Genomic DNA, 53,683 nt, shown 5'->3' with positions numbered 1-53,683 from the left:
AGATCGGCAATCTGTCCTGGAACGGGCGGGGGTAGACGCCGCGATCGTTGATCGGAGCGCGCAGCCTGCCCGACCAGGTCACCTTGACGCTGTCGCGTATCGCAAGCAGCAGGTCGAGCTTTTCGGCAAAGAGCTCATCATAATCTTCGAGATTGTAGCCGAACAGCGGAAAGGATTCGATGAACGAGCCGCGCCCGGCCATGATCTCGGCCCGGCCGCTTGACAGAAGGTCGAGCGTCGCGAACTGCTGGAAGACACGAACCGGATCGTCGGAGGAAAGCACGGTGACCGCGCTGGTCAGCTTTATACGCCTGGTGCGTTCGGCCGCTGCGGCCAGGCCACGACCGGCGCTGAAGCCGCATAATCGGGACGGTGATGCTCGCCCAGTCCAAACACGTCGAGGCCGACCTGGTCGGCCAGCTCGATCTCCTCGATCAGGTTGCGCAGCCGCTCATGCGCACCGATGGCACCGGGACCCGGCTCCGGGCTGACGTCGGCGAAGGTGTAGAGACCGAGTTCCATCATCTGTCATCCTGGCGTTTTGTTTTTCGCGCTACAGGTAGCGACCAGTCCGCCGCGCCGCCAGAGGGCCGGATGGTGAACAGTGCATGTCCGTTTCAGCCGAATTCAGCCGAAAAGGCGTCTCCCGGCTGCAACAGCTCAGAATTTCATGGCTGGCATACCGTTTTGGCGCTTGAACTCTGGGTTTTCACGCGTATGTAAGCCTCGCAAATTGACTCCAGGGAAGTGGACTTGGCTATCTATAGGGAAAAAGACGTTTTCGAGCGGCGCAATGCCGCGAACGAGGCAAAGAAGGCGCTTCTCGAGCGCTTCAAGGCAAAGCCGGCAGCAGACGATCCAGCGGTGCTGGCACGACAGGCCGAACGCAAGGCAATCCTCGAAGCCCGTGCGATACGCGAGGCCGAAAAGGCTAGGCTGAAGCAGGAAAAGCTGGCGCGCGAAGCTGCCGAAAAGGCCGAGCGCGAAGCTGCTGCCGAAGCAGCGCGTATTGCTGCGGAAGAAGCGGCGCAGGCGGAAGCGAAGATCCGGGAAGCCGAAGAGAACGAGCGCATCGCTCGTTTGCTTGCCGACGAGGCCGAGCGCAAGGCCAAGCGCGACGCGCGCTATGCGGCGCGCAAGCAGCGCACCGGCAGGACGCCTCCGGGCTTTTCAGCTCGCTAGCTCTCCTACAGCGCGATTTCACAAACGCCTTCAGGGCCGCCTTGCAGCGGCCCTGAAGGCGTTTGTGCTGCGGCCTTGCTGCAAAACTAGGCCGCGAGTTTCAATCCCATGATGCCGCAGACGATGAGTGCGATGCAGGCCAGCCTGATCGCGGTCGCAGGCTCGCCGAGCAGCCAGATGCCAAGCAGCGCCGTGCCGACGGTGCCGATGCCGGTCCACACAGCATAGGCCGCGCCGACCGGCAGCATCTTCAGTGCCAGTCCGAGCAAGGCAAGACTGACGACCATCGAGACAACCGTCAGGACAGTCGGCAGCGGCTTCGAAAAGCCATCAGTGTATTTGAGGCCGATCGCCCAGCCGATCTCGAACAGGCCAGCGAAGAAGAGAAGAATCCACGACATCGGAACGCTCCATTGGATTGCGGGTCGTCCCGGTCTTTTCGAAAGCGCGAAGTCGTCTTCGCTGCATTGATCGCGAAGTCGCCTTCGCTGCATTGATATGGAAATTTCGGGTGCCCAATCAACAGCAGCGCCGACGGCATTTCAGGACCAATCGCTGGATGTCGATTGGTCCTGAAATGCCGTCGGTCATGACCTTGCGCCGAAACGCCGAGGCTTACTTGTCCTTGAGTTTGGTCGCCTTGACGGGCGGCGCTTTCAGGGTCGGGGCAGCGGCGGGTTTCTTTGCGTCCTTCTTCGGCTTGCGGGCTTCTTTGCCCGCCTTCATCGCACCTTTAGCCATGATTCGTTTCCTCCGATTGTGGCAAGCGAAATGAACCAAGAGAAACGTCCGACCGCAAGAGGCATAATCTGGCGCGCCTGCGTCAGCCGGCGGCCGTCAACCGTTTCTAATTCGCTCGTAAACCGCGCTGGTCCGTGCGATGATCTTTTTTGCACTGCAGCACAGCCCGTGCCTTCGCCGGGTGATGATCCGGCAGTCCGGTCAGGACGACAATGCGAATCCATATCGGCTGCGAGATGAGCTTCGATTTTCCGCAGGAAACGCCGTTGATCGCGATGCTCAACGTCCACTATTCCCGCGCGTCCGATCTCGATCGGCCGGATTTCCTGACCTCGAACCCGCCGGTACCGATCGAGAGCTACCGCGACAGTTTCGGCAATTGGTGCAACCGTCTTGTTGCCCCGCCCGGGCGCTTTACCTTCGGCACGGACGCGGTGATCCGCGATCCCGGAACCTTCGAGATCGGCGATCTGGTGGCGTGGCAGCACGAGGTGCGCGACCTGCCGTCGGAGACATTGCTGTTCCTGCTGCCCAGCCGCTATTGCGAGAGCGACGTGCTGGCGAGCGAGGCGTGGCGGCTGTTCGGCCACACACCGCTCGGCATTCCACGCGTGCAGGCGGTCTGCGATTTCGTCCACAACCACATTATCTTCAATTACGGCAATGCGCGGCCGACGCGCACCGCGGCCGAGGCCTATCGTGAGCAAAGCGGCGTCTGTCGCGACTTCGCCCATCTCGCCGTCGCCTTCTGTCGCGCCTTGAACATCCCGACGCGCTACTGCACCGGCTACATCAGCGACATCGGCCTGCCGAAACCGTGGTCGGACATGGATTTCGCCGCCTGGATGGAGGTCTATCTCGGCGGCCGCTGGCATGCCTTCGATCCGCGCAACAATGCGCCGCGCATCGGCCGCATCCTGATCGCCTCCGGCCGCGACGCAGCCGATGTGCCGCTGACCCATATTTTCGGACCGGGCACGCTGGCCGGCTTTAAGGTCTGGACGGAAGAGGTCATCGAAGAGGCGTAGGCGCAGCAGTCTTGAACTGCCGGATGCTTCGCGCGTTGTGAATGCCTGTGGAACTGCGGCGGCTGCGCCGTTATGCTCGAACGTGTCGAGGCGCAGCCGAAGGGAGGAGCGAAGATGAAAATCGACGGCAGGTGCCATTGCGGCGCTATCACCTACGAAGCGGAAGTCGATCCGGAAAAGACCAGTATTTGTCACTGCATCGATTGTCAGCAGCTGACCGGAACGGCGTTTCGGGTGACCGTGCCGGCGCCGGAGGATCACTACCGGATCACCAAGGGCACGCCGAAGATCTACATCAAGACCGCCGCGAGCGGCGCCAGGCGCGCCCAGGCTTTTTGCGGCGAGTGCGGTTCGCATCTCTATGCCACGTCGGTCGGCGACGGGCCGAAAGTCTACGGCATCAGGGTCGGCACGGCGCGGCAGCGCGAACAACTGATCCCGAGAAAACAGATATGGCACCGCTCGGCGCTGCACTGGCTGCCGGAGTTCGAAGGCATGACGACCGTCGAGGAGCAATAGCCTCTCACTCGTCGCCTTCGACGACCCTTAGTCTCAGCTGACCGGTCTTGGAGTCGGCGACGCGCGCACCCGCTTCGGCTTTCGCGCTGGCCGCATGTGCCGTTTCGGCCGATCCGGCGTCGCCCTCTGTCGGCTGCGCGCCGAACTCCAGCGCCTCGATCCTCTGGCCGCGCTTGGTCACCTTCGACGTCGAGACGAGGATATCGTCGATATCCTTGGCCGACTGGCCGAAATGGCTCTGCAGCTTGCGCACCCGCTCGTCGAGGCGCGAGACATCCTCCATCAGCCGGATGACTTCACCCTGGATCAGATGCGCCTGCTCGCGCATGCGGGCGTCTTTGAGGATCGCCTGGATGACCTGGATCGACAGCATCAGCAGCGACGGCGAGACGATGACGATGCGGGCGCGGTGCGCCCTGTGGACAATCCCCTCGAAATTCTCGTGGATCTCGGCGAACACCGATTCCGACGGCACGAACATGAAGGCGGTGTCCTGCGTCTCGCCCTGGATCAGGTATTTTTCGGCGATATCGCGGACATGCACCTCGATGTCGCGCCGGAACGCTTGTGCTGCCACCTTCTGCAAATCGGCGCCTTCGGCGGCACGGATGGCGTTCCAGGCTTCCAGCGGAAACTTGGCGTCGATGGCAAGTGCGGGCGCGCCGTTCGGCATCTTCACCAGGCAGTCGGGCCGGCTACCGTTCGATAAGGTCGCCTGGAATTCGTAGGCACCGTGCGGCAGGCCGTCGGCGACGATCGCTTCCATGCGCGACTGGCCGAAGGCGCCGCGCGTCTGCTTGTTGGAGAGGATCGCCTGAAGCTGAACGACCTGGCCGGCGAGCGACTGGATGTTGCCCTGCGCCGTATCGATGACCGCCAGCCGTTCCTGCAGTTTGGCGAGGCTTTCATGCGTTGATTTCGTCTGCTCGGTCATGGTCTGGCCGAGACGGCCGGTCATCGCGTCGAGACGTTGGCCGATCGACTGTGTGAGTTCGGCCTGCCGCGCGCCGAACACTTCGGCTATGGCGCCCATGCGGCCCTGCATCTCGGCCTGGCTTTGCAAGATGCCGGCCATCCGCGCCTCGGCGTCGCGGGCGTGGTCGGCGGCTTCCGCGGCAGCCATCGCACGCGCCTTGGCCGAGCGCCACAGCGCGACGACGAGCGCCACGAACAGGCCCAGAAAAACGATCGCGCCGAATGCCAGTGCGTGGGCGAGCGTGATCGTGGTGGCGCCGAGCCGGGCGATTGGTTCGGACAGGATGGTGGTCAGGTCATTCATACTGGGCAGCATAGATGATTCGGCCTGACGGCATAGATCAAAACGTGAACGCCGCTGTAAATGCCCCGGTTGACGCTTTTCGTGCGAGGTCTTAGGTGAGACGCCATGTCGATCAAGCCGCTCATCATCCTTCCCGATCCCGTCCTGCGCCAGGTTTCGAAACCGGTCGAGCGCGTAGATGGCGCCTTGCGCAAACTGGCCGACGACATGCTGGACACGATGTATGATGCGCCGGGCATCGGTCTGGCGGCGATCCAGGTCGGCGAGCCGCTGCGCATGCTGGTGATCGATCTCGCCAAGGAAGACGAGCCGCCGGCGCCGCATGTCTTCATCAATCCCGAGATCCTCGAGAGCGCCGATCAGCGCTCGGTCTACGAGGAGGGCTGCCTGTCGATTCCGGATTACTATGCTGAGGTCGAGCGTCCCGCCGCCGTGCGGGTGAAATATCTCGATCGCGACGGCAAGCTGCAGGAGATTGAGGCCGAAGGGCTGATGGCGACCTGCCTGCAGCACGAGATCGACCATCTCAACGGCGTTCTGTTTATCGACCACATCTCGAAGCTGAAGCGCGACATGGTGGTGAAGAAGTTCAAGAAGCTCGCCAGGGACAAACCATCAGGCAGCAAGGCGCCGGGCAAGTTGGTGGGATAGGGCGATACTCGCGCAGTTTGATGCTGAACCTTTCGAAGATGTTGGCGGGACAGCGCCCCTCTGCCCTGTTCCAGATCAGGAAATGGAGACGCCGATGAGCGACATGCTGATCAGAAATATTCCCGAACCCTTGAAGCGGGAAATCGAGCAGGCGGCGCGTAAGAGCGGCCAGAGCCTGTCGGGCAAGGCGATCGCTCTTCTGCGCGAAGGCATGGTCGCCGAAAGGCAAGCCAGGCTGGAGCCGGGTCTTTCGGCATGGGACGCTATTCGCGCGACTTTCGCTGCTGAAAACGCAATTGGCGATGAATTCGCCAAGGTCATGAACGAAATCGAAGGAGAAGGGAAACGCGACTTCGGTCGCCGACCCGCAAAGTTCGCGACTTCGACTGAGCCGACTTAGCGGCCATACCTAGACCGGACCCGGAACAAAAATGCCCCTGCGCGTCATCTTCATGGGTACGCCCGAATTCTCGGTGCCGACGCTGCGGGCGATCGCAGATGCCGGGCATGAGATAGAAGCCGTCTACACCCAGCCGCCGCGCGCCGCCGGTCGCCGCGGGCTGGAACTGACGCGGTCGCCGGTGGAGCGCGAGGCGGAGCGGCTGGGCATCGAGGTGCGGACGCCGGTGTCGCTGAAAAGCGAAGCTGAGCAGCAGGCGTTCCGCGCCTTGCGGGCCGACGTCGCCGTGGTCATCGCCTATGGATTGCTGTTGCCTAAACCAATTCTCGAGGCGCCGCGGCTCGGCTGCCTCAATGGTCACGCGTCGCTCTTGCCACGCTGGCGCGGCGCCGCCCCTATCCAGCGCGCCATCATGGCCGGCGATACCGACACAGGTATGATGGTGATGCGGATGGAAGAGGGCTTGGACACCGGCCCGGTGGCGATGGTCGAAAAATGCGCCATCGGCCCCGATATGACGGCCGGCGAACTGCACGATCGGTTGATGCACATTAGTGCCGCGCTGATGGCGGAAGCGCTGGCACGAATGGAAAGGGATGCCCTGACATTTACCGCACAGGCGACGGAGGGGGTGACCTACGCCAAAAAGATCGATAAAGCGGAGACGCGCGTGGACTGGACGCGGCCTGCTGGCGAAGTCCACGATCATATTCGCGGCCTGTCGCCCTTTCCCGGCGCATGGTGCGAGACCGAAATTGGCGGCCGCTTGGAGCGGCTGAAACTGCTTCGCTCGACGCTTTCGCAAGGCGCCGGCGAGCCGGGAGGAATTCTCGACGACCGGCTGACGGTCGCCTGCGGGTCAGGCGCGATCAGGCTGGTCGAAGTTCAACGTGCGGGCGGAAGGCCCATTGCCGCGCAGGAATTTCTGCGCGGGGCCAAGCTCGAAGAAGGAATGAAATTCTCATGAGCATGATGTCGATACGCGCGGCAACGCCGCGGGACCGCGAGGCGATCCGCCTCGTCGAGGAACACGCATTCGGCCAGCAGGCGGAGGCCGGACTGGTCGACGCGCTGGTCAGCGGCGGCGATGCCGTCGTCGAACTGGTGGCGGAAGAAGATGGACAGGTGGTCGGCCATATCCTGTTTTCGCGGCTTTTCGTGCAGAGCGGCGGCAGGAGCTTTCCGGCGGTGGCGCTGGCGCCTCTGGCGGTCGAGCCGTCATTCCATGGCACCGGCATCGGCGGTGCGCTGGTCCGCGAGGCGCATATCCGCCTGAAGGACGCCGGCGAGGTGCTGGCGGTTGTGCTTGGCGATCCCGCTTATTATGGCCGCTTCGGCTACAGTCATGCGCGCGCCGAAAGGTTCGAAAGCGAGTACCAGGGCGAAGCCCTGCAGGCGCTGGCCTGGGGCGAGGCGCCTGAGACCGGCAAGCTGGTCTATGCTTCGGCTTTTAGCTCCGCGCTCGCCGCCTAACCTCATCCTGCTTAGGAATGCCGCGTTTTCGCCTCGACATCGAATATGACGGCAGCCTCTATGCCGGCTGGCAGCGCCAGGCAGACCAGCCTTCGGTGCAGCAGGCGATCGAACAGGCGATCGAGAAATTCTGCGGCGAACGGGTCTCGCTGCGCGGCGCCGGCCGCACCGATGCCGGCGTCCATGCGACCGGTCAGGTGGCGCATGTCGATCTCGTCAAGGCATGGCCTGATGACAAGGTGCGCGATGCCGTCAATGCCCACCTGCAAACGGCCAAGGCGCGCATCGCCATCCTCAAGGCCGCCGTCGTGCCTGATAGCTTCGATGCGCGTTTCTCGGCGATCGGCCGCCACTATCTCTACCGCATCGTCAACCGGCGCGCGCCGGCGGCACTCGACAAGGGCAAGATCTGGTGGGTGCCGAAGCGGCTCGACGCCGAGGCCATGCACGAGGCGGCAAAGGTGCTGCTGGGGCGGCATGATTTCACTACGTTCCGCTCGACCCAGTGCCAGGCCGACAGCCCGGTCCGAACGCTCGATCGGCTGGACGTCAGTCGGCTGGGTGACGTGATCGAAGTGCGAGCCTCGGCGCGCTCCTTCTTGCACAATCAGGTGCGCTCGATGGTCGGTTCGCTGAAGCGCGTCGGCGAACGCGGCTGGACAATTGCCGACCTGAAGGCGGCGCTCGCTGCGCGCGACCGTGCAGCCTGTGGCCAGGTGGCGCCGCCCGACGGACTTTTTCTCGTGGGGGTAGATTATCCGAAGGTCGACTAAGCCGGCGCACCGATGCCGAGCAGCGCCTGCAGGCCGAACAGAACGACGAGCGACGCCACGAACATGCCGGCGAAGACGGCGGTGCCGACAGCCGCGCCCCTGCCGATGGCGACGTTTGTCATCCGCCAGGTCAGGATCATCGACAGCGCGAACAAAAGCAGCGACGCCAGTACGGCGAACTCGTTGGTGGACGGCAGGAAAAGCCTGATCAACGCCGCTGGCAGCATCATCCAGGCGATGATCGCCGACGCCCAGTTGGTGGCGACGACATAGTGGACGAAACGCCCGCCAATGCCGGCGCGCGGCGCGACCAGGGCAAGGCCGACCAGCGGCAGCACCCAGGCGCCGATGTCGACCGTCGCCAGACGGATCAGCATGCTGAAGCGCCCCGCGAATGCATTCGGATCGCCGATCTCGTTGGCAAGGCCGACCCAACCGACGATCAGCGCCGGCGCCGCGACGACGATGGCGAAGAAGGAATTCCAGAAACCGTCAGCCGAAAGGTCGAGCTGGCGCAGCCCGTCGGCCTTGCCGAGCATCAGTCGCCAGGCGCCGTTCAGTGAAGCATAGGTTTCATCCGACGAAAGCATGATTACGATACGTCTCGCTTGAACCAGTCTTCGATGAAGCGCTGATAGATCTGCGTCAGCGTCTCGAGGTCGGCAAGCGCGACGCGTTCATCGACCATGTGCATGGTCTTGCCGACCAGCCCGAACTCGACCACCGGGCAATAGTCCTTAATGAAGCGCGCGTCGGAGGTGCCGCCGGAGGTGGAAAGCGCCGGCTTCCTGCCGATCACCGCCTTGACCGAACGGCTGAGCGCTTCGATCAGCCGGTCGTCTCGGGTGAGGAAGACGTGGCTCGGCCGGTCGCGCCAGACGAGCTCGTAGTCGACCGGCGTCGTCTTGCCGGCCCGGTATTTCTTGCGCTTCGCCGCCATGTCGAGACGGTTGTGGATTTCCGCCTGGATGGTCTCGGCGGTCCATGTGTCATTGAAGCGGATGTTGAAGGTGGCGGTCGCCTTTGCCGGAATGACATTGGTGGCTGGATTGCCGACATCGATCGAGGTCACCTCCAGATTGGTCGGCTGGAAGTCCTTGGTGCCTTTGTCGAAGACCGGATGCAGCAAGGCGTCGACCAGCGTCATCAGCCCGCGCACCGGGTTGTCGGCAAGCTGCGGATAGGCCGCGTGGCCCTGGCGGCCGCTGACGATGATGCTGCCGGACAAAGAGCCGCGCCGGCCGATCTTGATCATGTCGCCCAGCGCGTCGGGATTGGTCGGCTCGCCGACGATCGACGCATCCCATTTCTCGCCCTTGGCGGCCGCCCATTCGAGCAGCTTTGTCGTGCCGTTGATGGCCGGCCCTTCTTCGTCGCCGGTGATCAGCAGCGAGACCGAACCTTTCAGGCCGCCTTTCGAACCGAGATGGCGCGCCACCGCGGCGATAAAGCAGGCGATGCCGCCCTTCATGTCGACGGCACCGCGGCCGAACATCTCGCCTTTGGCGATCTCGGCGGCGAAAGGCGGATGCGTCCATGAGGCCTCGTCGCCGACCGGCACCACGTCGGTATGCCCGGCGAACATCAGGTGCGGACCGTTGCCGGAGCGCCGCGCATAGAGATTTTCGATATCGGGTGTGCCGTCCTCGGAAAATACCGGCCGCTCGACGGAAAAGCCGAGTGGCTTCAGCATTTTTTCCAGTGTGCTCAGTGCCCCGCCCTCAATGGGCGTCACCGAGGGGCAGCGGATGAGGGCGGCGAGATTTCCAGCAGGATCGGTCGGCAACGTCATGGGCAAAAGCGATAGTCGAAAGCGCAAGGCCTGTCACGGCCAGACATAAGGGCCAGCCATCCCGCCGACATTATGGTTTTCATGGCGTATAGTCGAAGGCCTAACGCATGTCGCCCAAAAGCATGCGCTCGGGCTTGATCCGTGGATGCGCAGCGGTTGTGGGACAACAACATGCATAAGAACAAAGACTTAAAGCGTGTCGCACGAATCGCTTAGGATCACTTCAGACGCAACGCGCTTTCAGGCTGGATATTTGGATGGACGGAGGCGACAAAAGGCCCAATGATCGCTGGGATCGTCAGTTCGCGGCCCGCACATGCGCCCAGTAACGGCCCTTGCCGGTGCGCTTGGCTTCGTAGAGCGCGTGATCGGAACAGGTGAGGAGGATTTCCGGCTCGCCGCCGTCGGCAGGCGCAAAGGCGCTTCCAATGCTCAACCCGATGGGTATGGCGGTGCCCATGCCAAGGTCGAAAGGCACCGAAATCTTCTCTATGGCCCGCTTTGCCAGGTAGGTGGCTTCAATCTCGGATGTGTCGGGCAGCAGGATGACGAATTCGTCACCGCCGATGCGAAAGACCACATCCCCCGCTCGGAAAGCGCGTTTCAATCGTTCGGCCACCTTGCGCAGCAGCATGTCGCCGACCGCGTGGCCGAAGCGGTCATTGACATGTTTGAAGCCGTCGAGATCCATGCTGAGCACGGCAAACGGCCTGCCGCCATTTGCGGCCTGCGCCGCAAGCTCGCTGCACATGCCGCGCAGTTTCTCCTGAAGGAAGATGCGGTTCGGCAGGCCGGTCAGGGCGTCCTTGATCGCCAGATCGCGATTGTCCAGTTCGGCGCGGATCATGCGGGCGTTGATCGCATGATTTTGAAGCAACACGATGATGACGCCGGCCACATAGAACGGCACTTGAAATCCGACGATAGACATTCCGGGCGCCGGAGAAAACAGCGCGCCAACCAGGAAAGGCAGGCTTACGGCGAGCATGACGAATATGGCGTAGCGCGGAGTCGCTGCGTTGCGCGACGACACCACGCCGACGAGCCCTGCGACATTCAGGGCAGCCAGCACGGCGAGCGCCATATGCCCGCTGACGACGCAGCCACAGCAGCCGAGGCCAAAAATCACCGACCACGGGCCCCCGGCGGCCATGAGGCCTGCCAGCGGCCCCGTTCCCCCACGCTTGCGGGCCCGCTCACATTCCCGCATCAGCAGGAAGCGGACGGCAAACAGGATGAGGTCGGCCGCGATCCAGGCGTAAGGCCACCGGTCGCCGGTGACGACCGCGGCGCTGACTGCCAGCACTAGGACGCTGATGGTGCCGAACAGGACAGCGAATTTGCGGTCGAAGGTGGTATCGAGAAGCCGCGCACGGACAGCTTCCGGTTCCGCTCTCATCGGCGAAGAAAACCAGGCGAACAGCCGCGCGCCGGCACTTCGCCTTCCGCGCGTTTTCGGGTTGGCCAAGGGTTCGTCGTGTGCCAGTCGAGCGCTCCGTGCCGGGCGACACAGTCTCCACGGGCATGCTGGACCAAGGTGATTAAGATTAGCTTAGGTACCTGGACGAGCCGACCGCAACGAACCGTCGATCAGGGTGATCTTTTGCCAGATCTTCCGCGACAGGTTGGAGCTCAGGGTTTCGATGTCGTTGACACCATCGACGACCACATTGTCGTTGACCGACTGGGCGAACAGCGCGGCGATCTTGCCGGTGATCGACAGCATTTCGGAGCAATAGTCGAGGTAGCGGGCGAGATCGGCGCGGTCGGTTATGCGTGCCGGTGAATGCGATGTCGGCTTGAAATCGGTTGAAAGCGCTGCCGGATCTTTGGTCAGCTGATGCATGTCGATGACATGGATCAGCGATCGCAAGCCGTGAAGCTTGCGAAACACCTGCTTGCGCTTGATGCGCTCCTCAGTTCGGATCAGGGCCAGGAAGCCGAGCATCGCGAGGATGATCATGTTGATCAAGGATTCGATGCCTTGCACCGACTGGATGGCATCGTGGGTGCCCGAGATACGGCCGAGCGGCAGGATGGTGCCGACGAACAGGAAGGTCAGCGCGCCGGCGGCAATGGCGGTGACGACGACGCCGCGCAGCCACCAGATCGGCGCTTCCAGCGCCTTCGCCGCCTTGGCCAGATCACGCGACAGCGACACGAGTTCGATGGCGACGCCGCGCAAGCCTGCATCGGGAAAACGCTCGGAGACGCGTTTTTCCAGTCGCTCGGCAGTTTCGATGATCAGTTTCGAATCAAGCGTGCGGTAGCGCATGGCTAGATAACCGACCGGCGCTCAGGATTCGGCCGGCGCATTGGTGCGTTTGCCGTAGCGATTGGGTCCGGGATCGCTTTTGAAGAAGGCCAAAATAATTAGGAGAATGGCGCCGACGATGAGAGAGATCAATGCGTAGTAGGTAGGCTTGCCGAAATCATGGAACCGCTTCGCCGTTAGCGCAAAGGTCGACCATGTCGAGACAACCACAGCGATCCACCAGGCGAGCGCCCAGTACTGACTTGCGGCAGTGCCTAGCGGCGTTCGCGAGAACTGGTAGAGTAGAAAAAGCTGAACCAGGAGCGGCAAAAGACCGGCCAAAACGTAGGCACTGGGGTTCACTCGCCCGGAAAGGCTGAAGAAAAGCCATAGAAATCGAGGTCTGTCGAGCAAGCGGGTGCGTCCGTTTTTTGCGAAGGATCAATCGCGAAGCAGTTCGTTGATCGAGGTTTTGGAGCGGGTCCTGGCATCGACGCGCTTGACGATGACGGCGCAGTAGAGGCTCGGACCGGGCTCGCCATTGGGCAACGGCTTGCCGGGCATCGAGCCGGCGACAACGACGGAATTGGCCGGCACTTCGCCGTAGAAAACCTCACCGGTGGCGCGGTCGACGATCTTGGTCGACTGGCCGATGAAGACGCCCATGCCAAGCACCGAGCCCTCGCGTACGATGCAACCTTCAACCACTTCGGAGCGTGCGCCGATGAAGCAATTGTCCTCGATGATGGTGGGGCCGGCCTGCATCGGCTCCAGCACGCCGCCGATGCCGACGCCGCCCGACAGATGCACATTCTTGCCGATCTGGGCACAGGACCCGACCGAGGCCCATGTGTCGACCATGGTACCGCTGTCGACATAGGCGCCGACATTGACGAAGGACGGCATCAGCACGGCACCTGGCGCGACATAGGCGGAGCGCCGCACGATTGACGACGGCACGGCGCGGAAACCTGCCTTCTCGAAATCAATTGCGCTCCAGCCGTCGAATTTCGACGGCACCTTGTCCCACCACACGGCGTGGCCGGGACCACCCTTGATGATCTCCATCGGGTTGAGCCGGAACGACAGCAGCACCGCTTTCTTCAGCCACTGGTTGACATGCCATTTGCCGTCGGCCTGCCGCTCGGCAACGCGGGCGATACCCCGATCGAGCAGGTCGAGCGCCGACTGGATGGCGTCGCGCGCCGCGCCGCGGGTTGCCGTTGAAATCGTCTCGCGTTCCTCGAAGGCGGTTTCGATGGTGTTTTCGAGGCTCGCCAGATCGGGCTTCGACATGAATTCGCTCCATTACCAAGCTGTTAAGGGGCCGCACCTTAACCTGTTTTGAAAGTCGCCGGACCCTATGTGAAGGCTTGGTGAGGGTCAATCGCGGCTGCGTCACGGGACGGCGCAAGTGAATAATTGGACGGGTAGGTAATATGACTCCTATGGAAAAGGCGGGGTGGACGCCGCTGCCGCATTCGGACGAGGATCTGGAGCGGTCGAAAAGCGTGCCGGACACGCCGCAGACGCGTGCCGAGACCTACCGGTTGGCCTGGAACGATCCCGACTTCATGACGCGGCGCGAATTGCGCGCGGTCAGGCTGCAGCTCGAACTGTTGAAGCCGGAGATGATCCTGGCCGAGCGCGGCATCCGCTCGACCGTCATCCTGTTCGGCGGCGCGCGCATCCCCGAGCCGGACGGTGAAGCCTGGGCAGCCAAAAACGAGACGCAGAAGAAGAACCTCGAGAAAAACAGTAAATATTACGAGGAAGCGCGAAAATTCGCCCGCCTCTGCTCGCAGCAGTCGGCCACCTCCTATTATCGCGAATTCGTCGTGGTGACAGGCGGCGGACCCGGTGTCATGGAAGCCGGCAATCGCGGTGCCGACGATGTCGGCGCACCGTCGATCGGCCTCAACATCGTGTTGCCGCACGAGCAGGCGCCGAATGCCTATGTGACGCCGGAGCTCTGTTTCAACTTCCACTATTTCGCTGTCCGCAAGATGCACTTTGTCATGCGCGCCAAGGCTGTCGCGGTGTTTCCGGGCGGCTTCGGCACGATGGACGAATTCTTCGAGACGCTGACCCTGATCCAGACCGGCCGCATGGAGCGCGTGCCGGTGATCCTGTTCGGCAAGGCGTTCTGGAAAAGGGCGATCGACCTCGATTTCCTCGCCGAGCAAGGCACGATCACCCCCGGCGACCAGGACATCATCGATTTCGTCGACACCGCCGACGAGGCCTGGGGGATCATCAGCCGCTTCTACAAGCTTTAGGCGGCGGGCTGTATCGATCCGGCTGCACGAAGCAACTGCCTCAAGCGATGACGTCGACGATCGCGGTGAGGAATTCGGCAAGGTCGTCGGTGACGAAATCAACATCGTCCTCGTTGGCCGGGTCACGTTCCCAGATCTCCGAGAAGGTAGGCTCGAAGTTGCGCGGCACGACCAGCACCGTGGTCATGCCCAGCGATTTCGGCACGGACAGGTTGCGGGCCAGATCCTCGAACATCACCGCATTGTGGCCGGTGACGGCGTGGAGTTCCGCAAACTTCTCGTAGGTTCGGCGCGCCGGCTTGGGGTTCAGCCCGGCAGCGACGATATCGAAGATGTCGTCGAAATGGTCAAGGATGCCGAGCTGGCGCGCGGTGCGTTCGGCATGCCTGCGGTCGCCATTGGTGAAGATGAACTTGCGGCCGGGAAGCTGGCGGATGGCGGTGCCGAGAACGGGATCGGGAACCAGCCAGGAATAGTCGATATCATGGACCTTCTCGAGAAAATCGTCGGGATCGATGCCGTGGCGCGCCATCAGACCGTTCAGCGTCGTGCCGTATTCCCGGTAGAGTTCCTTCTGCAGCTTGCGTGCATCGTCGCGTGGCAGCGTCAGCAGTTCTCCGACATAGGCGGTCATCTTCACGTCGATCTGCGAGAACAGGTTCGAATGATGCGGATAGAGCGTGTTGTCGAGGTCGAACACCCAGTCGGTGACATGGGCAAAGCGGGCGGGATCCGGGAGCGTGGTCATGCAATCCTTATGGCACGAAACAATGCTTTTGGCAGAGGCTTTATCCACAACTTATGCGCGTTGCGAATGGCGAAAATGGCGCCATGATTCAAATTTTAAGCATCGCCGAAACGTGGCATTCAGGGCTTGCTGGCACAGAGACGGTTCAGGGGGAACCAGCGATGAGCCGCATATTTCTGAAGTCTGCCGCCGTCGCTTTCGCCTCCGTCGCGGTCTCGCTTTTGTTGACGCTGATCATCGTCCCGGCAATCGGCTTCCCGTTCAACCGCACGATCTGGCTGACATCCACGGTCTGCCCGCTCGCGCTTGCCTGGACCGCTAGCGCCTACACCTTCTGGCAGGGTGAGAGGTTGAAAAGCGCCCATCGCGACCTCGCCCGCGCTCATGCACAGCTCGCCGCAGCGCATCGGCGCCTGTCGGAAAAGGCGAGCCGCGACGACATGACCGGCATGCTCAACCGCGAGAGCTTCTTTGCGGCGCTCGAGGCCTCCCGGCGTAAATCCGATCGCGGAGCGTTGCTGATCATCGATGCCGACCACTTCAAGATCATCAACGACAGCTACGGCCATCTGACCGGCGACGAGGCGTTGCTCCTCATTGCAAGCGCGATCGAGCGCGGCGTGCGCAGCGGCGACGTGATCGGCCGCATCGGCGGCGAGGAATTCGGTGCGTTTCTGGTCGGCGCCACCGAACAGGAAGCCAAACGCGTCGCCGAACGCATTCGCCGTGAAGTCGAGCTGATCCGCTTCCGTCCCGTCGATGAGCGGGTCATACCCCTCACCGTCAGCATCGGCGGTGTCACCTGCGGCGAGGATGCCGGCGTATCGGATCTGATGCGTGCCGCCGACCACCGCCTTTACCAGGCCAAGCATCGCGGCCGCAATCTGGCCATCCTGGACAGGGACATTTCCGAAGCGGCCTGAGCGGTCCCGCTCATTGAGAAATCCTAACGCTGTTTGGGCGCAGCCGGGCCCGCTTACACGGCTTAAGCAAGCTAGGTCTCGGCACGGAATTGGCATTGGCCTGCCGGCTGGGCGACCACCTCGGCAAGGTGATCGGCGTGTAGAAGGCCGGCTCAGCCGGCCTGCCGAGGGATCGTGGCCACAGTGCGCCACCAATAACGCCGGCGCCGATCGGCTGGAGCGTCCGAGCCTGCCCAGCATCTAAAGTTTCGCCGGGTCGAGCGGCGGCTTGCCCTTGTGGCGTCCGATGATCGCTGCCATTTCGGCGACGTTTTGGAAGGCATCGCGCAAAACGTCGAAGGACGGCAACACGAAATAGGCGCGCTGGAACTTGTCGATCTCGTAGCTGGTGCGCATCACCGTTTCCAGATCGAAGGGGACATGGTGCGCGTCCTTGCTTTCAATCGCGAATTGAAGTTCCGCAAAGGACGACATCAGCCCGGCGCCGAAAGCCTTCAGCGGTTGGCCTGCTTCCTGGATCAGCCCGTATTCGACAGTGTACCAGTAGAGGCGGCTGCTCATCTCGTCGCCGCCGAGCGCGATCAGATGCTCGGCCTTCTCGCCATACATCTGCATGAAATCGGCAAAGACCGGCTGCGTCAGCGCCGGCACATGGCCGAAGAAGTCGTGGAACATATCCGGCTCGACGATGTAGTCGAGCTCTTGTTTCGTCCGCAGCCAGTTGGTCACCGGGAAGCGGCGGTTGGCGAGGTGGACGAAGAAGGCTGGCGCGGGAATGAGGCCCGGCACGGCGACGATTTCCCAACCGGTAAGCTTGCGCAGCTTTTCGCTGACGACACCGAAATCCGGAATCTTGTCGAGCAGGCCCAGCGTGGCGACGCCGTCGAGATAGGACCGGTGTGCCAACTTTTTAGTCAGCTTCGTCTGGCGGTCGCACAGTGTACGCCACACCGCCTGCTCGTCAGCAGTGTAGTTGTAGCTCTGCTCAACGGTGAAATCGGCACGGCAGACCGAATAGTCGCCGCGAAGGCCTTGTGCCGCGCATTCGCGGGCGTAATCGGCAACGCTCATCGTCATGGCTGTTCTCCCTAGAAATCACGACTAACATTATAAAAGTTTAGCCGGGTCCGGTGAGGCAAATCCGCTTTGATGATGGCCCGAACAGGCGATTTGAGGTAAAAGCCACCACAGAAAAGCTGCAGGAGAGTGAAAGTGCCTCAGTTTGACGATTTTGAGATCAAGATGCTCGATATCTTGCAGCGTGATGGGCGCAAGCCGGTGTCCGAACTGGCCCAGGAGATCGGCCTTTCGACGACGCCATGCGCGCGCCGCTTCGAGGCTCTTCAGAGCGCCGGCATCATCAAGGGATTTGCCGCTGTGCTCAGCCGCCGCGCCATCGGCCTGATGGTCGAAGTGTTCATTCAGGTGCGCTTGGTAACCCACAGCGACGGTTCGCCCGAAACCTTCATCGCCGCCGTGCAGCGCATGGACGAGGTGTCGTCCTGCTGGACGATGACCGGCGACTACGATTTCCTGCTGCATGTGATGGTGCCGTCGGTCGATGAGCTCAACGCCTTTGTCATGCACCGGCTGATGCGGCTCGACGGCGTGCGCGATGTCCACACGCAGCTCGTGCTGCAGAACATCAAGGGGCCGGGCCACGTACCGCTCGGGCACCTCAGGCGATGAGTCTATATCTCGCCGTCTGCATTTCTGCGGAAAAGCTGCACGGAAACTGCTGAACCGGGCCAGCTGCAGGCCCAGATCGCCGACCAGGATGACCGGACCGCCATCGCAAAAGGTCCTTCATGAAAATCGTCCTGATCAATCCGCCGCATACCGCAATCGGCAGCCGCGTGCCCGACGACCATTTGCCGCCGCTCGGCCTGCTGGCACTGGGCGGCCCGCTGATCGACGCCGGCCACGACGTGCGGCTCGTCGATGCCGAGTTCGGACCGATGCCGCTTGCCGCGGCTGTGCAAGATGCGTTGAGCGATCATCCCGATTGCATTCTGATCGGCCATTCCGGTTCGACCTCGGCGCACCCGACAGCCCTGGAAATTGCACGAATGGTCAAGCACCGCGGCCCGGCGACGATGGTGATCTATGGCGGTGTGTTCCCGACCTATCACTGGCGCGACATCCTTGCCGAAACGGATGTCTTCGACTTCATCGTGCGCGGCGAAGGCGAGGCGACCATCGTAGCCCTGGTCGAGGCGCTGGACAGGCGCCGGCCGCTGTCTGACGTGGCGGGCATCGCCTTTCGCGACGATTTGCGCCGTCCCTTTGCCACCAAGCCGGCAGGCACCATCGCCGACCTTGATGAATACCGCGTCGGCTGGGACCTGATCGATGTCAGTCGTTACAGTTATTGGGGCGGCAAGCGCGCGGTGGTCATGCAGTTTTCCCGAGGCTGCCCGCATCTGTGCAACTATTGCGGCCAGCGCGGCTTCTGGACGCGATGGCGGCATCGCGACCCCGTGAAATTCGCGCAGGAGATCGCCTGGCTGCACCGCGAACACGGCGTCGAGCTGATCAACCTTGCCGACGAGAACCCGACCTCGTCCAAAAAAGCCTGGCGCGCCTTTCTCGATGCGATGATTGCGCAGAACGTGCCGGTGCTGATCGTCGGCTCAACCCGCGCCGACGACATCGTTCGCGATGCCGACAGCCTGCATCTCTACCGCAAGGCAGGCGTCATCCGTTGGCTGCTGGGCATGGAAAACACCGACGAGCAGACGCTTGCATTGATCCGCAAGGGCGGCAGCACTTCATCCGACCGCGAGGCGATCCGGCTGCTGCGCCTCAATGGCATCCTGTCGATGGCGACCTGGGTGGCCGGCTTCGAGGACGAGCGTTTTCGCGATCTCTGGCGCGGCTTCCGGCAGCTCATCGCCTACGACCCGGACCAGATCCAGGCGCTGTATGTCACGCCGCACCGCTGGACGCCGTTCTTCAGGATCGCCAGGGACCGCAAGGTGATCCAGCTGGACGCCCGCCTGTGGGACTACAAGCATCAGGTGCTGCAGATGACCCGGCTCAAGCCGTGGATGCTGTTCTTCAGCGTCAAACTGATCGAACTGGCGGTGCAGTCCCGGCCCAAGGCCCTGGCGCGCATCCTGTTCCACAAGGATCCAGAGCAACGGCATTCGATGCGCTGGTATACGAAAATCGGCCGCCGCGTCTGGTTCCGTGAAGTCTGGGGCTTTCTCGCGCGGGATCGCCGTCTTGAGGACGGGCCGACGCTGGCCGCGTTCTGGGGTGCACCGCAGGACGAGGAAGAGCAATCGATGACGTTCGTACATCAGGTCCGCAAGTCTGCTGAACCAGCCATCGGGATTTCGCCGAGCGCCTGAGTCCAACAATGCCCGGCAAGCTGTCAGCCTGCGCTCAAGGCACGATCAGCGTGCCGGCGCCGTGTTCGGTAAACAGTTCGAGCAGCACGGAATGCGGCGTCTTGCCGTTTAGGATGACGACGCCCTCGACGCCGCGCTCGATCGCCTCGATGCAGGTCTCGACCTTGGGGATCATGCCGCCCGACACCGTGCCGTCCTTGATCAAGGCCTTGGCCTCGGCCACGGTCAGCTCATCGATGAGCTTCTTGTTCTTGTCGAGCACGCCGGGCACGTCGGTGAGGAACAGAAGGCGTGTCGCCTGGCAGGCACCGGCAATCGCGCCGGCGAAGGTGTCGGCATTGATGTTGTAGGTGTGGCCGTCGCGGCCCGGCGCCACCGGCGCCAGCACCGGGATCATTTCGGACCGCGCCAGAAGGTCGAGCAGCGTGCGGTCGACCTCGATTGGCTCGCCGACGAAGCCGAGATCGAGCACGCGCTCGATATTGGAGTCCGGGTCGATCATGGTCTTGCGCGCCTTTTCGGCGAAAACCATATTGCCGTCCTTGCCGCACAGGCCGATCGCCCATTCGCCCTCGGCATTGATCAGCGCGACGATCTCCTTGTTGATCGAGCCGGCCAGCACCATCTCGACGATCTCGACCGTCTTCTGGTCGGTGACGCGCAGGCCGCCCTCGAACTTCGATTCGATGCCCATCTTGCTCAGCATGGCGCCGATCTGCGGCCCGCCGCCATGGACGACGATCGGGTTGACGCCGGATTGTTTCAGCAGCGCGATGTCGCGGGCGAAGGCCTTGCCGAGTGCAATGTCGCCCATGGCATGGCCGCCATATTTCACCACGACCGTCTTGTTTTCGTAGCGCTGCATATAGGGCAGCGCCCTCGAAAGCAGAGCGGCCTGCATTTCGGCGGTGGCGGCGAGGTCCGTCATCGGCATGGTTCCCAGCTTGGCATGAACGGCGGCGTCTTAGCGGGAATTGGAGCAGGGGGCAAACGGCTTTGCTGTCACATCAGGTGAAATCGGCCCGCTTTTATGCCGGCAACTGCAGCGGCGCCCGCCGCTCCTGCCATCCCGAAATCTTTTCCATTTGCGCGGCGAAGGACAACAAGGTCTCCTCGTCGCCGGGTCGGCCGGCGGCCTGGATGCCGAGCGGCAGGCCGGCATCGGTGACATGGACAGGCAGCGTGATCGACGGCTGGCCGCTGACGTTCTGGATCGCCGGCCAGTGGGCGAACCATAGGCTCTTGTCCATCAACTGGCCGAACAGCGGCTTGAATTTCAGCAGACGGGCAAGCTGCAGCCTGTCGAGCACGTCCTCTATGAACGCATCGGCGCCCTTCGGGTCCATGGCGCCGCAGGCGAGCGGCGGATGGGCGATAACAGGCATCAGCACGGCATCGTACGGCGCGGTCTCGGTGATCAGGCGGCGCGACGTGGCGTGCAGCCGCTGCAGGCCAGCGTAGATCTCGCCGGCCGAGACGATCTCGCCGAAGCGGCTCATCAGACGCGTGGCGCGCTCGACGTCGCCCGAAACGGAGCGGCCGACGCGCAAGACTTCAATGCGCATCGCGCCGGCGACTGCCGCAGCCACCGTCCTGGCGAAGTCGGCGATGAAGTCGCGGCCGATATAGGACAGATCGATCTCCTCGATCGTGTGGCCGCCTTCGCGCGCCAATGCCACAGCCGTGTCCAGCGCCGTCAGCGTCTCGGCCGATATCGGCAGGCCGAGCGGCGATTTCCGATAGACGGCCAGTTTCAGCTTGCCGGGGTCGCGCGCCGCCGCGGCGGCAAAAGTTCCCCTCGGCGGCGGCGCCGCATACGGTGACAGCGGATCGGGTCCATGCGTCAGGTCGAGCAGCAAGGCCGAATCCCGGACCGAGCGGGCAACGGCGTGGTCGACGACCAGACCGTACCAGCTTTCGGTGACGAGCGGCGACAGCGGCACACGGCCGCGCGAGGTTTTCAGCCCGACCAGCCCGGTGCAGGCGGCGGGAACGCGGATCGAGCCACCGCCATCCGAAGCATGTGCCACCGGCACGACGCCGGCCGCGACCAGCGCCGCCGCACCCCCGGACGAGCCGCCGCTGGTATGGGCCGTATTCCACGGATTGCGGGTGATGCCGAAAGCGGTGGATTCGGTCATCAGCCTCAGCCCATGTTCGGGCGAGGTGCTGGTGGCGATCGGGACAAGGCCGGCGGCCAGATGGCGTTCGGTCATCACCGAGTCGAAATCGGCAACGAAAGCCGGAATGCGGCTGCCGCCGTGCGTCGGCACGCCTTTCATGGCGATGCCGAGATCCTTCAGGGCAAAGGGCACACCGGCCAGTGGCAGCTTGCGGTCGATGGTTCTCGCCCGCGTCCGCGCCGCCTCGTAAAGCGGCTCGGCGATGGCATTGATGTCCGGGCGAGTGGCCTCGGCCCGCGCAATCGCCGCATCGATGAGCTCCTGCGGCGAGATTTCTCCCTTGCGCACCAGGCCGGCCAGGCCGATTGCGTCATGTTCCCACAAGGCCTGTTCGACGGACATTCTTGCTTCCCCCAAATATTGGCAAGCTAGAGCATCGGACCCAAAAGTGGAAACCGGTTTTGAGAAAATCCGATGCTCAAACAAAGTCGGCTCTTTTCTTGGCAATCGAAGTTCACGACGCTCTCGCTGCCCAGAACGCTTCCGCCGTTGCAAATAGATTGCAATCGCCTAATTTGACAGCCGATGACGCCGCAGGATATCAGCAATCTGATTGTCCGGACTTCGATGAAGGACCGGGCTGCGTTCGATCTGCTCTACCGGCAGACCAGCGCGAAACTTTTTGGCGTCTGCCTTCGTGTATTGAAGGACCGGGGAGAAGCAGAAGAGGCGCTGCAAGAGGTCTTCGTCAAGATATGGACGAAGGCGGATCGTTTCGCCGTCTCGGATCTAAGCCCGATTTCCTGGCTGGTGGCCATTGCGCGCAATCATGCGATCGACCGGATAAGGGCGCGGCGAGAGCCTGCCGCCTACATCGATGCCGCGCTGGACGTGGCCGATCCGGCGCCGGGACCGGAGGCTGCGGCTGTTGCGAGCGGTGAATCCGAGCGCATCTATCGTTGTCTCGATGAATTGGAAAAGGACCGGGCGGCGGCCGTCCGGGGCGCCTATCTGGACGGCGAAAGCTATGCCGAACTGGCCGCACGCCATGGCGTGCCGCTGAACACGATGCGGACCTGGCTGCGGCGCAGCCTGTTGAAGCTCAGAGAGTGTCTGGAAAGATGACGCCGGCAGAGGATAACGGACCGGAACCTGGGGGCGACGACCTGTTCGCCGCCGAATACGCTCTTGGCGTGCTTGACGCGGACGAACGCGAGATCGCGTCACGCCGCATCGACGCGGACGCCGCTTTCGCGCGCCTTGTCGATGCCTGGGAGGCGCATCTTTCGCCGATGGCCGCCGCCTATCCGGAGACAGAGCCCCCGATCAGGGTCAAGGAGGCGTTGGATCGCCGGCTGTTCGTTGCAGGGCCTCGCGCCGGTCTGTGGTCGAGCCTTGCCTTCTGGCGCGGCCTTGCCGCCGCTGCTGTCGCGGCGCTGGCGATCTATGTCGCCGTGCCGTACTTCAATCCGCCGGTCGAGCAGCCGCGGCTCATCGCCTCGCTGGCTGCCGACGGCAGCGACGTCAAATACCTTGCCGTCTATGACGCCGCCCATCGCGAGGTCGGCTTGTCGCATGTCTCCGGCGAGCGCGCCGCCGGCAAGGATTTCGAGCTGTGGATGATCGAGGGCAAGAACGCGCCGGTCTCGATGGGCGTCATCCCGGCCGGTCAGACCGCGCATATGACCATCTCCCCGGCCGTGCAGGAAAAACTTGCGCAGGGCGCCGTTCTTGCGGTCAGCCTTGAACCGGCCGGCGGTTCGCCGACCGGCCAGCCGACCGGCCCTGTGGTCGCTGCGGGCGATCTGAAGAGCATCTGATCGCCTCTGTCTGCCGACTTTTTGAGAAGATCTTTAATCTATCGCCTGTGGTGACGTTAGCTTGGAAGCATGCAGGCTGTAAGGTTCCTGCCCTGAAAATCATGCTCGCCGTTATAAAAAAATAAAATTTTCTCCTGAACGGGCGAAACTCGGGCATTTATCCCCCGTATCTCCTTGCGCCCCAAAAGAGGGGAAGAAATAAACTGAGGAGATAGAAATAATGCGTAAGTTCGCCACCCTTTTGCTTGCCGGAACGGTCGCCGTCTCCGCGCTCGCCACCGCCGCCTATGCCGAAAATCCGATGGTCGGCGGCGCCGCCATGTATGCCACCAAGAACATCGTCGAGAACGCCGTCAATTCGAAGGATCACACGACGCTGGTCGCGGTCGTCAAGGCCGGCGGTCTCGTCGACACGCTGCAAAGTGCCGGTCCCTTCACCGTATTCGCGCCGACCAACGAGGCCTTTGCAGCACTTCCGGCCGGCACCGTCGACACGCTGCTCAAGCCCGAAAACAAGGACAAGCTGGTCAAGATCCTGACCTGCCACGTCATCGGTGCCAAGGCGATGGCCGCCGACGTCGCCAAGATGGCCATGGACGATGGTGGCGCGCACAAGGTCAAGACGGTTGGCGGCTGCGAGCTGACGCTCAAGGCTGACGACGGCAAGGTCACCGCGACCGACGAGAACGGCAATGTCGCCAATGTGACGGTCGCCGATGTCGAGCAGTCGAACGGCGTCATCCACGTCATCGACAAGGTTCTCCTGCCGAAGATGTAACGAAGGGGTCGTCGCCAGCGAAGATATGGCTGAGGCTCCATGCCGAGTGCGCGGGTTTCCGCTTGCGTGACCCGCGCAATCGACAAGCGTACACTCCGCACCGTCCGCTCCAGGCGTGGGGCAGGTGCGGAGTGCCCGTTGTCGGGAGCTGGCCGTCACCAGCTTTTGATTTCCATGTGACGGTCGAATTTGGCAAAGGGACAGAGGAGGAATGGTGATGATCCGGCGCGACTTTCTTTGGAGCGGTGCCGCTGTGGCATTGTTGGCAGGCACGGCGGCAGCGCTGCGCATGGGTCGGCCGCAGGATGCACACGCGACCGAAACCTTCGAGGTCACCAAGACCGAGGCCGAGTGGCGCGCCATCCTGTCCGATGTGGCTTTCAATGTGCTGCGCAAGGAAGGCACCGAATATCCCGGCACCAGCCCGCTGCTCAACGAACACCGCAAGGGCATTTTCGCCTGCGCCGGCTGCGACCTGCCGCTCTATTCCTCCGAAACGAAGTTCGATTCCGGCACCGGCTGGCCGAGCTTCTGGCAGGAGATTCCCAACGCCGTCGGCATGACCGTGGACAGGTCCCTCGGCATGACCCGAACCGAAGTCCACTGCCGCCGCTGCGGCGGTCATCTCGGGCATGTCTTCGACGACGGCCCGCCGCCGACCGGCTTGCGTCATTGCATCAACGGCGTCGCCTTGACCTTCAAGCCGGCCACCGCCTGACCTAAAGCGCTCGCGTTTGACCGGCCTCACGCGACGCGCTTTAGGTTGTTGTCTTATGCATGTCGTTATCGCAAAACCGCTGTGCACCCGCGGGTCAAGCCCGAGGGCATGCTTTTGCGCGACATGCATTAGAGCGCCGCGCGTCTTTTTGGACGCGCAAAGTTGCGCAATCAGTGTCCGCCGCCTCCGCCCGCCGGCTCGGCCGGCCTGCGGATGACCATGGTGAAGATCGCCAGCGTGGCGAACAGCGCCGTCAAGAGATAGAACACGTCCATGAAGGACAGCAGCGAAGCCTGCTGCTGGACCATAGCAGACAGTTTGGAGATCGCCGCCTTGGACGCGTCCAGGCCGGCATTCTGCTGGAAGTCGAGCGTCATGTTCTGCAGCTTGGTCTGCGCCTCGGCACTGCCCCATTGCACATGCTCGGCCAGCCTTGCGTAGTGGAAGGCGTTGCGATCGATCAGCACGGTGTTGATGACGGCAAGGCCGACAGCGCCGCCGAGATTGCGGGTGAGGTTGAACAGGCCGGATGCGTTCTTCAGCCGGTCAGGCGCCAGCGTTCCCAGCGCGATGTTGTTGATCGGCACCATGCACAGCATCATCGAGGCGCCACGCAGGATCTGCGGCACCAAAAGTTCCCAGAAATCCCAGTCGGAGGTCAGATAGGTCATGCGCCAGGTGCCGGCAGCGAAGCCGAAGAAGCCGATCATCATCATCAGCCGCGGATCCATTTTGCGCGACAGGATGCCGGAAATCGGCGCGGTGGCGAACATCGCCAGCCCGCTGACGAACAATGCCTCGCCGATCATCAGGGAATCGTAGCCGCGGATACGCCCGAGGTACACCGGATAGAGATAGGTCAGGCCGTAGAGGCCGATGCCGACGACGAACGAGAACAGCGAGCCGAAAGCGAAGTTGACATTGGCGAAGGCTTTCAGGTCGACGATCGGCTCCTCTGCGGTGAAGGCGCGCCAGAAGAACAGCACCGCGCCGGCCGTCATCAGGATGGCGCAGACGAACACGGCCTGGTCCTGAAGCCAGTCGTTGTTGGGACCTTCCTCGAGCACATATTCCAGCGAGCCGAGGAAGGCCGCCATGCCGGCAAGGCCCCACCAGTCGAACTTGCGGAACAGGTTGAGATTGGGCTTGTCGAAGTCGATCAGCGACCACGCCGCGGCGGTCACCAGGATGCCGGGCACCACATTGATCAGGAACAGCCAGTGCCAGGACGTGGCATGGCTGATGTAGCCGCCGACGGTCGGGCCGATGGTAGGCGCCAGCGTCGCCACCAGGCCGATCATCGGCGACACCATGGCGCGACGCGACGGCGGGAAGATGGTGAAGGCGGCAGCGAAGACGCTTGGAATCATGCCGCCGCCGATGAAGCCCTGGATGGCGCGGTAGACAATCATCTGGTCGATGTTGGTGGCGGTCGCCGCCAGCGCGCTGGCCGCGGTGAAGCCAGCCGCGGAGACGGTGAACAGCACGCGCGTCGACAGCATCCGGCTGAGAAAACCGGACAGCGGGATCATGATGACTTCGGCGATCAGATAGGCGGTCTGCACCCACGGGATTTCGTCGGAACTGGCGCTCAAACCCGCCTGGATCTCGGCCAGCGAGGCCGAGACGATCTGGATGTCGAGGATCGCCATGAACATCCCGAACACCATCGCCAGGAATGCGATGATGCGGCGTGTGGGAATGGTATCAGGCGTAGCCGGCCTCGCCGGCGGCGATCCTGCTGTCAAGGTTGCGGTTGCCACGGCATTGCTCCCAAGCGGCCGCTCAGTTCGACGCGGCCGGTGCGGTGCGGCTGTCGACGGCGACTACGACGCTGAGGCCGGCGCGCAGCTTGCCTGTCTTCAGCACAGCCGCCGGCACGTCGATGCGAACCGGGACGCGCTGCACGACCTTGGTGAAATTGCCAGTGGCGTTTTCCGGCGGCAGCAGCGAGAACACCGCGCCGGATGCCGGCGCCAGCGACGACACCGTGCCTTCGAAATCCTGGCCGTCGATCGCGTCGACCGAAATCCTGACCTTTTCGCCAGGCACCAGGCCGGCAAGCTGGGTCTCCTTGAAATTGGCGACGATGTAGAGCTTGTCCATCGGCACGATGACGGCGAGCTTCTGTCCGGGGCTGATCAGGTCGCCTTGCTCGACCGAGCGGTTGCCGACGACACCGTCATAGGGCGCGCGCAGCACGGTGAAGGACAGGTCCCGCGCGGCCTTGTCCCGGGCAAGCTGCAGCGACGCCAGCGTGCTTGCCGTCTCCGCGCGCTGCGCCTGGAGCACACCGATATTGGCCTCAGCCGCCGCGATCTGGGCGTCGGCGCCTACAAGGGCGGCATTGGCCTGCTCGACCGCGGTCTGGGCATCATCCAGTTGAGCCTGGGTGCCGACATGCGTCTTGAGCAATTGGGCGGCGCGCGCTTGAACACGCGCCGCATTGGCGGCGGCGGCCTGGTCGGCGGTCTTCTGCGCCTGCGCCTGCTCGAGCGATGCGCGCGCCGCCTCGGTCTGGGCGTCGATCCGGTCGAGCGTCTTGCTCAAGGTGGCGATCTGCGCCTCGGCCTGGGCGACCGCTATTTTGTAGTCGCCATTGTCGACGACCAGCAGCGGCTCGCCGGCCTTGACCTGCTGGTTCTCGGTCACCTTGACCTGATCGACATAGCCGGAAATTTTCGGCGAGATGAACGCCATGTCGGCCTGGACATAGGCGTCGTCGGTTGAGATCATGAAGCGCCCGTCGGTCCAGTAATCGTAGCCGTACCAGGCGCCAGCGCCCAGCAATCCAAGCGCGATGATCGGCAACAGAAAGGAGCGTGCCGAACGCTTCTTTTTCGCCGGCGCCTCGGCCGGAGGACCTATTGCGGGCTCGGTCGGTGCGTTCGGCGCTTCGGTTGCTGGCGCGACCTTGGCGTTGGGGAATGGACGGACTTCGGCGGTGGGGGTCGCGTTCGAGGACATGGGATCTCTCTTGGCATTTCTCGGAAACTGGGCATCTCTCTGGAAAATCAGTCAGACTGAACCGTTCGGTTCGATGCGAACATTGACTTAGCGCGGAGAGAGGCCCATATCAAGTGCGATCGAACCGATCGGTTCGAATATTTTTCGAGGTGTGACGTTATGACCGAACCCGACAAGGACCAGTGCGAGCTGCTGGATGGCCTGCGTCGCGGCCGCCCGGCGGCGGGACAGGACCCGGTCAAGCGCAGCCAGATCATCGAAGGCGCGCGTCGTGTCTTCATCGACAAGGGCTTTGAAGCGGCGTCGATGAACGACATCACCCGCGAGGCCGGCGTTTCCAAGGGCACGATCTATGTCTACTTCGCCAATAAGGAAGAGCTGTTCGAAGCGCTGATCGAGGAAGAACGCGGCACGATCTTCAAGAACATGTACGATATGCTCGACCGCGCCGACGACCTTCGCGAGACGCTGGTGAAGTTCGGCAAGGTGCTGTCCCTCAAGATCACCTCGGCCAAGGTCATCCAGGCGCAGCGCACGGTAATCGGCGCGTCGGACAGGATTCCCGAACTTGGCGCGCGCTTTTACGAACGCGGCCCGAAACGCGGCCATGACAAGGTCGTTGCTTTTCTCAATGCCGCCATCGAGCGCGGCCTGCTCAAGATCGACGATGTCGATCTTGCCGCCTATCAGTTTACCGAACTGTGCCTGGCGGGCCTTTTCCGTCAGTGCATATTCGCCTACCGCACCAAAGCCCCGAGCCAGGATGAAATCGACCACATCGTCAGGTCGGGCGTCGGCATGTTCCTGAAGGCTTACGGCACCGAAAGGCTTGCCGCGGAAGAAAGCACCCAGACGATTGCCCTAGAGGCAAAGTCTTAGCCGCCATTGGCCGCCAGCACGATCGTCGCGCGCAATTCTTCGAGGCCCTCGTTCTTTTCCGACGACGTGGCGAGAACGAACGGAAACGCGGCCGGCCGCTTCTTGATCTTCTGCAGTGTCTCTTCGATCAGCCTCGGCACACCGGCCGCCTTGATCTTGTCGGTCTTGGTCAGCACGATCTGGTAGGACACCGCCGCCTTGTCGAGCAGCGACAGCACTTCGTCGTCCTTGGCCTTGATGCCATGGCGGGCGTCGATCAACACGTAGACCCGCTTCAGCGTGACGCGGCCCTTGAGATAGTCGAAGACGAGTTTCGTCCAGTCGTCGACCTTCTCCTTGGGCGCGGTGGCGTAGCCGTAGCCCGGCATGTCGACCAGCGCCATCGGCGGCAGATCGGCGCCTTCGCCGGAAAATCCGCCCGGAACGAAATAGTTGAGTTCCTGCGTCCGCCCCGGCGTATTTGATGTGCGCGCCAGTCCCTTCTGATTGACCAGCGCGTTGATCAGCGACGATTTGCCGACATTCGAGCGGCCGGCGAAGGCGATCTCAGGCGGCCCTTCAGGTGGCAGGAATTTCATTGCCGGCACGCCGCGGATGAAGATCCACGGCCGCGTGAACAGCTCTATGCCGATCACGGTCTTGTTCAACGCGTTCAAACCGCTGCCTCCAGAAGAGAAATATCGGCGCCACGAATGGCATTGAGATTGCGGCTGATCTTTTCCACCGGCCAATCCCACCACGCCGCCGCCAAAAGCCGCCGGATGGTCCTGTCGTCGAAGCGCATCTTCACCACCTTGGCCGCATTGCCGGCAACGATCGCATAGGGTGGCACGTCATGCGTCACCACCGATTTTGCCGCAACGATGGCGCCATGGCCGATCGTCACGCCGGGCAGGATCGCTGCTTCCATGCCGATCCATACATCATTGCCGATCACTGTGTCGCCGCGCAATTCTCTCGACCAGGTTGCGGGATCGAAACCCTCTTCCCAGCCATGACCGAAGATGTTGAACGGATAGGTCGAAAACCCGGACATGGCATGGTTGGCGCCATTCATGATGAAGCGCGCGCCCTCGGCGATGGCGCAGAACTTGCCGATGATCAGCCGGTCGCCGATGAATGGATAATGATGCAGCACGCACCGCTCGGCAAATTTGTCCGGCCCGTCCGGATCGTCATAATAGGTGAACTCGCCGATCTCGATATTCGGCGCTGTGGCCAGTCCCTTCAGGAAGCCGACGCGGGTATGCATCGGGATCGGGTGCTTGATGTTGGGGTTGGGTCCGATCATAGATGGCTCCATCGACGAAAATACAGGCAAGGTCAAAATAGCGGGATCCGCCCGGCAGCACCAACCGCGTGCGCAGCGGATCATCCTTACCTGTTCATCGACGGAGCGCTCCTGAAACGACAGCGAGCTTATAGGGATGTGTCGCGGCGGCGTCTACCGCCGGGCCGACTGGTTTCGCCGTTCGCCGGCGGCTCGGCTTGTCCCAACAAAAAAAGCCCCGGTCCGGGGCTTTTCTGGATTCGCAAAAAGGCAGCGCCGGCTATTCCGCCGGTGACGGTTTCTTCCGGAACAGCGCGACCAGATTGTCCCACAACTCGATCTTGGCGCCCTGTCGCTTCATGATCACGCCTTGCTGGATGATCGAAAGCAGATTGTTCCAGGCCCAGTAGATGACGAGGCCGGCCGGAAAACCCGCCATCATGAAAGTGAAGACCACCGGCATCCAGGTGAAGATCATGGCCTGCGTCGGGTCGGGCGGCGTCGGGTTCATGCGCATCTGCAGGAACATGGTCAGGCCCATGATCAGCGGCCAGACGCCGATCATCAACATATCCGGCAGCGCGATCGGAATGAGGCCGAACAGGTTGAAGATCGAGGTCGGGTCGGGCGCCGCCAGATCCTGGATCCAGCCAAAGAACGGTGCGTGCCGCATCTCGATGGTGATGTAGAGCACCTTGTAGAGCGCAAAGAAGACCGGGATCTGCAGCGCCACCGGCCAGCAGCCGGCGAGCGGATTGATCTTCTCGGTCTTGTAGAGCTCCATCATCGCCTGTTGCTGCTTCATTTTGTCGTCCGCGTATTTCTCGCGGATCTCGAGCATCTTGGGCTGCACCTTCTTCATGTTCGCCATCGACGCGTAGGACTTGTTGGCGAGCGGATAGAAGACGGCTTTGACGACGACGGTGGTGGCCAGGATGGCGAGGCCGAAATTGCCGAAGAATTTGTACATCGTGTCGATCAGATAGAACATCGGCTTGGTGATCCAGATGAACCATCCCCAGTCGATCAAACGGTCGAACAGCCTGATGTTGCGGTCTTCTGCATAGGCGTTGACCTTGGCGACTTCCTTGGCGCCGGCGAAGATTTCGGTCTCGACCGTCGCCGACTGGCCGGCATCAATGGTGATCGGGTCGGTGAGGAAGTCGGCCTGGTAGCGCGGGCGGCCGTCCTCGAAATAGGCGTAACGCGGCTGGAACGGCTGCTTCTCGGTCGGCACCAGCGTCACCGCCCAGTATTTGTCGGTGATGCCCAGCCAGCCATCGGTCGACTTGCCCGGCGTAAACTGCTTATCCTCCTCGACCGCCGCATATTTGTGTTCCTGCAGGCCTTCCGTGCCGGTCACGCCGATCAGCCCCTCATGCAGCACATAGATACTGGCAACGGCAGGCTTGTCGAAGCGGGTGACACGACCGTAATTCGACAGGGTAACGGCGGCCGCCCCCGAATTCTGCACCGTGTCCGTGACCGTGAACATGTAGTCGCTGTCGACGGAGAAGGTGCGCTTGAAGGTCAGGCCCTTGTCGTTGGTGAAGCTCAGCGTGACCGGGGTCGCCGGAGTCAGCGTTGCATTGCCGTCGACGGTCCACACGGTTTCCGGACCCGGCACCGTGCCGGTCTTGTCGCTGCCGACAAAGCCGATCTCGGCATAGTAGCCCGTAGGCAGCGCTGCCGGATTGAGCAGTTCGATCTCGGGCGAGTTCTTGTCGACCGTCAGCGTGTAGTGCTTGAGCTTGAGGTCGTCGAGACGGGCGCCGGTGAGGTTGATCGAACCCTCCAGGCTCGGCGTGTCGATCCTGACGCGCTTGGTCGACGCCAGCGCCTGCTCGCGGCCGGCCGGCGTTGTGCCGTCGGTTCCCGGTGCATTGGGTGCATTAGGAATGGCGCCTTGCTTCGGCACCGGCGTTTCGCTGCCACCCGGACTGGTGCCTTGAGCCGCCTTCTTCTGCTCCGCTAGCCGCTGCTCTTCGATACGGGCCGCCTCGCGTTGCGCCTCGCTGTGCGGCAGCACGTAAAAATACTGCCAAAGCGACAGGATCAGCACCGACAGCGCGATGGTGATGAAGAAGTTCCGGTTGTTTTCCATCGAAAGCCTTGGCCTATCGTGTTCCGCGCAGTCGGCGGGAGAGTTCGGCCTTCAACTGGCCGAACGGAATGGTAAGCACATCTTCGCGCCCGACGATGACATAGTCATTGCCAGGCTTCATGTCACCCGCGGCATGCGTGCGCACGGCTTCTCTCAGTCGCCGCCGGATGCGGTTGCGGGCGACTGCGTTGCCGACCTTCTTGGTGACCGTGTAGCCGACGCGAGGCGCCTCTGCGTCGCTGCGGTCCAGAACCTCGACGAGAAAAAGCCGCCCGCGGCGTTTTTCGCCACGCCGGACGGCCAGGAATTCCGCGCGCTTCAGAAGCCGCTTGGGATGTGCTCCCACTGGCTTGCCGGTTGCGGGCAACGATCTCGTCTTCCGTTCAGGCGCTGAGCCGCTTGCGACCGCGGTTGCGGCGGGCTGCGACGACGCCACGACCACCCTTGGTGGCCATGCGAGCACGGAAGCCGTGCCGGCGTTTGCGGACGAGTTTGGACGGTTGGTAGGTACGCTTCATTTGTTTTAATACCGCGGGGTGCGGCCCTTCTTGATTCTGTCACTCTGTAACAGGAGCTTTGCCCGGCCGGTTTTGGCGCGATCGAAACCGCGCCGGGACGAATGGCCCGAGCGTGAGCGGGCTTATAGAAAGAAGGGTTTTGGAAGTCAATCCGGCGCCGACATCCGGCACCGTCAGGCCGATGGCTGAAGTGATGGCCGAAGTCTTGGTGGTCTTATCCCGTATTGGGACGAAGGATGAAATTGGCAAAAAAGCCGCAATGGCCTAATCTCGCTCGATCAAGTGATCGTGAAGAAGCAGCATGAGTGAAATCCCATCCGCGGAGGAAAGGACCGATCGGGCGACCGCGGCCGCCCGGAGGGTGCCGTTGTCGCGTGGATTGTCGACAAAGCTCCTGCTGCTCACCATCGTATTCGTGCTCCTGGCCGAGGTCCTTATCTTTCTGCCTTGGATCGCCAGCTACCGGCTGAGTTGGCTGAAGGAGAGGCTGAGCACCGCCGCGGCCGTCTCGATCGTGCTGGTGCAGGGAGAACCCGCCTCGCTGTCCCGCGCCGCCCAGAACGATGTGCTGATGGCGATCGGCGCCAAGGCGATCGCCGTGCGCGACGGGGGTGTCTCGCGGCTTCTGGTCGTGGCCGAGATGCCGCCGCAGGTCGACGAGCATATCGACATCGCCAATGTCGGCCTGTTCGAGGGCATGACCGGCGCTTTGGACACGCTGTTTTTTGGCGGCGAGCGGATGCTGCGCGTTTTCGGCCCGGTCGGCGACAGCGACAAGGAATTCGAGCTGATCATGCCCGACTACGGCCTGCGCAATGCCATGCTCATCTATTCGCGCAACGTCGCCTTCGTCTCGCTGCTGATCTCGCTGTTCACCGCCATGCTGGTCTATGCCGCCATAGACCTGATCATGATCGGCCCGATCCGGACGATGACGCGCTCGATGCTGGCCTTTTCCGAGGCGCCGGACGACCCCGGACGGATCATCCACCCTGCCGCCCGCGCCGACGAGATCGGGGTTGCAGAGCGTGAGCTCTCGCAGATGCAGGAGCGGCTGCAAAAGATGCTCTCCGAGCAGAAGCATCTCGCCGACCTTGGCCTCGCCGTGTCGAAGATCAACCATGACATGCGCAACATCCTGGCGTCGGCGCAGCTGATGTCGGACCGTCTGCGCCAGGTCAAGGACCCGACCGTGCAGGCCTTCGCGCCGAAACTGCTGCGGGCGCTCGATCGTGCCGTATCCTATTCGGAAGGTGTGCTCGCCTATGGCCGCACCCAGGAGCCGCCGCCCTCGCGCCGCAGGCTCAGGCTACGCCAGCTGGTCGATGACGTCCACGGCCTGCTCGACACCGAAGGCGGCATCGAATTCGTCAATGCCGTCGATTCGGCCTTCGAGGTGGATGCCGATTCCGATCAGCTCTTTCGCGTGCTCACCAATCTTTGCCGCAACGCCGTGCAGGCAATGGCGGCGGACGCGGAAAGTGCGGTGGTGCGCCGGCTGGAGGTGTCGGCCGAGCGCGTCGGCAGCGTCAGCCGCATCACCGTCACCGACACCGGCCCCGGCCTGCCGCCGAAGGCGCGCGAGAACCTGTTCGCGGCGTTCCGCGGCTCGGCCCGCAGCGGCGGCACCGGCCTTGGCCTGGCGATCGCCTATGAACTGATCCGCGCCCATGGCGGCACGGTGGAGCTGGTCGAAAGCAGAGGCGGCCGCACCACATTCGCGGTTACCATTCCGGACCAGCCGGTCCGGCTCGACCAGGCCCGCAACGGCCTGCGCCGCCCGGCCTGATCCTGCCCCGCCCGATCCTCGTCAAGGCACGAACAACAAAACTTTTGCCGGATCGGCTTGCTTTTCGGAAATTCAGTCGCTAGGGAACACGTCACATCGCGGCCGGTCGTCAAGGATCGGATCGTGGGCCATGCAAAGCATGGCCTGTTGCGCGCCCGTAGCTCAGCTGGATAGAGCACCAGACTACGAATCTGGGGGTCAGGAGTTCGAATCTCTTCGGGCGCGCCAATAATCTCAAAAGCTTAGCCAAGTTGCACCGTTTCAAATCAGCAAACTGAAACGGTTTTTGAAACGGTTTTGTAGTTTCGGATAGTGCAGCGCGCGATTGAGCGGGCGCAGCGAAAGATCGGCAACGCCTCTGTGTGAACAGTACACGTCCTGACCGCTCAGGGGCCGAAACCTGCCTGCCTGCGGCCATCGACGATCAGCGTCGCCAGATAGCCCTCTAGGACCTCGACCACGGTCGCTGGATCGCAGATGCAATCCACTTCGAGCTCGAAGGCCGGCCCATGCGAGACCGGCTTACCGTTACCGCCCGGCCCCCTGTGGTCTCCTCGTCTCGCCCTCCATGAGAGTACGAACATAATTTAATCCTTGCCTTGCTACCACCCAACGGCTATTGTCGTATGAACGTAATTCAAAACTTCAGGAGCTTATGATGACAACAACTCCGCAGGTTGCGCGCGTAACAGGCGCCACCTCAGGCATCGGCAAGGCCACAGCGATCGCCTTGGCCGCCGCAGGTTTCCAGGTGATCGGAACCGGCCGCAACACCGCGAAACTCACCGCGCCCGCCGGGGTGACCTACCTGGACCTCGACGTGACCCGCGACGAATCGGTCGCCTCAGCGGTCAAGCAGGTGATCGACCGGTTCGGGCACATCGACGTCCTGGTCAACAACGCCGGCGTTGGCACAACCGGCGCAGCCGAGGAGTTCTCGATTACCCAGACGCAGGACATCTTCGACATTAACGTCTACGGCGTCATGCGGACGACCAAGGCGGTCCTGCCGCACATGCGCGTCCAAGGCCGCGGACGCATCATCAATGTCTCCTCCCTCAGCGGGTTCGTCCCCAGCCCGTTCATGGCCCTCTACGTCTCGACCAAGCACGCGGTCGAGGGCTACTCCCAATCGCTGGACCACGAGGTTCGCGATTACGGCGTCCGGGTCCTGCTCGTCGAGCCCGGCCCGATCAACACTCCGTTCGCAGGCCACAGCGTGGAGGCCGACACCCCATGCCGCTCTACGCGGCGGGACGGCGCAACTACGACGAGCTGCTGGAGAAGAACCTCAGCAGCGGCGACGACCCCGCCGTCGTCGCCAAGGTGATCGTCGCGGCGGCCACCGACCGGAACCCGAAACTACGGCGCACCGCCGGTACGACCGCCCGGATCATCAACGCGGTGCACCGCGTCGCCCCGGCCCGGATGTTCGACCGCGTCATCCGCAGATTCAACCGGATGCCGAGCTGATCGCTGCCGAGATCCACTAACCAGTCATTCGCGGGTCTACCGAGGAGAGTAATCTAGCAGCAGAGCCAGCAGACGGCCCGCCACCACGCACCGTACATCACCAACGGCGGGCTCCCCGAGCTCCACGACTCGAAAGTGCAGACCGCGAGGATCAACGTCCCGGCTCTCCTTGCCAACGCTGCACACTGACTTGGCCATAGCGGTATCCGGAGCGCAAGCCCGGCTGAGATGGAGGAACGCATGGTGCGTTACACGAAAGAACACAAGCAGGAGACAAGGCAGCGGATCATTGCGACGGCCGGTCGACGGCTCAAGCGGGACGGTATCGACGGCTCCGGAGTCGCGACGCTAATGAAGGACGCGGACCTGACCAACGGCGCCTTCTACGCCCACTTCGAATCCAAGGACAGCCTCGTCGCGGAGGCGGTCACCGACCAACTGCACACACTGCACGCGAACATCGTCGAGCTGGCGGAGCCCGGCCGGGCCGGCCTCGAACAGATCGTGCGCTGGTACCTGTCGGCCCACCACCGGGACAATCCCGGCGACGGCTGCCCCAACGCCGCCCTGCTCGACGAGATCGGGCGCAGCGCGGACGCAATCAGGCAGGCGTACACCGACGGCGTGCTGGTCGTCATCGACGACCTCGCCGCCCGAATGGCACCCGAAGATCCGCCCTCGGCCCGCGTGAAGGCGCTCAGCCTCCTCGGCCTGATGGCCGGGACGCTACAACTCTCCCGCGCCCTGACCGACCGACAGCTCTCCGACGACCTCCTCGAGCAGGGCCTCCGCAACGCCCTAGCCCTGGTGGACGCCGAGCTCCGACCATGACCTTCATTTCTGCGACTACCCCCGGCACACCCGGCGACGTCGCCCTCCATCAGATAGGAACACGATGACCGAGCAACCCTTCAACCCACAGCTACGAGCCGCGCGGTTCCTTCCCCGCACCATCATCAACGCCCGAACGCTTCCCGCGCTCCGTGTCCTCACCAAGCTCACCGGGATCACTCGGCGGCCGGACGCGCAGGTCGTATCCGTGGACGCCGATGTGTCAGTATACGTCTTCCGCCCGGCTTCGGCCCGGCCTCGGACGCCGGCACTGTTGTGGATCCACGGCGGCGGAACGGTGCTCGGCGACGCGGCGCAGGACAGCGGCTTCTGCCGCCGGATCGCCGATCAGCTCAACATCGTCGTCGTCTCGGTGGAGTACTGGCTCGCGCCCGAGCACCCGTTTCCGGCGCCGCTGGAAGACTGCTACACCGCGCTGCAATGGCTCGCCCGCCAACCCGACATCGACCCCGCACGCATCGCCATCGGTGGCGCCAGCGCCGGCGGTGGTCTGGCCGCCGCGTTGGCGCTGCTGGCGAAGGAACGCGGCGAGATCCGTCCGGTTCTGCAACTGCTGTCCTACCCAATGCTGGATGACCGGACCACCACCCGCACCGACATCGACCCGCGGCGGCTCCGCCTCTGGAGCCCGGCCAGCAACCGGTTCGGCTGGCGCGCCTACCTCGGCCCCGCCACCGCGGACGGCAACGTGCCCCCGCTGGCCGCGCCGGCCCGCTACGACGACCTCTCCGGCCTGCCGCCCGCATGGATCGGCGTCGGCACCAACGACCTGTTCCACGACGAGGACGTCACCTACGCCCGGCGGCTGCAGCAGGCCGGCGTCGCCAGCACCCTGCACGTAGTGCCCGGCGCCTATCACAACTTCGACGCCATCGAAGCGAAAGCCGCCATCTCCCGGGCCTTCGTCAAGGCCCAGACGACGGCACTGGACGAAGCACTCAACGGCGGCTGAACGGACGTACACGACAGGTCAGCCTCGCGCGCCTACCTCGCGCGGCTGAAGGAACGCACGACGGGGCACGACATGCCGGCCAGCCCGGGGACGTACCGCGCGAGCCGACCGCCCTGCGCCGCTGGGGCCTGCAGGCGCCCGCCGAGTGGTCGTCGGCGGTCGGCCCAGGTGCTCATCGTCCACGGCGACAGCGACCGGCTGGTGCCGCCCGCGAACGCCAGAATCGGGGTCCCTCGGCGACGTTGGCACATACTGGTTCGGCTAAGCCCGTAGAGGTGGCGCAAGCCGAAAGCACGGTGCGAGGCCCGCTTCGGGTCGGATGCGGCGAGAAGATCGGGGGCCGGGTGGTAACGGAAATAGAGCTGCGCCCGCTCGACCGGCGTAATGACCACCGCCCGGCATTCAACGCCTTTCTCACGCAGGGCCGGCTTGAGTTGCGCCATCGCCGCGACATGGCTCCGGCAGAACGGACAGTGTAGGCCTCAACCGCTGCACGGCGTAGCCTTATCCGCTCGATCACAAGTCATATCGCCGACGAAAACTCATCGAGCGCATGTTGTGCAAGCTCAAGAACTGGCGCGGCATCGCAACACGATACGATCGCCATGCACAGAACTACCTCTCAGCCCTCGCTCTCGCTGCAATCATTTCAGCCTGGATCTGAACGAGTCCTCAACCTAGCTAGGCCGGCTGAGTGCGCCGCCCGCTCGCGTCGGCAGCGGCTCGGACAGGCATGCTTGCGCCGGTGTCGCGCGGATGCGGCCCGACCGGCATGATCGCCGGAAACGGCGTCGCGCCGAAGGCGAATGTCCATTTGTAGCCGACTAGCCCGTCTTCGGGCGTTGTGTGCTGGTCGTGATGTGCGAGCAGTCTGGCGCGATCGGCCAGTTCCTCCGCCTCACGCCTCAGCATTTCCGCCGTCTCCGGCCGCATCCGCCTGGAGAAGCTGACGAATGTCGCCTCGCGCTGCAGATGCGTAATCGCCCAGCCGATGAAGTTCTTGTTGGTCATCTCGAACAGTGGCAGCAGCGGCCCTTCGAAATTCCACTGGATCGGCGTCTCGACCAGCAGCCTGGCCGACAGGCCGCGGCCAAGCGCGACCAGCCCCAGCTCCTCGAGGTCACGCAGATAGAGGAACATCGAGGCCTCGCTCAACCCTTGTGAGCGCATGATGCCTTCGGGCGTGAATTTCTCGGAGAGCATGACGAAGATGAACAGCAGCGCTGGTCGGCTGGCCAGCTTGCGCTCGATGTCCGGCGCGATGTGGTTGGCCGGCCCCGGTCCCCTGTTCATAGAGCCGAGCACGTTTTCCAGTTCCACGCCGGCAGCGGCGCAAATCTCCACCAGCCGGTCGAGCTTGCAGTTGCGCTCGTGGAAGATACGCTTCACCGTCGGCTCGGAAACACCCATGCGCTCGGCAAGCACGCGATAGGTAACGCCCTTTGCCTTTAGCGTCCGCTTCAGCGCCTCGAAGATCAGGCTGTTCATGGGATGCATCTCTTTTGGGTGATTTCGTATCGATCTTCGATACTAGCTGCAATCAGCCGTCCAGAAAAGTATCGGAAAATCTAGGTCTCCGCTGTCACCACAGGAGATCAGCCATGAAAACCATTGTCCGCTCGACTCTTCTCGCCATCGTCGGCATCGCGACGATGTCTGCCGCCCACGCCGGGGAAATCTGGCGCGCCACCGGCTTTGAGCAGCCGGAATCGGCGCTGTTCGACGCCGTCAACAAACGCATCATCGTTTCTAACATCGTCGGCAATCCCGGCGACGCCGACGGCAACGGCTACCTGTCGGTGCTGTCGCTCGACGGCAAGGTCACCACCCGGCACTGGACCGACGGCATGGACGCACCCAAGGGCATGGCGATCTCAGGCGACAAGCTCTACGTCGCCGACATCACGAAAATACGCGTCGTCGACCTCGCCAGCGGCAAGCTCGCCTGGACCATTGACGTGCCGAATGCCATCTTCCTCAACGACATGACCACTGATGTGTCCGACAAGGTCTATGTCACCGACATGCTGGCCGATGCCATCTACCACATCGACGACGAGCGGCCGGAATTGTTCGCGAAGGACACGGCGCTTGCTTGGCCCAATGGCATCTTCGCCGATGGCAACAGGCTGATCGTCGCCTCCTGGGGCAAGGGCATCAAGTCTGACTTCAGCACGGCGGAGCCGGGCGGCCTGGTTGCAGTCGATCTCGCCACCAAGGCGATTTCGCAACTGCCTGGCGCGCAAAAATTCGCCGATCTCGACGGCGTCATTGCAATCGGCGACACCATCTACGCCACTTGCTACATGACTGGTACGCTCTATCGCTACAAGGTTGATGGCACACCGGAGACGGTTGCGACCTTCAAGCCGGGCAGTGCCGATATCGGCACTTACGGCAGCAGGATTTTCGTGCCGTTGATGAACGACGGCGAAGTCGTTGCGCTGACGCTCGACTGAGCCGGTTTCTCGGTCAGCTCAGGACGCGGGCGCTGCGTTCTTCAACTGCGCCGGCGCATCAAGGCCATCGTCGCATGGGCGGACCATCATAAGCTACGTTGAAGCATGTCAGGATGCGGCCATCGCATGGGTGGTGGCCGCCGATATCGTCGGGGGCGGAAAATGGCCCGGGAACGTCGGCAATGCGATCATCTTGCGCCATAGCGCACTCGAACCCGAAGTTCCGGAACGGGCCCGACTCAAGCCGTAGCGCGGACGGCGCTCTGGAGAAAGCACCAGGAAGGTCGGCAATTGGGCGCAATTACGATGTCCAGGGTGATCGCCGGCAGCGTCTGCTATCGGGCAACAGCAAAGATCACCTCAATGGCCGACATGAGGCGCAAAGCTTTTCAGCAGCCAAGGGGGCGAGAACGAACGGCAGCTTCGGGGATCGGATCTTAAGAAGCGGACCTTAAGGTGTCCACGGCATCGACGTGATCTGACCCGTCGCAGTCAACTAGCGCTGGCCTAGTATCTGGCCCGCGATGGAAAGCCTGCCCTTGTGGATCGACCACTACAACAGCCTTCATCCCACACGAGGCCGTCGGCTATCGTTCACCTCGCGAGTTCATCGCGGATCAAACCCACTCTGATCGTGTCCGATCATTCGGGGGCAACAACACGTCGGCCCTTCGGATCTCAGACCAGGCGGCGCGTGAGCTCCACGATTTCGCGTCCAAGGTTGTCCTCATCCGTGTTGAAGTGCGCAATCAGCGAAATGTGGTTGTGCCCGGCAGGCGTACGAAGCGTGGTGCGCGGCGGCGCGCAATGGCGATGCGATGTGCGAGCTCCAGGCCGTAGAGATCGAGCAAGGGATTCTCGAAAGCGGCCGGATAGGCTCGGGGCGTCTCGGAGATCCTTGCGTCCGAAACCCACCATTCAGCCACGGTCAGCCCGTGAGACGCCCACGAAACAACGTTGAGCCGTCCGTCAGGCGCGACCTGGAGATAGCCCGGAATCCAGCCTCGGTCATCCACGCGCGATATTGACCTTCAGTGTACGATTCGCCGTGGCGATAGAGGTTCAAGAAGGTGAGATTCAGAAAGACACCCTCAGGCGGGCCGAGGCGGTCGTCATCGACGACACCCCACCCCGCAATTGCGATCTCGCCTCCGGGTGTGAGGCAACGCGCCGCGTTCAGGATCGAACTGCGCGCCTGGTCCGGCGGAAGGACCTGGACGACGGCCTTCAGGATCGCCAGATCGTGGCGACCGATCGAGGGCGCGACAGTTATGTCCCCCTCTTCGACAACCACGTCGTCGGCACCGTATTCTGACAGGATATCTGGCGCGACCGCTGCGACCGTTGGGAGTTCCATCAGCGTCGCCGCAATCTGCGGCCGCCGCTCGCGAAGTCCGACGAGAATGGTCCCGGGGCCCCCGCCGATGTCGATCACCGAACCGATCGCCGATAGGTCCATCTCCCGGGCCAGATGCCGGCCGAAAATCACCCCGCCCGGTGCGAGCATGCGGCTGAAGGCCACCGCGGCCTCGGGCCCCGCTTCGGAAAAGTCGTGCAGCGCAGCCGGCCGGTTCTGTCGCAGCGACTCTGCGGTCAGCAGATCGGCTCCCCAGATCTCGCGCAGGAGCGCATGATCGCCGCCGCGATAGGTCGGCTTGGACGCGTCGAGGAAGGCCGACGCTTCGGCTCCGTTGCGAAATTGACCATCCTCGACTTCGAGGAGACCGATGCTGGCGAGCGCGTAGAGAAGCCGCGACAGACGATCGGGCTCGACTTTGAGCGCGGCCCCAAGGCTGTCAGCAGTCACCGCGCTGCCACCGAGCCGGGTGAAGATGCCAAGGTCCAGCCCGGCGCGAAGCGCCAAGGCGGGGGGCACCGCTGCGATCAGGTTGTCGATCCGATCAGAATCCACCATGCCACATCCCCTTCCGCGATCCAGGGCCGACTGTGAAGCAGCTCGGAAGATCGGATTCGACCGGAGCGGCGCTTTCCTCACCTATCGCAGCGAGGAGCGACCAGAAGTTTGTCACGAACCGAAGAGCGTTTGAAGTAGCATGGTCGACCAGACCGATATACGCGCCCGGTATTCGACGTCGAGACAGTTAGCGACGAGGGGCTAGCTGGCTGACTGTTGATCAAGCCCTGCGTTAATCCAGGCACGCGTCTGTTCCAGCACTTCATCCGAAAGCTTGGGATCGTCGATCGCCCGAGCGAGGATCACTGCCCCCACCAACCGAGGAGGAGTTCAGCGGCGCGCAGCAGGCGATTATGACTTCCTCTGCTGCCATCTCGGATGTAGCCTTGCTGCTGGCTGACGGCTGCGATGGCCGTGCTGCGACCTTGATGCGCAACCTGGCGGACTTCGCTGCCTTGGGCGGTTCGATCCCTGCAGGCGAGCCGATTGCCAGCCCGCAGGACTACGTCGCGGCCTTCAAGTAGTGGTCGAGAATCCGCTCTGCCGTGCTGGTGCCCGACAAGTGAGGTTCCGCTCTCCTGTCGGCTTCCGAGCGCGACTAGTTGAGCTAGCAGGGTGTTGAAGAAGTCGCTCACCCGTTTGGCCTTGAGACGATTCATTGGGCAGCGCCGATTTTGCGGAGGCGGTCTTGCGGGGGCGTCAGACGAGAGCACGGGGGCGTTGCTCAGCTAGCTAGTCGTTGATTGTGAGTCGACCTGGCTTTGAGTTGCGCTATCTAGGCAAAAACGGAGGCAGCCATGCGTATGAAGTTCCTACTGGTGACATCAGCGACGATGATGGCGACAATCGTTGCCCACGCGGACAGTCAGTCCTCGAACACAAGCTCGAATAGCTCGTCGAACAACGGCGTTGTGCGTGAGCGGATTGTCGAGACCTACTGTGAAAATGACTATTGTGAGACCTACGTCAAGCGCAGGGTTTATCAAGAGGACCGATCCACCCGTCGTTACCAGGACTATGATCGCCGCCGCTATCGCGACCGCTACATAGATGATGATGACGACGACTAAGGAAAAATGCCGCGCCGCTGACGCTCCGCGGGGGCCCGGTCCGGATGTAGTCCGACACCATTGATCAATCACAGGACCAGGCTCGTCGTCGAAATGGCGTCCGTGGCGAGCGCGAAGCAGACGATGGCTGACGAAGGTCAGAACGGTATAGGCCCCAATCGTCACGCATTTGTGAGCTGTATTGATAAGCCTATTCGGGATTATGGGTCTAATTTTGGACCGTGCGTCGCCTTAAGTAGTCCGTGCATGGCCCGCCGCTCAGGAATAATGCTGATGGAACGCAAGCTCGCGGCAATCATGGCCGCCGATATCGTCGGCTACAGCCTGCTGATGGCTGAAAACGAGGCTTCCACCTACGCGAAGCTGCGCGCTGTTTTTGATGAGCTCATTGACCCGACCATTGCCCGCCATGGCGGGCGCATCGTCAAGACGACGGGAGACGGCTTTCTCGCCATGTTTCCCAGCGTCAACGAAGCGGTTGATGCGGCGCTGGCCATACAGGAAGGCTTCGACAAGAGCCCGTTCGAGCTGCGCATCGGCATCAATCTTGGCGATGTCATCGAAGATGACGGCGACGTATACGGCGACGGCGTCAATGTGGCCGCCCGTCTTGAGACCATGTGCGATCCGGGACAGATATTCGTCAGCGGCGCCGTGGTGATGGCGGCCGAACGCAACAGCGCGGACAGGTTCGTCCGCATCGGCCGCAGGCGGGCCAAGAACATTCCCGAACTTCTCAACGTCTACCGCGTAAGGCGCGCGGGCTCTCCGTGGTCGCCATGGCGGCAGGTGCCGCAGGTGCTGCGCAGCACCGCCGCCCGCTGGTCTTATGGCGTAGCCGCCATAGCCCTCATCCTCATCGGCACCCAAATCCAGCCGCTCCCCCTGGCAGCCATGGTCAGTCGCATCCCGGGGGTCTTGTCGATGGACCAGAGCCGCGCCGACCCCCGGCCGTCAGTGGCGGTCATGCCTTTTGCCGCGATGAGCGGCAGCGGCGATCAATCGTATTTCGCGGACGGACTGACCGAAGATGTGACGACAGCCCTTGCCCGCAATTCAGAGCTGCAGGTAATCGCGCGCGATTCCACCTACGCCGTGCACGGGCAGGGCACGGACGTGCGCAAGCTCGGGGCGAAGCTCGGCGTTGATTATGTGGTTGAAGGCAGCGCCCGCCGTGAAGGCGACCAGCTTCGCGTGTCGGCGCAGCTGATCGATGTAAAGACAGGCGCGCATCTGTGGTCGCGCAGTTTCGACCGGCAGGTCGCCGACGTGTTCACCGTCCAGAGCGAGCTGACCACTGAAATCGTCGCGCAGATCGCGCCCTATATCGGCAGGAGCGAGGCGGCGGCGGCAGCGGAACGCCCGACCGACAATCTGCAGGCCTATGACCTCGTGCTGCAGGCCCGCAACCGCTACCGGCACGGCGCCAATGACCCGCAGGACATTCTGGAAGCGCGGGGCCTCTACCAGCGCGCCCTTGAAATGGACCCGTCCTATGCGGCCGCCCGCGCAGGCCTCGCGCTGACCTTTATCGCCAGCGTGGCGCAGAGCGGTGACGGCCGGGAAAACGCGCCGGAACTCCATCTTGGGCTTAGCGAAGCCCGGCAGGCGGTCCGTCTCGATCCCAATCTTGGCCTTGGCTATCAGGTCATCAGCTTCGGGCTTGCCCTGCAGGGCGACTATTCAGGCGGCCTGCAGGCCGCACGGCGCGCTGTGGAGCTCAACCCTAACGATCCCGACAGCATGATGGCGCTTGCAAAGGCGCAGGTTCGCTTCGGGGAATATGATGATGCCGTCGCCAACGCAGAGCGGGCCCGCCGCCTTCATCCTATGGCGCCCGAGTACTACGCCTATGTGCACGGGCAGGCGCTCTACGCGGCTGACCGCCGCGACGAGGCTTCCGCCGTCATAGAAGAATGCCTGATCCGGGCGCCGCGCGATGCAAACTGCCTTCTGATTCAGGCGGCTTTGCAGAGCGGGGGCGGCGAGGTCGAGGCAGCCCAGCAGACGATGGCAAGGCTGGTCGAGGCGCATCCGGCATTCTCGCTGGAAGCAGAGCGCACTTACCGCCGGTTCGGTGACAGGCCGCTGATGGAAGATTTCCTGCAGGACCTCGCACAGGCCAAGGCTCCAGAAACCGGCTGAAAGTTTTTACAGAGCAACTTCAATCACATAGCGGTGCCCAGTTTCATCTCGTCCGGCGCGCCAATTTTGCCTTTTCCACGACGCCAACACCGAAAATTGCCGCCCATTGCCGCTGGAACTACGTCCGCGCGAGGAGCGCGAAATAGCCAAGAGGCGAGAAAGCGTAGTAACGGCGGTGATCGGTGGTGAAAAAGTTCGAATCGTTTGCGGCCGAATGACGTGTTTTGGCCCAATGCAAGGCTCGCTATTCATCGTTGGACGGACATCGCGAGCCCGTGGGGGCGCCGCACTGCCGTTTCCGTCGTCGGGGTACAATCGCCAATACAGAAACTGCAGGGCGAGCGATCAGCGCTTGTCCGCCGGAGGGCTGCTCGTCGTCGAAGGGATGCGGGCGATGACCTTGATCTCGAAATCGAAGCCAGCAAGCCAATTGACGCCCACTGCCGTCCAGTTCGGATAGGGAGGTGCGCCGATCTCTTCCGCCCGGACGGCCAGCACCGTTTCGATCTGCTCGTCCGGGTTGGTGTGGAAGGTTGTGACGTCGACGACGTCGTCGAAGCTGCAGCCGGCGGCGGCCAAGACCGCGCGCAGATTGGCAAAGGCCCGCCGAACCTGATCCTCGAATACGGGCTCGGGCGAGCCGTCCTCACGGCTCCCGACCTGACCCGATACGAAGAGAAGATCGCCGGAGCGAATGGCCGCGGAATATCGATGAATATCGTATAACGCGTGGCGTTTGGCCGGATAGATGGCGTCACGTGCAGGCATTTCGTGTTCCTTTCTGTCTTGATGACGGGGGCGGACCGGCAGCGGGCCGGAGCCGGGGGAATCTATCGGGATCAACGGGCGGAGCTGCACGACGGTGCCATGCAGCTCTGGATCGGCGGGACAGGGTGGGTCACAGCCGCGCCAACTCCTCGTCTGTGAAATCGGCCGCGACCGCGATGTTCTTCTGACGGTCGAGCTCCTCGATGCGCCCGCCGAGTGCTTTGACGATGCCGGCATAGGCCTCGGCACCGAGCACCAGCCGTTTCGGAAGCGGACCATCCTGATCGGCAAGCCTGATCACTGCGTCCGTCATGCGGTCGGGGTCGCCCTTGATCACCCATGAGTCACGGAGCGCCTCGCGGATCCGACCGGCGGGTGTTCCCTCATAGGCCGCGAGCGGCTTGGTCCGCGCGAGATTGCCGCCGAACCCGGTCCGCGCCGGCCCAGGTTCCACAAGGGTGAACTCGATGCCGAAGGGAGCAGCCTCCTGCGCCACGGACTCGACGAACCCCTCGATACCCCACTTGGTCGCGTGATAGAGGCTGAAAGCCGGATAGGCGATCTGGCCTCCCTCGCTCGATACCTGTAGAATCCGGCCGCCACCCTGGCTGCGCAGATGCGGCAACGCCGCCCGGATGAGTGCGATCGAGCCGATGAGATTGGTGTCGATAATGTCCCGAACCTGCACATCGCCAGCCTCTTCCGCCGCGCCGAGCAGGCCATAGCCAGCATTGCTGACGACGATGTCGATCCGAGCGGATGCGGCGAAGGCGCGGTCGACCGCGGCGCGGACCGAGCTCTGGTCCTTGAGGTCCATTGCGACGATGCGGAGCCGTTCGGGGTAGCGTGCACGCAGGTCGGGAAGTGCGTCCTCGCTGCGGCTGGCACCGACGACGCGGTCTCCCCTGATCAGGGCCTTCTCCGCCAGCAGCCGGCCTAGACCGGACGACACACCCGTTATGAGCCAGGTCTTTTCCATTTCTCATACTCCAATTGATCCAGGCAGGAGATAGGGCAATCGCATTGCGCGCATTAGCCGTTGAAATCGGCATGGGATGATGCAAAATCCCCATCAATGGCCCGCCCGTCGCTCAACGATCTCACCGCCTTCGTGGCCGTTGCCACACACCGCAGCTTCCGCCGCGCAGCGGACGAGATCGGCACGGCACCGTCCACATTGAGCCATGCGATGCGTGCGCTCGAGGAACGCATGGGCGTGCGCCTTCTGAACCGCACCACACGCAGCGTCTCGCCGACAGAAGCCGGGTTCCGGTTGCTCGATCGCCTTCAGCCGGCGCTCGCCTCGCTGGACGAGGCGCTCGACAGCGTCGCGGGGTTCCGGGGCAATGTCGCGGGCACGGTCCGCATCAACGCACCGCGATTGGTGGCCGGGCTTCTCGTTCGCTGGGTTCTTCCGCAGATGGCGGAGCGCCATCCGGACGTGACCGTGGACATCGTCGTCGAGGGGCGGCTCATCGATATAGTATCCAGCGGGTTCGATGCCGGCGTGCGCCTCCTCGGATCTGTCCCCAAGGACATGATCGCCGTGCCGTTTGCACGCCCGTTGACGTTCATCTGTGTCGCCTCGCCCGCCTATCTCGATCGCTTCGGCGACCCTGGAACGCCCGAGGAATTGCAACGCCACCATAGCATCGGCCATCGTATGCCCAGCGGCAAATTCTATCGATGGGAGTTCGAACGCGCCGGCCAGGAACTCGTGATCGACGCAAACGGCTCCATCGTCCTCGATGACGAGGAACTGATGGTCGAAGCCGCAATAGAGGGTCTGGGCATCGCCTATGTGGCGGATTGGGCCGCCGAAGCGGCCATATCCGACGGCCGGCTGCGTAAGGTCCTGACCGCATGGATGCCCGCTCCGGAAGAGGTCGCGGTCTACTATCCCGGACATCGAGCCGTGCCGCCGGCACTGCGGGCTTTCCTCGATGTCGTGAAGGACTTGCGAAAGAAAGAACCTTAAACTGGATCAAAGAAGCAGCAATCCGGTACTCGTAGTGCAGAAGGAGGTCCGGCATGATTTCTCGCTTCTGTCGATCGGCCATCGGTCGATCTAGCTTACAACCGATTGCATAACGCAATCAGAACCGCGCGGATGTACCGCGTAAGGGAAGGAGGTGGGTATGGCTAAGCTCGTGTTCGGGATGAACCAGTCCCTGGACGGCTACGTCGACCATATGGCGTTTGCGCCAAGCCCCACGCTCTTCCGCCACTTCATCGAGGAGGCTCAGGGGCAGGCGGGCAGTGTGTACGGTCGCAAAATGTATGAGGTCATGCGTTACTGGGACGACGATCATCCTGAATGGGATGCAGAGCGACACGCCTTCGCGGCGGCGTGGCGGAACCAGCCGAAATGGGTCGTCTCGCGCTCGTTGAAGTCGGTTGGTCCCAACGCTCGGCTTGTTGAGGATGATCTTGAGGGCGCGATCCGAGAGCTGAAGGCCGAGCGCGACGGGGAGATCGAAGTTGCTGGCCCGGACTTGGCGCGAAGCCTCACCGAACTTGGCCTGATCGATGAGTATCGAATCTACCTGCACCCCGTCGTGCTTGGCCACGGCAAGCCATATTTCGCCGGACCCCGGCCGCCGCTCCGCCTTATGACCAATGATCGGATTGGCGAGGACGTGATCAGGTTGACCTACGTCCCTGCTTAACCTCGCGATTCGCCGGATGGAATCGCCGCTGAAGTCTGGTTTTGGGTTGGGCCTAAAGCGACGGGAACGGCTTCTTTGCGCTAGACTGCAGTGCACGCTTCGCATGCCCAGCCGTTAAGAGTTCACCTCGACTTGGCTTTGAATTGCGCTATCTAGCCAAAACTGGAGGCAGCCATGCGTATGAAGTTCCTACTGGTGACATCAGCGACGATGATGGCGACAGTCGTTGCCCACGCGGACAGTCAGTCCTCGAACACCAGCTCGAATAGCTCGTCGAACAACGGCGTTGTGCGTGAACGGATTGTCGAGACCTACTGTGAAGATGACTATTGTGAGACCTACGTCAAACGCAGGGTTTACCAGGACGACCGATCCACCGTCGTTACCAGGACTATGATCGTCGCCGCTATCGCGACCGCTACATCGATGATGATGACGACGACTAAGGAAAAAAGCCGGGCCGCTGACGCACGCGAACACCCGATTTTGGGATCGGATCGGCGGCCCAGCTTCTCGCATCTAGATGCTTTGGCGCACCAAGGACGAGAATAACGGTATCGGCTTCGCGACCTCGCGGCGACGAGGATTATCGTCGCCAGAAGGGCTTGGCGATCTCTGCCTCGACCTGCCGTCTCGTCAGACCGATATCGTCGATCAAATGGGGATTGTCCTTCGACATTTGCTCAAGTTCCCAGCGAAAGCGTTTCCGCTCGTCCCAGGCCGCGATAATGCTTCGCAGGGTCGTCAGGTGCCGACGCGACATTTCCGCTGGTTCCAGGGGCGTTCCTGGCCGCGCTGCCTGATGCGGGGCCGATGCAAGAGTATCGTTCATAGCAACCTCCATAGGTTTGAAGGTCCGGGGACCCTCGACCTGAAAGAGGATGAATTCTGCAGGATACGAACAGCGCCGTAATTAAGCTCTCCCAAATAGTTCTCAAAACTTCCAAACGGGCTATAGATACGCCGCATGCAGGGATCGCGCTTTGCCTTTGGTCCGTTCGTGCTTGATTCTGGTGCGGGAACGCTGCTTCGCAACGATGTCCCCGTTGCCGTTGGCTACCGCGGGATAAAGCTGCTCGCGGCGCTCGTTGGACGGCCCGGCGAAATCCTTGAGAAGGCCGAGTTGATGGACGCGGCGTGGCCGGGCACGGCCGTCGAGGAAGGCAACCTCACGGTCCAGATCGCGTTGCTGCGAAAGCTGCTTGGTCCGGCCGCCGATGCCAGTAATGGGGGCGGTGAATGGATCGCCACGGTTCCGCGCGTCGGCTACCGCTTCACGGGGGCCGTCGAACAGCTCGGTGGCGCGAAGCGAAAATCTTTGCCGCTGCCCGGCAAGCCATCGATAGCCGTGCTGCCCTTCGTTAATATCAGCACCGATCCTGAGCAGGAATCCTTCGCGGACGGGTTGACCGAGGACCTGATTACCGACCTGTCCAGGATCTCCGGCCTGTTCGTCATCGCACGCAACTCGGCCTTTGCCTATAAAGGAAGGGCGATGGACGTGCGCGATATCGCACAGGACCTTGGCGTGCACTACCTGCTGGAGGGGAGCGCGCGACGCGCTGCGGGGCGCGTGCGCATCAACGCACAGCTGGTCGACGCGGTGAGTGGCGATCACCTATGGGCGGAACGCTTCGATCGCAGCCTGGAAGATATTTTTGCCGTTCAGGACGAGGTCACCGGCAAGATCGTCGAGGCGTTGCTTGGCCGGCTGCGCGCACCGCCGCCGCGCAATCGGCCCAAAAATCTCGAGGCTTACGATCTCTGCGTGCGGGCGCGCAAGCTGATGGATGATTCGCCGCAGACGGCGCGCGAAGCGCATCTGATGCTGACGCGCGCGGTTTCGCTCGATCCGGAATATGCCGAGGCCTATCGCTGGCTTGCCATGAACCACTGGATGGGATGGGTGCATTCTGGCGGACCTACCGAAACGTCCCGTAGCGTTGCTTTGGAACTGGCACGCAAAGCCGTGGCGATCGACCCCAACGATGCCGGCTGCCGCTGGGTTTTGGCTTACCTGCTTGCCTATGAGCGCAGCTTCGCCGAGGCAGATACGGAATTCGCCAAGGCGATCGAGCTCGACCCGAATGAGGCCGATGCCTGGGCGGCATTATCCGACATTGCGGTCCTGGCCGGACGGGTCGAGGCAGGCCTTGAGCACATTCGCAAGGCGTTCCGGCTGAACCCGTTTCCGGCAAGTTGGTACTATCTGACACTCGGTCAGGCGCAATATGCGGCCGGCGAATACGAAGCCGCTGTCGAGACACTGCGCAGGGACGAGACTTATCGTACAAGCTCACGCCGCTTCCTGGCGGCAAGCCTTGCCCAACTGGGCCGGCTCGACGAGGCGCGCGCAGAGGCCGAACTGTTCCTCGTCGGCAACCCGCATTTCACCACGCGCCACTGGGCCACGACGGAGCCATTCCGCGACGCTGCGACGCTCGAGCATTTCGTTGATGGCTTTCGTAAGGCCGGTCTTCCGGAGTGACGTTGCCGGCGTGACCTCCCAAACGCTTTCGCACCGTTCGTGCGACTATTCCTCAAAGCGACTCGTTGCGTCACGATCGCGCTCGTATCGTCTCGTGAGCGGAAACGGCGGCAACCAGGACTCGCGACGGACGATCCAGCTTTCGTAGGTTGGCATCAGTTGGTCAGGGGCGTCCAGGGATCCCAGGTTCACTTCGATTTCGTCTGCGGTGCGTCCGAAAATTGTCGAGCCGCAACGGGGGCAGAAAAACCGCCCGGCGTAGTCGCGTGTCTCGCCTTCGATCGTCACCGCATCCTGGGGGAACACCGCGGAAGCGTGAAAAAGGGCGCCATGATGCTTGCGGCAGTCGAGACAATGACAAATGCCGACCCGGTATGGGAGTCCCGACGCCACAATTCGGACGTTGCCGCACAGGCAACCGCCGGTGAATCGGTCCATGCTGCATCTCCTCCAAAATCAAGCGGTCGGAATGGCTACAACGAAGGGCACTGTCATTGCAATTGCCCTGCTGCGGGCGGGGATGCGTCGTCTTCCCTAGTGGGCGACAGATAGGTTGCTCGCTGCAGTCGCATGCCGTTTTGGAGCGTCGGCTATTGGGACGAAGCGATCCTTTCGCTCTTGACAAATATACTCGTCAACCCCGCATTGACAGGAAAGCTTGTCAATGCGAGGGCTGTATGCTCGATATCGAAGTCATAGATCGGCCAAGCGCGGCCGCCGCCGCGTTGGAGCCCGTGCGGAGTCAACTCCTCTCAGAACTGCGGGAGCCGGCCTCGGCCGCTACCCTCGCCACACGGCTCGGTCTCAAGCGGCAGAAGATCAATTACCACCTGCATGCTCTGGAGGAGCACGGGCTTGTCCAAGTTGCAGACACGCGGAAGTGGGGTGGCCTGACGGAGCGGCTCATGGTGGCGAGCGCCACAAGCTATGTCGTCTCGACGAGCGCACTGGGTCCCGTCGGCGCCGATCCGGACCGCACCCCGGACCGCCTGTCGGCGAGCTACCTCATCGCGCTCGGCGCTCGGCTGGTGCGGGAGATCGGGGCCCTCCAGCGCGCCGCCACGGATGCCGGCAAGCGCCTGGCGACCTTGGCGATCGACACCGAAATCCGCTTCCGCTCCGCCGCCGATCGTGCCTCGTTCACGCGTGAATTGACCGAGGCCATCACCACGCTCGCGGCACGCTATCACGACGAAACCGCTCCGCAGGGACGGTCCCATCGCCTTGTCGTGACGGCGCATCCTTCACCAGCCAATCCGCAAGGAAAGGACGCTCAGTGCCAGTAAAAAAGACACGGCCGGCAACCGTTCGGTCGAGGCCGAAGTCGATGTCCCCGGTACACCGCAGGAAGTCTGGAACGCGATCGCAACGGGACCTGGAATATCTCAATGGTTCGTACCGAGCGAACTCGAAGGCCGCATCGGAGGAACCGCCGTTTCGCATTTCGCTGCCGATGGAAGCATGGATGCCGTCGCCACCATCACAGCTTGGGAGCCGCCCAAGCGGTTTGTCGCAGAAGCACCGGGCGAGCCGGGAACGGTAGCGACGGTGGATTGTCGAGGCAAAGTCCGGCGGGCGTTGCACCGTTCGCGTTGTCCATCGCTGGTTCGCGACTTCTGATGATTGGGATGATCAGTTCGAGGCCCACAGCTACGGATGGATCTCCTTCTTCCGCCTGCTCCGCCTCTACCTCACGCATTTTCCCGGGCAGCACGGCTCGGCTTTTCAGCTCTTGGTCCCGTCTTCTGAGCCTTTAGCTGATGTATGGCGAAAGCTGGTTGTACCCTTGGGCCTGGTGAATGCGACTGAACAACGGCGCGTGGCTTCGGACGCGCAGGCATTCGAGGGCGTCGTCGAACGAACAGGGCCGCAAGACCATCCCGAGCTGGTGGTCCGGCTGGACCAGCCCGCGCCGGGCTTCGCGCACCTCTTCGCCTTGCCGATGGGCGAGATGACATACCTGTCCGTGCGGTTTTTCCTTTTTGGCGACGATGCAGCGAGCATTGCAAAATGGGAGGAGCCAAGGTGGCGAACCTGGCTCGAAAAACATTTCCCAACTTCCGCGGAGTAGGAGCCGGTCACGCAACCGTCTGGTCTACGCGCAATATAGGAGCGCGCGGTTTTCAATCTCCCGCGTTCTCAATCTCCATTGCGAGGCGTTTTGCCTAGGGCAAGGGCTGAGCCTCGTGCTCGACCGCGGTTGCGCTCAGTCCGACCCCCCAAAACCGCTGCGCACTTTTGGGCGACATGCATTAGGTCGGCTTCGCGTGGGCGCCAAACTAAAGTGGATTTACGTGGGCGGGAGCCACGCCACCCGTTTCGTGGGCGGCCTCAGCCCGAATAGCGGAGCACATTAACGAGCAGAGTGAAAGCGGGGGACGTCTGACGGCGGCTGGGATAATAGAGGTAATATCCTGGCCAAGGCGGGGACCACTCATCCAGCACCCGCATAAGGCGACCGCTCTCAAGATGAGGCTCCGCCACGTCCTCCGGCACATAGGCGAGGCCGAAACCATCCAGCGCGGCTT

General features: G+C 62.7%; 61 protein-coding genes, 1 tRNA gene and 3 pseudogenes (1 of these 65 cut by a window edge). 33 read left to right on the top strand and 32 right to left on the bottom strand.

The annotated features are described in order from the left end of the window. Positions 1-522: pseudogene (locus AC0L3N_RS14065) on the bottom strand (LLM class flavin-dependent oxidoreductase) (it extends 539 nt beyond the left edge of the window). 231 nt (positions 523-753) lie between these two features. On the opposite strand from AC0L3N_RS14065, the gene AC0L3N_RS14060 reads away from it, so the two are divergent. Continuing rightward, positions 754-1,182: a DUF6481 family protein gene (locus tag AC0L3N_RS14060; RefSeq protein WP_023801556.1), complete on the top strand. Its 429-nt coding sequence runs from the start codon at positions 754-756 to the stop codon at positions 1,180-1,182. An 86-nt stretch (positions 1,183-1,268) separates the two neighbouring features. On the opposite strand, the gene sugE is transcribed toward AC0L3N_RS14060, so the two are convergent. Next, a complete protein-coding gene (sugE, locus tag AC0L3N_RS14055; protein WP_473548138.1) occupies positions 1,269-1,583 on the bottom strand; it encodes a quaternary ammonium compound efflux SMR transporter SugE in 315 nt (104 codons plus the stop codon). Positions 1,584-1,797: 214 nt separating this feature from the next. Then, positions 1,798-1,923: a hypothetical protein gene (locus AC0L3N_RS14050; RefSeq protein WP_023801558.1), complete on the bottom strand. Its 126-nt coding sequence runs from the start codon at positions 1,921-1,923 to the stop codon at positions 1,798-1,800. 212 nt (positions 1,924-2,135) lie between these two features. On the opposite strand from AC0L3N_RS14050, the gene AC0L3N_RS14045 reads away from it, so the two are divergent. Both AC0L3N_RS14045 and AC0L3N_RS14040 read left to right on the top strand, forming a co-directional pair. Continuing rightward, positions 2,136-2,951 (top strand): transglutaminase-like domain-containing protein, encoded by an 816-nt coding sequence (locus AC0L3N_RS14045; RefSeq protein WP_473548137.1) that lies wholly within the window; start codon positions 2,136-2,138, stop codon positions 2,949-2,951. A 114-nt stretch (positions 2,952-3,065) separates the two neighbouring features. After that, positions 3,066-3,470 (top strand): GFA family protein, encoded by a 405-nt coding sequence (locus AC0L3N_RS14040; protein ID WP_473548136.1) that lies wholly within the window; start codon positions 3,066-3,068, stop codon positions 3,468-3,470. Between the two features lie 4 nt (positions 3,471-3,474). Here AC0L3N_RS14040 and AC0L3N_RS14035 read toward each other — a convergent pair whose 3' ends face one another. Further along, positions 3,475-4,749 carry a DNA recombination protein RmuC gene (locus AC0L3N_RS14035; RefSeq protein WP_473548135.1) on the bottom strand — a complete coding sequence of 425 codons (1,275 nt, stop codon included), beginning with the start codon at positions 4,747-4,749 and terminating at the stop codon, positions 3,475-3,477. A 105-nt stretch (positions 4,750-4,854) separates the two neighbouring features. Here AC0L3N_RS14035 and def point away from each other — a divergent pair, with 105 nt between their 5' ends. The 5 genes from def to truA all read left to right on the top strand — a co-directional run bounded on the left by def (position 4,855) and on the right by truA (position 8,046). Further along, positions 4,855-5,400, top strand: a complete 546-nt coding sequence (def, locus tag AC0L3N_RS14030) for a peptide deformylase (RefSeq protein WP_128184966.1) — start codon at positions 4,855-4,857, stop codon at positions 5,398-5,400. A 94-nt stretch (positions 5,401-5,494) separates the two neighbouring features. Beyond that, a complete protein-coding gene (locus AC0L3N_RS14025) occupies positions 5,495-5,800 on the top strand; it encodes a plasmid stabilization protein (protein WP_473548134.1) in 306 nt (101 codons plus the stop codon). Positions 5,801-5,831: 31 nt separating this feature from the next. After that, a complete protein-coding gene (gene fmt, locus AC0L3N_RS14020; protein WP_473548133.1) occupies positions 5,832-6,767 on the top strand; it encodes a methionyl-tRNA formyltransferase in 936 nt (311 codons plus the stop codon). Continuing rightward, a complete protein-coding gene (locus tag AC0L3N_RS14015) occupies positions 6,764-7,273 on the top strand; it encodes a GNAT family N-acetyltransferase (protein ID WP_095494115.1) in 510 nt (169 codons plus the stop codon). The genes fmt and AC0L3N_RS14015 overlap by 4 nt, the downstream gene beginning before the upstream one ends. Positions 7,274-7,290: 17 nt before the next feature. After that, positions 7,291-8,046 (top strand): tRNA pseudouridine(38-40) synthase TruA, encoded by a 756-nt coding sequence (gene truA, locus AC0L3N_RS14010; protein ID WP_473548132.1) that lies wholly within the window; start codon positions 7,291-7,293, stop codon positions 8,044-8,046. On the opposite strand, the gene AC0L3N_RS14005 is transcribed toward truA, so the two are convergent. From AC0L3N_RS14005 to dapD, 6 genes are all read right to left on the bottom strand, one after another. Next, on the bottom strand, positions 8,043-8,636 hold the full coding sequence (locus AC0L3N_RS14005) for a transporter (RefSeq protein ID WP_473548131.1): 594 nt from the start codon (positions 8,634-8,636) through the stop codon (positions 8,043-8,045). The two genes, truA and AC0L3N_RS14005, sit on opposite strands and share 4 nt — an antisense overlap. 2 nt (positions 8,637-8,638) lie before the next feature. Beyond that, a complete protein-coding gene (gene dapE, locus AC0L3N_RS14000) occupies positions 8,639-9,838 on the bottom strand; it encodes a succinyl-diaminopimelate desuccinylase (protein WP_473548130.1) in 1,200 nt (399 codons plus the stop codon). A gap of 298 nt (positions 9,839-10,136) precedes the next feature. After that, positions 10,137-11,306, bottom strand: coding sequence for a GGDEF domain-containing protein (locus AC0L3N_RS13995; protein ID WP_473548129.1), 1,170 nt, complete (start codon positions 11,304-11,306; stop codon positions 10,137-10,139). Between the two features lie 84 nt (positions 11,307-11,390). Continuing rightward, a complete protein-coding gene (locus AC0L3N_RS13990; protein ID WP_258120974.1) occupies positions 11,391-12,113 on the bottom strand; it encodes a hypothetical protein in 723 nt (240 codons plus the stop codon). A gap of 21 nt (positions 12,114-12,134) precedes the next feature. After that, positions 12,135-12,506 (bottom strand): DUF805 domain-containing protein, encoded by a 372-nt coding sequence (locus AC0L3N_RS13985; RefSeq protein ID WP_029347278.1) that lies wholly within the window; start codon positions 12,504-12,506, stop codon positions 12,135-12,137. 27 nt (positions 12,507-12,533) lie between these two features. Further along, positions 12,534-13,388, bottom strand: coding sequence for a 2,3,4,5-tetrahydropyridine-2,6-dicarboxylate N-succinyltransferase (gene dapD / locus AC0L3N_RS13980; RefSeq protein WP_473548128.1), 855 nt, complete (start codon positions 13,386-13,388; stop codon positions 12,534-12,536). 143 nt (positions 13,389-13,531) lie between these two features. Between dapD and AC0L3N_RS13975 the strand changes: the two genes are divergently transcribed. Then, positions 13,532-14,371: an LOG family protein gene (locus AC0L3N_RS13975; RefSeq protein WP_082982714.1), complete on the top strand. Its 840-nt coding sequence runs from the start codon at positions 13,532-13,534 to the stop codon at positions 14,369-14,371. A gap of 40 nt (positions 14,372-14,411) precedes the next feature. On the opposite strand, the gene AC0L3N_RS13970 is transcribed toward AC0L3N_RS13975, so the two are convergent. Continuing rightward, positions 14,412-15,119, bottom strand: a complete 708-nt coding sequence (locus AC0L3N_RS13970; protein ID WP_473548127.1) for a pyrimidine 5'-nucleotidase — start codon at positions 15,117-15,119, stop codon at positions 14,412-14,414. A 161-nt stretch (positions 15,120-15,280) separates the two neighbouring features. Here AC0L3N_RS13970 and AC0L3N_RS13965 point away from each other — a divergent pair, with 161 nt between their 5' ends. Then, complete coding sequence (locus tag AC0L3N_RS13965) at positions 15,281-16,042, top strand: GGDEF domain-containing protein (protein WP_473548126.1); 762 nt, start codon at positions 15,281-15,283, stop codon at positions 16,040-16,042. A 240-nt stretch (positions 16,043-16,282) separates the two neighbouring features. Here the strand turns inward: AC0L3N_RS13965 and phhA are convergent, their stop codons facing one another. Continuing rightward, a complete protein-coding gene (phhA, locus tag AC0L3N_RS13960; RefSeq protein ID WP_473548125.1) occupies positions 16,283-17,119 on the bottom strand; it encodes a phenylalanine 4-monooxygenase in 837 nt (278 codons plus the stop codon). Between the two features lie 135 nt (positions 17,120-17,254). Between phhA and AC0L3N_RS13955 the strand changes: the two genes are divergently transcribed. Together AC0L3N_RS13955 and bchE are read left to right on the top strand one after the other, a co-directional pair. Further along, positions 17,255-17,731, top strand: coding sequence for an Lrp/AsnC family transcriptional regulator (locus tag AC0L3N_RS13955; RefSeq protein WP_029347288.1), 477 nt, complete (start codon positions 17,255-17,257; stop codon positions 17,729-17,731). Between the two features lie 119 nt (positions 17,732-17,850). After that, positions 17,851-19,398: a magnesium-protoporphyrin IX monomethyl ester anaerobic oxidative cyclase gene (gene bchE / locus AC0L3N_RS13950; RefSeq protein ID WP_473548123.1), complete on the top strand. Its 1,548-nt coding sequence runs from the start codon at positions 17,851-17,853 to the stop codon at positions 19,396-19,398. Between the two features lie 34 nt (positions 19,399-19,432). Here the strand turns inward: bchE and argB are convergent, their stop codons facing one another. Beyond that, on the bottom strand, positions 19,433-20,326 hold the full coding sequence (gene argB, locus AC0L3N_RS13945) for an acetylglutamate kinase (protein ID WP_095494100.1): 894 nt from the start codon (positions 20,324-20,326) through the stop codon (positions 19,433-19,435). Between the two features lie 100 nt (positions 20,327-20,426). Then, the gene (locus AC0L3N_RS13940) at positions 20,427-21,923 is read right to left on the bottom strand and encodes an amidase (RefSeq protein WP_473548122.1); all 1,497 of its coding nucleotides are present in this window, start codon (positions 21,921-21,923) and stop codon (positions 20,427-20,429) included. Positions 21,924-22,106: 183 nt separating this feature from the next. On the opposite strand from AC0L3N_RS13940, the gene AC0L3N_RS13935 reads away from it, so the two are divergent. From AC0L3N_RS13935 to msrB, 4 genes are all read left to right on the top strand, one after another. Then, positions 22,107-22,646 (top strand): sigma-70 family RNA polymerase sigma factor, encoded by a 540-nt coding sequence (locus AC0L3N_RS13935; RefSeq protein WP_473548121.1) that lies wholly within the window; start codon positions 22,107-22,109, stop codon positions 22,644-22,646. Further along, on the top strand, positions 22,643-23,341 hold the full coding sequence (locus tag AC0L3N_RS13930; protein ID WP_473548303.1) for an anti-sigma factor: 699 nt from the start codon (positions 22,643-22,645) through the stop codon (positions 23,339-23,341). The genes AC0L3N_RS13935 and AC0L3N_RS13930 overlap by 4 nt, the downstream gene beginning before the upstream one ends. Before the next feature lie 220 nt (positions 23,342-23,561). Further along, positions 23,562-24,119, top strand: a complete 558-nt coding sequence (locus tag AC0L3N_RS13925) for a fasciclin domain-containing protein (RefSeq protein ID WP_473548120.1) — start codon at positions 23,562-23,564, stop codon at positions 24,117-24,119. Positions 24,120-24,336: 217 nt separating this feature from the next. Then, complete coding sequence (gene msrB, locus AC0L3N_RS13920; RefSeq protein ID WP_473548119.1) at positions 24,337-24,837, top strand: peptide-methionine (R)-S-oxide reductase MsrB; 501 nt, start codon at positions 24,337-24,339, stop codon at positions 24,835-24,837. 170 nt (positions 24,838-25,007) lie between these two features. Here the strand turns inward: msrB and AC0L3N_RS13915 are convergent, their stop codons facing one another. Beyond that, entirely contained in the window at positions 25,008-26,540 is a 1,533-nt protein-coding gene (locus AC0L3N_RS13915; protein WP_473548302.1) for a DHA2 family efflux MFS transporter permease subunit, read from the bottom strand. Between the two features lie 82 nt (positions 26,541-26,622). After that, on the bottom strand, positions 26,623-27,804 hold the full coding sequence (locus tag AC0L3N_RS13910; RefSeq protein WP_473548118.1) for an HlyD family secretion protein: 1,182 nt from the start codon (positions 27,802-27,804) through the stop codon (positions 26,623-26,625). Between the two features lie 159 nt (positions 27,805-27,963). Between AC0L3N_RS13910 and AC0L3N_RS13905 the strand changes: the two genes are divergently transcribed. Further along, the gene (locus AC0L3N_RS13905; protein ID WP_473488436.1) at positions 27,964-28,683 is read left to right on the top strand and encodes a TetR/AcrR family transcriptional regulator; all 720 of its coding nucleotides are present in this window, start codon (positions 27,964-27,966) and stop codon (positions 28,681-28,683) included. On the opposite strand, the gene yihA is transcribed toward AC0L3N_RS13905, so the two are convergent. The 5 genes from yihA to rpmH all read right to left on the bottom strand — a co-directional run bounded on the left by yihA (position 28,680) and on the right by rpmH (position 32,575). Next, positions 28,680-29,339, bottom strand: a complete 660-nt coding sequence (gene yihA / locus AC0L3N_RS13900) for a ribosome biogenesis GTP-binding protein YihA/YsxC (RefSeq protein WP_473548117.1) — start codon at positions 29,337-29,339, stop codon at positions 28,680-28,682. The genes AC0L3N_RS13905 and yihA overlap by 4 nt on opposite strands. After that, positions 29,336-29,974, bottom strand: coding sequence for a CatB-related O-acetyltransferase (locus AC0L3N_RS13895; RefSeq protein ID WP_473548115.1), 639 nt, complete (start codon positions 29,972-29,974; stop codon positions 29,336-29,338). Before AC0L3N_RS13895 ends, yihA begins: the two co-directional genes overlap by 4 nt. Before the next feature lie 259 nt (positions 29,975-30,233). Beyond that, the gene (gene yidC / locus AC0L3N_RS13890; protein WP_473548114.1) at positions 30,234-32,057 is read right to left on the bottom strand and encodes a membrane protein insertase YidC; all 1,824 of its coding nucleotides are present in this window, start codon (positions 32,055-32,057) and stop codon (positions 30,234-30,236) included. A 13-nt stretch (positions 32,058-32,070) separates the two neighbouring features. After that, positions 32,071-32,424 carry a ribonuclease P protein component gene (gene rnpA / locus AC0L3N_RS13885; protein ID WP_473488441.1) on the bottom strand — a complete coding sequence of 118 codons (354 nt, stop codon included), beginning with the start codon at positions 32,422-32,424 and terminating at the stop codon, positions 32,071-32,073. 16 nt (positions 32,425-32,440) lie between these two features. Next, the gene (gene rpmH, locus AC0L3N_RS13880) at positions 32,441-32,575 is read right to left on the bottom strand and encodes a 50S ribosomal protein L34 (protein ID WP_008833937.1); all 135 of its coding nucleotides are present in this window, start codon (positions 32,573-32,575) and stop codon (positions 32,441-32,443) included. 301 nt (positions 32,576-32,876) lie between these two features. Here rpmH and AC0L3N_RS13875 point away from each other — a divergent pair, with 301 nt between their 5' ends. Next, positions 32,877-34,364 carry an ATP-binding protein gene (locus AC0L3N_RS13875; RefSeq protein WP_473548112.1) on the top strand — a complete coding sequence of 496 codons (1,488 nt, stop codon included), beginning with the start codon at positions 32,877-32,879 and terminating at the stop codon, positions 34,362-34,364. A 151-nt stretch (positions 34,365-34,515) separates the two neighbouring features. Further along, a tRNA-Arg gene (locus tag AC0L3N_RS13870) sits at positions 34,516-34,592 on the top strand. 158 nt (positions 34,593-34,750) lie between these two features. Here the strand turns inward: AC0L3N_RS13870 and AC0L3N_RS13865 are convergent. Beyond that, positions 34,751-34,948: a hypothetical protein gene (locus tag AC0L3N_RS13865; protein WP_473548110.1), complete on the bottom strand. Its 198-nt coding sequence runs from the start codon at positions 34,946-34,948 to the stop codon at positions 34,751-34,753. Between the two features lie 74 nt (positions 34,949-35,022). Here AC0L3N_RS13865 and AC0L3N_RS13860 point away from each other — a divergent pair, with 74 nt between their 5' ends. From AC0L3N_RS13860 to AC0L3N_RS13845, 4 genes are all read left to right on the top strand, one after another. After that, positions 35,023-35,694, top strand: a complete 672-nt coding sequence (locus tag AC0L3N_RS13860; RefSeq protein ID WP_473548109.1) for an SDR family NAD(P)-dependent oxidoreductase — start codon at positions 35,023-35,025, stop codon at positions 35,692-35,694. Then, the gene (locus AC0L3N_RS13855) at positions 35,601-35,837 is read left to right on the top strand and encodes a hypothetical protein (RefSeq protein ID WP_473548107.1); all 237 of its coding nucleotides are present in this window, start codon (positions 35,601-35,603) and stop codon (positions 35,835-35,837) included. Before AC0L3N_RS13860 ends, AC0L3N_RS13855 begins: the two co-directional genes overlap by 94 nt. 240 nt (positions 35,838-36,077) lie before the next feature. Further along, positions 36,078-36,668: a TetR/AcrR family transcriptional regulator gene (locus AC0L3N_RS13850; RefSeq protein WP_123147331.1), complete on the top strand. Its 591-nt coding sequence runs from the start codon at positions 36,078-36,080 to the stop codon at positions 36,666-36,668. Between the two features lie 64 nt (positions 36,669-36,732). Next, a complete protein-coding gene (locus tag AC0L3N_RS13845) occupies positions 36,733-37,641 on the top strand; it encodes an alpha/beta hydrolase (RefSeq protein WP_473548106.1) in 909 nt (302 codons plus the stop codon). Positions 37,642-37,913: 272 nt separating this feature from the next. Here the strand turns inward: AC0L3N_RS13845 and AC0L3N_RS13840 are convergent. Both AC0L3N_RS13840 and AC0L3N_RS13835 read right to left on the bottom strand, forming a co-directional pair. After that, positions 37,914-38,123: pseudogene (locus AC0L3N_RS13840) on the bottom strand (thioredoxin domain-containing protein); the annotation flags it as partial. Between the two features lie 199 nt (positions 38,124-38,322). Continuing rightward, on the bottom strand, positions 38,323-39,129 hold the full coding sequence (locus AC0L3N_RS13835) for a helix-turn-helix domain-containing protein (RefSeq protein ID WP_473548104.1): 807 nt from the start codon (positions 39,127-39,129) through the stop codon (positions 38,323-38,325). Positions 39,130-39,242: 113 nt separating this feature from the next. On the opposite strand from AC0L3N_RS13835, the gene AC0L3N_RS13830 reads away from it, so the two are divergent. Then, positions 39,243-40,100, top strand: coding sequence for an SMP-30/gluconolactonase/LRE family protein (locus AC0L3N_RS13830; RefSeq protein ID WP_473548103.1), 858 nt, complete (start codon positions 39,243-39,245; stop codon positions 40,098-40,100). Positions 40,101-40,849: 749 nt separating this feature from the next. On the opposite strand, the gene AC0L3N_RS13825 is transcribed toward AC0L3N_RS13830, so the two are convergent. The 3 genes and pseudogenes from AC0L3N_RS13825 to AC0L3N_RS13815 all read right to left on the bottom strand — a co-directional run. After that, positions 40,850-41,026 (bottom strand): hypothetical protein, encoded by a 177-nt coding sequence (locus AC0L3N_RS13825; RefSeq protein WP_473548102.1) that lies wholly within the window; start codon positions 41,024-41,026, stop codon positions 40,850-40,852. Between the two features lie 2 nt (positions 41,027-41,028). Then, on the bottom strand, positions 41,029-42,015 hold the full coding sequence (locus AC0L3N_RS13820; RefSeq protein WP_473548100.1) for a methyltransferase: 987 nt from the start codon (positions 42,013-42,015) through the stop codon (positions 41,029-41,031). A 201-nt stretch (positions 42,016-42,216) separates the two neighbouring features. Beyond that, positions 42,217-42,333: pseudogene (locus tag AC0L3N_RS13815) on the bottom strand (TetR/AcrR family transcriptional regulator); the annotation flags it as partial. A 68-nt stretch (positions 42,334-42,401) separates the two neighbouring features. Here AC0L3N_RS13815 and AC0L3N_RS13810 point away from each other — a divergent pair. The 3 genes from AC0L3N_RS13810 (at position 42,402) to AC0L3N_RS13800 (ending at position 45,230) form a co-directional block, all read left to right on the top strand. After that, positions 42,402-42,539, top strand: coding sequence for a hypothetical protein (locus tag AC0L3N_RS13810; RefSeq protein ID WP_165848402.1), 138 nt, complete (start codon positions 42,402-42,404; stop codon positions 42,537-42,539). Positions 42,540-42,812: 273 nt separating this feature from the next. After that, positions 42,813-43,085 carry a hypothetical protein gene (locus AC0L3N_RS13805; RefSeq protein ID WP_473548099.1) on the top strand — a complete coding sequence of 91 codons (273 nt, stop codon included), beginning with the start codon at positions 42,813-42,815 and terminating at the stop codon, positions 43,083-43,085. Between the two features lie 273 nt (positions 43,086-43,358). Beyond that, on the top strand, positions 43,359-45,230 hold the full coding sequence (locus tag AC0L3N_RS13800; protein WP_473548098.1) for an adenylate/guanylate cyclase domain-containing protein: 1,872 nt from the start codon (positions 43,359-43,361) through the stop codon (positions 45,228-45,230). Between the two features lie 345 nt (positions 45,231-45,575). Here the strand turns inward: AC0L3N_RS13800 and AC0L3N_RS13795 are convergent, their stop codons facing one another. Both AC0L3N_RS13795 and AC0L3N_RS13790 read right to left on the bottom strand, forming a co-directional pair. Next, a complete protein-coding gene (locus AC0L3N_RS13795) occupies positions 45,576-45,998 on the bottom strand; it encodes a RidA family protein (protein ID WP_473548097.1) in 423 nt (140 codons plus the stop codon). Between the two features lie 130 nt (positions 45,999-46,128). Then, positions 46,129-46,977 carry an SDR family oxidoreductase gene (locus tag AC0L3N_RS13790; RefSeq protein ID WP_473548096.1) on the bottom strand — a complete coding sequence of 283 codons (849 nt, stop codon included), beginning with the start codon at positions 46,975-46,977 and terminating at the stop codon, positions 46,129-46,131. Positions 46,978-47,073: 96 nt separating this feature from the next. Here AC0L3N_RS13790 and AC0L3N_RS13785 point away from each other — a divergent pair, with 96 nt between their 5' ends. The 3 genes from AC0L3N_RS13785 (at position 47,074) to AC0L3N_RS13775 (ending at position 49,219) form a co-directional block, all read left to right on the top strand. Beyond that, positions 47,074-47,976, top strand: a complete 903-nt coding sequence (locus AC0L3N_RS13785; RefSeq protein WP_473548095.1) for a LysR family transcriptional regulator — start codon at positions 47,074-47,076, stop codon at positions 47,974-47,976. A 160-nt stretch (positions 47,977-48,136) separates the two neighbouring features. Then, positions 48,137-48,667 carry a dihydrofolate reductase family protein gene (locus AC0L3N_RS13780; RefSeq protein ID WP_258120931.1) on the top strand — a complete coding sequence of 177 codons (531 nt, stop codon included), beginning with the start codon at positions 48,137-48,139 and terminating at the stop codon, positions 48,665-48,667. Between the two features lie 174 nt (positions 48,668-48,841). Beyond that, entirely contained in the window at positions 48,842-49,219 is a 378-nt protein-coding gene (locus tag AC0L3N_RS13775; protein WP_473548094.1) for a hypothetical protein, read from the top strand. Positions 49,220-49,253: 34 nt separating this feature from the next. Here AC0L3N_RS13775 and AC0L3N_RS13770 read toward each other — a convergent pair whose 3' ends face one another. Further along, positions 49,254-49,499, bottom strand: coding sequence for a DUF1127 domain-containing protein (locus tag AC0L3N_RS13770; RefSeq protein ID WP_473548093.1), 246 nt, complete (start codon positions 49,497-49,499; stop codon positions 49,254-49,256). Positions 49,500-49,634: 135 nt separating this feature from the next. Here AC0L3N_RS13770 and AC0L3N_RS13765 point away from each other — a divergent pair, with 135 nt between their 5' ends. Continuing rightward, complete coding sequence (locus AC0L3N_RS13765; protein ID WP_473548092.1) at positions 49,635-51,155, top strand: winged helix-turn-helix domain-containing tetratricopeptide repeat protein; 1,521 nt, start codon at positions 49,635-49,637, stop codon at positions 51,153-51,155. 45 nt (positions 51,156-51,200) lie between these two features. On the opposite strand, the gene AC0L3N_RS13760 is transcribed toward AC0L3N_RS13765, so the two are convergent. Further along, complete coding sequence (locus tag AC0L3N_RS13760; protein ID WP_236393303.1) at positions 51,201-51,593, bottom strand: GFA family protein; 393 nt, start codon at positions 51,591-51,593, stop codon at positions 51,201-51,203. A gap of 239 nt (positions 51,594-51,832) precedes the next feature. Between AC0L3N_RS13760 and AC0L3N_RS13755 the strand changes: the two genes are divergently transcribed. Both AC0L3N_RS13755 and AC0L3N_RS13750 read left to right on the top strand, forming a co-directional pair. Next, positions 51,833-52,441, top strand: a complete 609-nt coding sequence (locus tag AC0L3N_RS13755; protein ID WP_473548091.1) for an ArsR/SmtB family transcription factor — start codon at positions 51,833-51,835, stop codon at positions 52,439-52,441. A 500-nt stretch (positions 52,442-52,941) separates the two neighbouring features. After that, positions 52,942-53,226, top strand: coding sequence for a hypothetical protein (locus AC0L3N_RS13750; RefSeq protein WP_473548090.1), 285 nt, complete (start codon positions 52,942-52,944; stop codon positions 53,224-53,226). Between the two features lie 260 nt (positions 53,227-53,486). On the opposite strand, the gene AC0L3N_RS13745 is transcribed toward AC0L3N_RS13750, so the two are convergent. Continuing rightward, on the bottom strand, positions 53,487-53,683 hold a 197-nt coding region (locus tag AC0L3N_RS13745), incomplete at its 5' end, for a LysR substrate-binding domain-containing protein (protein ID WP_473548088.1).

The organism is Mesorhizobium sp. WSM4807, assembly GCF_055811615.1.
This window is presented reverse-complemented; position numbering and strand designations above follow the sequence as displayed.

What these genes read in the sequence shown, in the direction of transcription:
- AC0L3N_RS13940 (WP_473548122.1), bottom strand. Translation starts at nt 21,923, where the DNA reads ATGTCCGTCGAACAGGCCTTGTGGGAACATGACGCAATCGGCCTGGCC.
- AC0L3N_RS14005 (WP_473548131.1), bottom strand. Translation starts at nt 8,636, where the DNA reads ATGCTTTCGTCGGATGAAACCTATGCTTCACTGAACGGCGCCTGGCGA.
- yidC (WP_473548114.1), bottom strand. Translation starts at nt 32,057, where the DNA reads ATGGAAAACAACCGGAACTTCTTCATCACCATCGCGCTGTCGGTGCTG.
- AC0L3N_RS13785 (WP_473548095.1), top strand. Translation starts at nt 47,074, where the DNA reads ATGGCCCGCCCGTCGCTCAACGATCTCACCGCCTTCGTGGCCGTTGCC.
- AC0L3N_RS13760 (WP_236393303.1), bottom strand. Translation starts at nt 51,593, where the DNA reads ATGGACCGATTCACCGGCGGTTGCCTGTGCGGCAACGTCCGAATTGTG.
- AC0L3N_RS13855 (WP_473548107.1), top strand. Translation starts at nt 35,601, where the DNA reads ATGCCGCTCTACGCGGCGGGACGGCGCAACTACGACGAGCTGCTGGAG.
- AC0L3N_RS13865 (WP_473548110.1), bottom strand. Translation starts at nt 34,948, where the DNA reads ATGTTCGTACTCTCATGGAGGGCGAGACGAGGAGACCACAGGGGGCCG.
- rpmH (WP_008833937.1), bottom strand. Translation starts at nt 32,575, where the DNA reads ATGAAGCGTACCTACCAACCGTCCAAACTCGTCCGCAAACGCCGGCAC.
- AC0L3N_RS13835 (WP_473548104.1), bottom strand. Translation starts at nt 39,129, where the DNA reads ATGAACAGCCTGATCTTCGAGGCGCTGAAGCGGACGCTAAAGGCAAAG.
- AC0L3N_RS14015 (WP_095494115.1), top strand. Translation starts at nt 6,764, where the DNA reads ATGAGCATGATGTCGATACGCGCGGCAACGCCGCGGGACCGCGAGGCG.
- AC0L3N_RS13775 (WP_473548094.1), top strand. Translation starts at nt 48,842, where the DNA reads ATGCGTATGAAGTTCCTACTGGTGACATCAGCGACGATGATGGCGACA.
- AC0L3N_RS13970 (WP_473548127.1), bottom strand. Translation starts at nt 15,119, where the DNA reads ATGACCACGCTCCCGGATCCCGCCCGCTTTGCCCATGTCACCGACTGG.
- sugE (WP_473548138.1), bottom strand. Translation starts at nt 1,583, where the DNA reads ATGTCGTGGATTCTTCTCTTCTTCGCTGGCCTGTTCGAGATCGGCTGG.
- AC0L3N_RS13845 (WP_473548106.1), top strand. Translation starts at nt 36,733, where the DNA reads ATGACCGAGCAACCCTTCAACCCACAGCTACGAGCCGCGCGGTTCCTT.
- fmt (WP_473548133.1), top strand. Translation starts at nt 5,832, where the DNA reads ATGCCCCTGCGCGTCATCTTCATGGGTACGCCCGAATTCTCGGTGCCG.
- AC0L3N_RS13895 (WP_473548115.1), bottom strand. Translation starts at nt 29,974, where the DNA reads ATGATCGGACCCAACCCCAACATCAAGCACCCGATCCCGATGCATACC.
- AC0L3N_RS13780 (WP_258120931.1), top strand. Translation starts at nt 48,137, where the DNA reads ATGGCTAAGCTCGTGTTCGGGATGAACCAGTCCCTGGACGGCTACGTC.
- AC0L3N_RS14035 (WP_473548135.1), bottom strand. Translation starts at nt 4,749, where the DNA reads ATGAATGACCTGACCACCATCCTGTCCGAACCAATCGCCCGGCTCGGC.
- AC0L3N_RS13905 (WP_473488436.1), top strand. Translation starts at nt 27,964, where the DNA reads ATGACCGAACCCGACAAGGACCAGTGCGAGCTGCTGGATGGCCTGCGT.
- AC0L3N_RS13860 (WP_473548109.1), top strand. Translation starts at nt 35,023, where the DNA reads ATGACAACAACTCCGCAGGTTGCGCGCGTAACAGGCGCCACCTCAGGC.
- AC0L3N_RS13805 (WP_473548099.1), top strand. Translation starts at nt 42,813, where the DNA reads ATGCGTATGAAGTTCCTACTGGTGACATCAGCGACGATGATGGCGACA.
- AC0L3N_RS13990 (WP_258120974.1), bottom strand. Translation starts at nt 12,113, where the DNA reads ATGCGCTACCGCACGCTTGATTCGAAACTGATCATCGAAACTGCCGAG.
- AC0L3N_RS13965 (WP_473548126.1), top strand. Translation starts at nt 15,281, where the DNA reads ATGAGCCGCATATTTCTGAAGTCTGCCGCCGTCGCTTTCGCCTCCGTC.
- AC0L3N_RS13935 (WP_473548121.1), top strand. Translation starts at nt 22,107, where the DNA reads ATGACGCCGCAGGATATCAGCAATCTGATTGTCCGGACTTCGATGAAG.
- def (WP_128184966.1), top strand. Translation starts at nt 4,855, where the DNA reads ATGTCGATCAAGCCGCTCATCATCCTTCCCGATCCCGTCCTGCGCCAG.
- AC0L3N_RS13790 (WP_473548096.1), bottom strand. Translation starts at nt 46,977, where the DNA reads ATGGAAAAGACCTGGCTCATAACGGGTGTGTCGTCCGGTCTAGGCCGG.
- bchE (WP_473548123.1), top strand. Translation starts at nt 17,851, where the DNA reads ATGAAAATCGTCCTGATCAATCCGCCGCATACCGCAATCGGCAGCCGC.
- AC0L3N_RS13755 (WP_473548091.1), top strand. Translation starts at nt 51,833, where the DNA reads ATGCTCGATATCGAAGTCATAGATCGGCCAAGCGCGGCCGCCGCCGCG.
- AC0L3N_RS13795 (WP_473548097.1), bottom strand. Translation starts at nt 45,998, where the DNA reads ATGCCTGCACGTGACGCCATCTATCCGGCCAAACGCCACGCGTTATAC.
- AC0L3N_RS13820 (WP_473548100.1), bottom strand. Translation starts at nt 42,015, where the DNA reads ATGGTGGATTCTGATCGGATCGACAACCTGATCGCAGCGGTGCCCCCC.
- argB (WP_095494100.1), bottom strand. Translation starts at nt 20,326, where the DNA reads ATGACGGACCTCGCCGCCACCGCCGAAATGCAGGCCGCTCTGCTTTCG.
- AC0L3N_RS14040 (WP_473548136.1), top strand. Translation starts at nt 3,066, where the DNA reads ATGAAAATCGACGGCAGGTGCCATTGCGGCGCTATCACCTACGAAGCG.
- dapD (WP_473548128.1), bottom strand. Translation starts at nt 13,388, where the DNA reads ATGTCGAAGCCCGATCTGGCGAGCCTCGAAAACACCATCGAAACCGCC.
- AC0L3N_RS13765 (WP_473548092.1), top strand. Translation starts at nt 49,635, where the DNA reads ATGCAGGGATCGCGCTTTGCCTTTGGTCCGTTCGTGCTTGATTCTGGT.
- truA (WP_473548132.1), top strand. Translation starts at nt 7,291, where the DNA reads ATGCCGCGTTTTCGCCTCGACATCGAATATGACGGCAGCCTCTATGCC.
- AC0L3N_RS13770 (WP_473548093.1), bottom strand. Translation starts at nt 49,499, where the DNA reads ATGAACGATACTCTTGCATCGGCCCCGCATCAGGCAGCGCGGCCAGGA.
- AC0L3N_RS13930 (WP_473548303.1), top strand. Translation starts at nt 22,643, where the DNA reads ATGACGCCGGCAGAGGATAACGGACCGGAACCTGGGGGCGACGACCTG.
- dapE (WP_473548130.1), bottom strand. Translation starts at nt 9,838, where the DNA reads ATGACGTTGCCGACCGATCCTGCTGGAAATCTCGCCGCCCTCATCCGC.
- AC0L3N_RS13830 (WP_473548103.1), top strand. Translation starts at nt 39,243, where the DNA reads ATGAAAACCATTGTCCGCTCGACTCTTCTCGCCATCGTCGGCATCGCG.
- phhA (WP_473548125.1), bottom strand. Translation starts at nt 17,119, where the DNA reads ATGACGATGAGCGTTGCCGATTACGCCCGCGAATGCGCGGCACAAGGC.
- AC0L3N_RS14050 (WP_023801558.1), bottom strand. Translation starts at nt 1,923, where the DNA reads ATGGCTAAAGGTGCGATGAAGGCGGGCAAAGAAGCCCGCAAGCCGAAG.
- msrB (WP_473548119.1), top strand. Translation starts at nt 24,337, where the DNA reads ATGATCCGGCGCGACTTTCTTTGGAGCGGTGCCGCTGTGGCATTGTTG.
- AC0L3N_RS13875 (WP_473548112.1), top strand. Translation starts at nt 32,877, where the DNA reads ATGAGTGAAATCCCATCCGCGGAGGAAAGGACCGATCGGGCGACCGCG.
- AC0L3N_RS13975 (WP_082982714.1), top strand. Translation starts at nt 13,532, where the DNA reads ATGACTCCTATGGAAAAGGCGGGGTGGACGCCGCTGCCGCATTCGGAC.
- AC0L3N_RS13925 (WP_473548120.1), top strand. Translation starts at nt 23,562, where the DNA reads ATGCGTAAGTTCGCCACCCTTTTGCTTGCCGGAACGGTCGCCGTCTCC.
- AC0L3N_RS13850 (WP_123147331.1), top strand. Translation starts at nt 36,078, where the DNA reads ATGGTGCGTTACACGAAAGAACACAAGCAGGAGACAAGGCAGCGGATC.
- AC0L3N_RS14025 (WP_473548134.1), top strand. Translation starts at nt 5,495, where the DNA reads ATGAGCGACATGCTGATCAGAAATATTCCCGAACCCTTGAAGCGGGAA.
- AC0L3N_RS14045 (WP_473548137.1), top strand. Translation starts at nt 2,136, where the DNA reads ATGCGAATCCATATCGGCTGCGAGATGAGCTTCGATTTTCCGCAGGAA.
- AC0L3N_RS13910 (WP_473548118.1), bottom strand. Translation starts at nt 27,804, where the DNA reads ATGTCCTCGAACGCGACCCCCACCGCCGAAGTCCGTCCATTCCCCAAC.
- AC0L3N_RS13800 (WP_473548098.1), top strand. Translation starts at nt 43,359, where the DNA reads ATGGAACGCAAGCTCGCGGCAATCATGGCCGCCGATATCGTCGGCTAC.